This is a genomic window from Rudaea sp. (genome assembly GCF_047601565.1).
In the GTDB taxonomy this organism is placed as follows: Bacteria; Pseudomonadota; Gammaproteobacteria; order Xanthomonadales; family Rhodanobacteraceae; genus Rudaea.
Genome location: NZ_JASGIY010000001.1, coordinates 1090434 through 1146813, shown reverse-complemented (window position 1 = coordinate 1146813; position 56380 = coordinate 1090434). Strand labels below are relative to the sequence as shown.

51 protein-coding genes, 4 pseudogenes and 1 other annotated feature (2 of these 56 only partly in view) are annotated in these 56380 nt (G+C 65.7%); of the genes and pseudogenes, 34 read left to right on the top strand and 21 right to left on the bottom strand.

Going from position 1 to position 56380, the window contains the following annotated elements; all coding sequences use genetic code 11:
• The 5 genes from QM741_RS04940 to QM741_RS04920 all read right to left on the bottom strand — a co-directional run.
• Positions 1-821, bottom strand: partial view of a hypothetical protein gene (locus QM741_RS04940; RefSeq protein ID WP_415206620.1) — the 5' portion only. 496 nt of this gene lie to the left of the window's left edge; only the first 821 of its 1317 coding nucleotides appear in the window; the start codon lies at positions 819-821; its stop codon lies off the left edge, out of view.
• A gap of 126 nt (positions 822-947) precedes the next feature.
• Positions 948-1994, bottom strand: a complete 1047-nt coding sequence (locus tag QM741_RS04935) for an oxidoreductase (RefSeq protein ID WP_415206619.1) — start codon at positions 1992-1994, stop codon at positions 948-950.
• 46 nt (positions 1995-2040) lie between these two features.
• Positions 2041-3300 carry a glycolate oxidase subunit GlcF gene (gene glcF, locus QM741_RS04930; RefSeq protein ID WP_415206618.1) on the bottom strand — a complete coding sequence of 420 codons (1260 nt, stop codon included), beginning with the start codon at positions 3298-3300 and terminating at the stop codon, positions 2041-2043.
• 2 nt (positions 3301-3302) lie between these two features.
• The gene (glcE, locus tag QM741_RS04925) at positions 3303-4373 is read right to left on the bottom strand and encodes a glycolate oxidase subunit GlcE (RefSeq protein ID WP_415206617.1); all 1071 of its coding nucleotides are present in this window, start codon (positions 4371-4373) and stop codon (positions 3303-3305) included.
• Positions 4373-5860, bottom strand: coding sequence for an FAD-linked oxidase C-terminal domain-containing protein (locus QM741_RS04920; protein ID WP_415206616.1), 1488 nt, complete (start codon positions 5858-5860; stop codon positions 4373-4375). Before QM741_RS04920 ends, glcE begins: the two co-directional genes overlap by 1 nt.
• A 170-nt stretch (positions 5861-6030) precedes the next feature.
• Here QM741_RS04920 and QM741_RS04915 point away from each other — a divergent pair, with 170 nt between their 5' ends.
• Positions 6031-7683, top strand: a complete 1653-nt coding sequence (locus QM741_RS04915; RefSeq protein ID WP_415206615.1) for an L-lactate permease — start codon at positions 6031-6033, stop codon at positions 7681-7683.
• A 119-nt stretch (positions 7684-7802) separates the two neighbouring features.
• Here QM741_RS04915 and QM741_RS04910 read toward each other — a convergent pair whose 3' ends face one another.
• The 3 genes from QM741_RS04910 to QM741_RS04900 form a co-directional block, all read right to left on the bottom strand.
• Entirely contained in the window at positions 7803-9050 is a 1248-nt protein-coding gene (locus QM741_RS04910) for a sensor histidine kinase (protein ID WP_415206614.1), read from the bottom strand.
• A gap of 65 nt (positions 9051-9115) precedes the next feature.
• The gene (locus QM741_RS04905) at positions 9116-9838 is read right to left on the bottom strand and encodes a response regulator transcription factor (protein WP_415206613.1); all 723 of its coding nucleotides are present in this window, start codon (positions 9836-9838) and stop codon (positions 9116-9118) included.
• Between the two features lie 54 nt (positions 9839-9892).
• Positions 9893-10516, bottom strand: a complete 624-nt coding sequence (locus QM741_RS04900; RefSeq protein ID WP_415206612.1) for a thymidine kinase — start codon at positions 10514-10516, stop codon at positions 9893-9895.
• 136 nt (positions 10517-10652) lie between these two features.
• Between QM741_RS04900 and QM741_RS04895 the strand changes: the two genes are divergently transcribed.
• From QM741_RS04895 to QM741_RS04885, 3 genes are all read left to right on the top strand, one after another.
• Positions 10653-11207 (top strand): Uma2 family endonuclease, encoded by a 555-nt coding sequence (locus tag QM741_RS04895; RefSeq protein ID WP_415206611.1) that lies wholly within the window; start codon positions 10653-10655, stop codon positions 11205-11207.
• A 77-nt stretch (positions 11208-11284) separates the two neighbouring features.
• On the top strand, positions 11285-11482 hold the full coding sequence (locus QM741_RS04890; RefSeq protein WP_415206610.1) for a hypothetical protein: 198 nt from the start codon (positions 11285-11287) through the stop codon (positions 11480-11482).
• The gene (locus QM741_RS04885; protein ID WP_415206609.1) at positions 11475-11984 is read left to right on the top strand and encodes a hypothetical protein; all 510 of its coding nucleotides are present in this window, start codon (positions 11475-11477) and stop codon (positions 11982-11984) included. Before QM741_RS04890 ends, QM741_RS04885 begins: the two co-directional genes overlap by 8 nt.
• A gap of 225 nt (positions 11985-12209) precedes the next feature.
• On the opposite strand, the gene QM741_RS04880 is transcribed toward QM741_RS04885, so the two are convergent.
• From QM741_RS04880 to QM741_RS04855, 6 genes are all read right to left on the bottom strand, one after another.
• Positions 12210-12629 carry a type IV pilin protein gene (locus QM741_RS04880; RefSeq protein ID WP_415206608.1) on the bottom strand — a complete coding sequence of 140 codons (420 nt, stop codon included), beginning with the start codon at positions 12627-12629 and terminating at the stop codon, positions 12210-12212.
• 68 nt (positions 12630-12697) lie between these two features.
• On the bottom strand, positions 12698-17551 hold the full coding sequence (locus QM741_RS04875) for a pilus assembly protein (RefSeq protein WP_415206607.1): 4854 nt from the start codon (positions 17549-17551) through the stop codon (positions 12698-12700).
• Positions 17552-17581: 30 nt separating this feature from the next.
• Complete coding sequence (locus QM741_RS04870; RefSeq protein WP_415206606.1) at positions 17582-18088, bottom strand: PilX N-terminal domain-containing pilus assembly protein; 507 nt, start codon at positions 18086-18088, stop codon at positions 17582-17584.
• Positions 18089-18099: 11 nt separating this feature from the next.
• Positions 18100-19317 (bottom strand): PilW family protein, encoded by a 1218-nt coding sequence (locus QM741_RS04865; protein WP_415206605.1) that lies wholly within the window; start codon positions 19315-19317, stop codon positions 18100-18102.
• A gap of 50 nt (positions 19318-19367) precedes the next feature.
• A complete protein-coding gene (pilV, locus tag QM741_RS04860; RefSeq protein WP_415206604.1) occupies positions 19368-19853 on the bottom strand; it encodes a type IV pilus modification protein PilV in 486 nt (161 codons plus the stop codon).
• An 8-nt stretch (positions 19854-19861) separates the two neighbouring features.
• Positions 19862-20425, bottom strand: a complete 564-nt coding sequence (locus tag QM741_RS04855; protein WP_415209078.1) for a GspH/FimT family pseudopilin — start codon at positions 20423-20425, stop codon at positions 19862-19864.
• Between the two features lie 478 nt (positions 20426-20903).
• On the opposite strand from QM741_RS04855, the gene QM741_RS04850 reads away from it, so the two are divergent.
• The 7 genes and pseudogenes from QM741_RS04850 to QM741_RS04820 all read left to right on the top strand — a co-directional run bounded on the left by QM741_RS04850 (position 20904) and on the right by QM741_RS04820 (position 26705).
• The gene (locus tag QM741_RS04850; RefSeq protein ID WP_415206603.1) at positions 20904-21338 is read left to right on the top strand and encodes a putative toxin-antitoxin system toxin component, PIN family; all 435 of its coding nucleotides are present in this window, start codon (positions 20904-20906) and stop codon (positions 21336-21338) included.
• Positions 21338-21580, top strand: coding sequence for a hypothetical protein (locus tag QM741_RS04845; RefSeq protein ID WP_415206602.1), 243 nt, complete (start codon positions 21338-21340; stop codon positions 21578-21580). Before QM741_RS04850 ends, QM741_RS04845 begins: the two co-directional genes overlap by 1 nt.
• A gap of 12 nt (positions 21581-21592) precedes the next feature.
• Positions 21593-23572, top strand: coding sequence for a UvrD-helicase domain-containing protein (locus tag QM741_RS04840; protein WP_415206601.1), 1980 nt, complete (start codon positions 21593-21595; stop codon positions 23570-23572).
• Between the two features lie 40 nt (positions 23573-23612).
• A pseudogene (locus tag QM741_RS04835) lies at positions 23613-24346 on the top strand (IS5 family transposase).
• A gap of 199 nt (positions 24347-24545) precedes the next feature.
• A complete protein-coding gene (locus QM741_RS04830; protein WP_415206600.1) occupies positions 24546-25094 on the top strand; it encodes an RNA polymerase sigma factor in 549 nt (182 codons plus the stop codon).
• 24 nt (positions 25095-25118) lie between these two features.
• On the top strand, positions 25119-26096 hold the full coding sequence (locus tag QM741_RS04825) for a FecR family protein (RefSeq protein WP_415206599.1): 978 nt from the start codon (positions 25119-25121) through the stop codon (positions 26094-26096).
• A 138-nt stretch (positions 26097-26234) separates the two neighbouring features.
• Positions 26235-26705, top strand: a complete 471-nt coding sequence (locus QM741_RS04820; RefSeq protein WP_415206598.1) for an STN domain-containing protein — start codon at positions 26235-26237, stop codon at positions 26703-26705.
• Here QM741_RS04820 and QM741_RS04815 read toward each other — a convergent pair.
• From QM741_RS04815 to QM741_RS04800, 4 genes and pseudogenes are all read right to left on the bottom strand, one after another.
• Positions 26666-27195, bottom strand: a pseudogene (locus QM741_RS04815) (transposase); the annotation flags it as partial. The gene QM741_RS04820 and the pseudogene QM741_RS04815 sit on opposite strands and share 40 nt — an antisense overlap.
• Positions 26804-26920: a sequence feature (AL1L pseudoknot), on the bottom strand. (Overlaps the previous pseudogene by 117 nt.)
• A gap of 157 nt (positions 27196-27352) precedes the next feature.
• Complete coding sequence (locus tag QM741_RS04810) at positions 27353-27691, bottom strand: HigA family addiction module antitoxin (protein ID WP_415206597.1); 339 nt, start codon at positions 27689-27691, stop codon at positions 27353-27355.
• A gap of 58 nt (positions 27692-27749) precedes the next feature.
• Positions 27750-28604, bottom strand: coding sequence for an RES domain-containing protein (locus QM741_RS04805; RefSeq protein WP_415206596.1), 855 nt, complete (start codon positions 28602-28604; stop codon positions 27750-27752).
• Positions 28605-28650: 46 nt separating this feature from the next.
• On the bottom strand, positions 28651-29097 hold the full coding sequence (locus QM741_RS04800; RefSeq protein WP_415206595.1) for a hypothetical protein: 447 nt from the start codon (positions 29095-29097) through the stop codon (positions 28651-28653).
• A 430-nt stretch (positions 29098-29527) separates the two neighbouring features.
• On the opposite strand from QM741_RS04800, the gene QM741_RS04795 reads away from it, so the two are divergent.
• Positions 29528-29881, top strand: a complete 354-nt coding sequence (locus QM741_RS04795) for a type II toxin-antitoxin system HicB family antitoxin (RefSeq protein ID WP_415206594.1) — start codon at positions 29528-29530, stop codon at positions 29879-29881.
• A complete protein-coding gene (locus tag QM741_RS04790) occupies positions 29841-30074 on the top strand; it encodes a type II toxin-antitoxin system HicA family toxin (RefSeq protein WP_415206593.1) in 234 nt (77 codons plus the stop codon). The genes QM741_RS04795 and QM741_RS04790 overlap by 41 nt, the downstream gene beginning before the upstream one ends.
• A 112-nt stretch (positions 30075-30186) precedes the next feature.
• Here QM741_RS04790 and QM741_RS04785 read toward each other — a convergent pair whose 3' ends face one another.
• The gene (locus tag QM741_RS04785; RefSeq protein WP_415206592.1) at positions 30187-30618 is read right to left on the bottom strand and encodes a hypothetical protein; all 432 of its coding nucleotides are present in this window, start codon (positions 30616-30618) and stop codon (positions 30187-30189) included.
• A 425-nt stretch (positions 30619-31043) separates the two neighbouring features.
• Between QM741_RS04785 and QM741_RS04780 the strand changes: the two genes are divergently transcribed.
• Positions 31044-31982, top strand: a complete 939-nt coding sequence (locus QM741_RS04780; protein WP_415206591.1) for a hypothetical protein — start codon at positions 31044-31046, stop codon at positions 31980-31982.
• Positions 31983-32076: 94 nt separating this feature from the next.
• Positions 32077-34611, top strand: a complete 2535-nt coding sequence (gene plsB / locus QM741_RS04775; RefSeq protein ID WP_415206590.1) for a glycerol-3-phosphate 1-O-acyltransferase PlsB — start codon at positions 32077-32079, stop codon at positions 34609-34611.
• 65 nt (positions 34612-34676) lie between these two features.
• Here plsB and QM741_RS04770 read toward each other — a convergent pair whose 3' ends face one another.
• The gene (locus QM741_RS04770; RefSeq protein ID WP_415209077.1) at positions 34677-34883 is read right to left on the bottom strand and encodes a YdcH family protein; all 207 of its coding nucleotides are present in this window, start codon (positions 34881-34883) and stop codon (positions 34677-34679) included.
• A gap of 85 nt (positions 34884-34968) precedes the next feature.
• Between QM741_RS04770 and QM741_RS04765 the strand changes: the two genes are divergently transcribed.
• From QM741_RS04765 to QM741_RS04715, 11 genes and pseudogenes are all read left to right on the top strand, one after another.
• Entirely contained in the window at positions 34969-36345 is a 1377-nt protein-coding gene (locus QM741_RS04765) for a leucyl aminopeptidase family protein (protein ID WP_415206589.1), read from the top strand.
• 193 nt (positions 36346-36538) lie between these two features.
• Complete coding sequence (gene ttcA, locus QM741_RS04760; RefSeq protein WP_415206588.1) at positions 36539-37420, top strand: tRNA 2-thiocytidine(32) synthetase TtcA; 882 nt, start codon at positions 36539-36541, stop codon at positions 37418-37420.
• Positions 37421-37544: 124 nt separating this feature from the next.
• The gene (locus tag QM741_RS04755) at positions 37545-38477 is read left to right on the top strand and encodes a recombination-associated protein RdgC (RefSeq protein ID WP_415206587.1); all 933 of its coding nucleotides are present in this window, start codon (positions 37545-37547) and stop codon (positions 38475-38477) included.
• A gap of 45 nt (positions 38478-38522) precedes the next feature.
• The gene (locus QM741_RS04750) at positions 38523-39290 is read left to right on the top strand and encodes a M48 family metallopeptidase (RefSeq protein ID WP_415206586.1); all 768 of its coding nucleotides are present in this window, start codon (positions 38523-38525) and stop codon (positions 39288-39290) included.
• A gap of 87 nt (positions 39291-39377) precedes the next feature.
• Positions 39378-40523, top strand: a complete 1146-nt coding sequence (locus QM741_RS04745; protein WP_415206585.1) for a uroporphyrinogen-III C-methyltransferase — start codon at positions 39378-39380, stop codon at positions 40521-40523.
• Complete coding sequence (locus tag QM741_RS04740; protein WP_415206584.1) at positions 40520-41782, top strand: heme biosynthesis HemY N-terminal domain-containing protein; 1263 nt, start codon at positions 40520-40522, stop codon at positions 41780-41782. The genes QM741_RS04745 and QM741_RS04740 overlap by 4 nt, the downstream gene beginning before the upstream one ends.
• Positions 41783-41819: 37 nt before the next feature.
• Complete coding sequence (locus QM741_RS04735; protein WP_415206583.1) at positions 41820-42257, top strand: hotdog fold thioesterase; 438 nt, start codon at positions 41820-41822, stop codon at positions 42255-42257.
• 66 nt (positions 42258-42323) lie between these two features.
• A pseudogene (locus QM741_RS04730) lies at positions 42324-43125 on the top strand (lysophospholipid acyltransferase family protein).
• Position 43126: 1 nt separating this feature from the next.
• Positions 43127-44131, top strand: a complete 1005-nt coding sequence (locus QM741_RS04725) for a YheT family hydrolase (protein ID WP_415206582.1) — start codon at positions 43127-43129, stop codon at positions 44129-44131.
• 51 nt (positions 44132-44182) lie between these two features.
• Positions 44183-45154: a tetratricopeptide repeat protein gene (locus QM741_RS04720; protein ID WP_415206581.1), complete on the top strand. Its 972-nt coding sequence runs from the start codon at positions 44183-44185 to the stop codon at positions 45152-45154.
• Positions 45151-46458, top strand: coding sequence for an aspartyl/asparaginyl beta-hydroxylase domain-containing protein (locus QM741_RS04715; protein ID WP_415206580.1), 1308 nt, complete (start codon positions 45151-45153; stop codon positions 46456-46458). The genes QM741_RS04720 and QM741_RS04715 overlap by 4 nt, the downstream gene beginning before the upstream one ends.
• Positions 46459-46480: 22 nt before the next feature.
• Here the strand turns inward: QM741_RS04715 and QM741_RS04710 are convergent, their stop codons facing one another.
• The gene (locus QM741_RS04710) at positions 46481-47002 is read right to left on the bottom strand and encodes a tetratricopeptide repeat protein (protein WP_415206579.1); all 522 of its coding nucleotides are present in this window, start codon (positions 47000-47002) and stop codon (positions 46481-46483) included.
• A 269-nt stretch (positions 47003-47271) separates the two neighbouring features.
• Between QM741_RS04710 and glnA the strand changes: the two genes are divergently transcribed.
• From glnA to QM741_RS04670, 8 genes and pseudogenes are all read left to right on the top strand, one after another.
• Positions 47272-48678 carry a type I glutamate--ammonia ligase gene (gene glnA, locus QM741_RS04705; RefSeq protein WP_415206578.1) on the top strand — a complete coding sequence of 469 codons (1407 nt, stop codon included), beginning with the start codon at positions 47272-47274 and terminating at the stop codon, positions 48676-48678.
• 232 nt (positions 48679-48910) lie between these two features.
• Positions 48911-49675 carry a TorF family putative porin gene (locus tag QM741_RS04700; RefSeq protein WP_415206577.1) on the top strand — a complete coding sequence of 255 codons (765 nt, stop codon included), beginning with the start codon at positions 48911-48913 and terminating at the stop codon, positions 49673-49675.
• A 16-nt stretch (positions 49676-49691) separates the two neighbouring features.
• On the top strand, positions 49692-50030 hold the full coding sequence (locus tag QM741_RS04695) for a P-II family nitrogen regulator (protein WP_415206576.1): 339 nt from the start codon (positions 49692-49694) through the stop codon (positions 50028-50030).
• A gap of 134 nt (positions 50031-50164) precedes the next feature.
• Positions 50165-51637 carry an ammonium transporter gene (locus QM741_RS04690; RefSeq protein ID WP_415206575.1) on the top strand — a complete coding sequence of 491 codons (1473 nt, stop codon included), beginning with the start codon at positions 50165-50167 and terminating at the stop codon, positions 51635-51637.
• A 109-nt stretch (positions 51638-51746) separates the two neighbouring features.
• Entirely contained in the window at positions 51747-53582 is a 1836-nt protein-coding gene (locus tag QM741_RS04685) for a family 43 glycosylhydrolase (protein WP_415206574.1), read from the top strand.
• A gap of 18 nt (positions 53583-53600) precedes the next feature.
• Positions 53601-54662, top strand: a complete 1062-nt coding sequence (locus QM741_RS04680) for a two-component system sensor histidine kinase NtrB (protein ID WP_415206573.1) — start codon at positions 53601-53603, stop codon at positions 54660-54662.
• Positions 54655-56065: pseudogene (ntrC, locus tag QM741_RS04675) on the top strand (nitrogen regulation protein NR(I)). The gene QM741_RS04680 and the pseudogene ntrC overlap by 8 nt, the downstream one beginning before the upstream one ends.
• Positions 56066-56158: 93 nt before the next feature.
• Positions 56159-56380 carry the start of a class I SAM-dependent methyltransferase gene (locus tag QM741_RS04670; protein WP_415206572.1) on the top strand. It continues 720 nt past the right edge of the window, so only the first 222 of its 942 coding nucleotides appear in the window; it begins with the start codon at positions 56159-56161; its stop codon lies off the right edge, out of view.

Here is a 56380-nt window from a genome sequence, read left to right as displayed (position 1 = left end):
CGTTCCTGGAACGCCTGCGCCTTGGTCAGGTCGATGCGCCGCTCGGCCTGCGCCGCTTCCTGCTGCGGCGTCGGCCGTGCGGTCAAACCGTGCGGACCGCCGTTGTAGCTGACGTTGTTGATGGTGACGTTGTTGACCACGGTCTGGTGGTAGGTTTTGTGGATCACCGTCGTGTTGATGCGGTTGACCGCGGTGTTGTACTCGAACACGCGCCCGTTCCAGCGGCCGCCTTCGTAGCCCGCGCCGGTGTAGCCGTGGCCGTAGTTGACGCCGCCGTAGAAGCCGACGTGCGGGCCCCAGTAGCCGTGATGGAAAACGTAGGCCGCGCCGGCCAGGGCCCAGAAACCCGGCGTCCACAGCAGGCCCGGCTGCGGTGGCGCGACCCACGCGCCGGGCACCCAGAAATAGCCGTCGCTGCCGTAGCGCCAGTAGCCGGGCGTCCAGATGTAGCCTTCTCCGGGGCACGGCGGCTGTTCGTAGTCGGGCAGCGGCGGCGGCGGTTCGCTGACTTCGGCCACGGGCGTCTCGTACTCCTCGTCGGGCTCGGCCGGCGCTTGTGCGGCGTATTGATCGTCCTCGGCTTGGTTGGCTGCTGCAGGCGGCAACTCCTGCGCTGCGGGAACGGATGCCGCAGCAGGAGCGGAAGCAGGAACGGGTGCAGGCGCCGGTGCGGGAACAGCGGCAGCGGAGGATTCGGGAACCGGTGCCGGTGGCGGCGCTTCCGCCGGTGTGGCCTGATCGGCCGGCGGCGACGGCGAGCACGCGGCGAGCGAAACGGCGGCGAGGGTAAGCAGGCCCAACTTGTTGGGAAGTTTTCGCATGGCTGCCTCCATCGAGGGCACTTGAGAAATTCAGCCTAGTGCCGCGCGAGTTACCGTGTGCTGAATTCGCCCACGTGAAAATATTGCGAAGACCTTCGCAGTCGCGGTTGTCGCTGCCAGCCGTGCTCAAGCGGACTGGACGACATCCACGGCGCGACGCTCAAGCGCCGATCGCTGCGCGGCATCGAGCACCGTCATCACCGCCAGCGCCTGCTCGGGCGTGACCGGATTCGGCCCGCGCCCACGCAGCATGCGTTCGATGCCGAGGTAGTACTCGCGCTGGTCGCCGCGCGGGGTTGGAATGCTGCGCGCCGGCGATGCGCCGGGGTGGAACTGCATCGCGTCGGGATCGATGCCCCAGCCGTCCGCGCCGGGCACGATGCCGGCCTTGAGCTGCGCTTCCTGCCGGTCGGCCTCGCGCTTGACCAGGCTGCCGCGCTCGCCGTGGACGACGAAGCGCGGACTGCCGCCGGCGACGAGCATGCCGGCGTGCAGGATCACGCGCAGGCCATCGCGATAGTCGAGCACGACATGCGCCCAGTCGTCGCTGAGTGCGCCTTCGCGCTGCCGCGCCAAGTTCGCCTGCACGCGTGCGGGCGCACCAAATAGTTGCACCGCCTGATCGATCAAGTGCGGGCCGAGATCGAACCACAGTCCCGCACCGCGGCCCGCGCCTTCGCGCCAGCGTGCGCGTACCTCGGGGCGGAAGCGGTCGATATGCGATTCGAAATGGACGACGCGGCCGAGCAGGCCGTCGGCGATCGCCTGTTTCACCCCGAGGAAATCGCTGTCCCAGCGGCGGTTGTGGAAGACCGAGAGCAGTCGGTCGTTTTCACGCGCGCTCGCGATCACGCCGCGCGCCTCGTCGGGATCGAGCGCGAACGGCTTGTCGACGACGACATGCTTGCCCGCGTGCAGCGCGGCGCGTGCGAGCGGCGCATGCGTGTCGTTCGGCGTGGCGATGACGACGAGATCGATGTCGTCGCGCGCGATCAGGGTCGCCGCGTCGGCGACGACCTCGACCCGCGGCCAGTCGGCGTGCACCTTCGCCGCGTCGCTCGATGCGACGCAGGCGAGCTGCAGGCCCGGCGTCGCCGCGACCAGCGGCGCGTGAAACGTCTTGCCGGCGTAGCCGTAGCCGATCAGGCCGACACGGATCGGGATTCGGGGCATCAGCGTGCAATCGAAAGGTCCAGGGTCTTTCGAGTGTAAGGCGAATCTAGACCTGCCGAGCGAGCACGGCATCGACCCACTCGATCCAATGCCGGACCGGAATTGGAGCTGCGGTTTCCAGATGGGCGAGGCAGCCGATGTTGGCCGACAGGATCATCGCGGGCCGGCCGCACTGCAGGTTTTCCAGTTTGCGTTCGCGCAGGCGCTGCGAGAATTCCGGTTGCAGGATCGAATACGTACCGGCCGAGCCGCAGCACAGATGCGGTTCGGCGAACGGTACGAGCTCGGCGCCGAGCTTGACCAAAGCAGCTTCGACCACGCCATTGATTTTTTGCGCATGCTGCAAGGTGCATGGGGGATGGAAGGCGACGCGGCGCAGCGAGTCGGGCAGTGCGGTTCGTTCGCGTACACCGGACGTTTGCAGCAGCGGCGGCAGGTATTCGGCCAGATCGCGCGTTGCGGCGACGATGCGCCGTGCCTTGTCGAGGTAAATCGCATCGTCGCGCAACAGATGCGCGTACTCCTTGATCATCGCGCTGCAACCCGAGGCGTTGATCACGATCGCTTCCGCGCCCGCATCGAGCAGCGGCAACCACGCATCGATGTTGCGGCGCGCGCGCGCCTGCGCGGCGGCATGCGCGTCGAGATGGAAGTCGAGCGCGCCGCAGCAACCGGAGTTCGGCACGACGACCGCCTCGACGCTGCAGGCATCGAGCACGCGCGCAGTGGCGGCGTCGATGCTCGGCATCAGCGCGGGCTGCACGCAGCCGTTGAGCAACAGTACCTTGCGCGCGTGCGGTGCGTGCGGCCACGCGCCTGCCGCGCGCGCCGGCGAAATCTTCGCGCGCAATTTCGCCGGCAGCATGGCGCGCAGCGCGCGGCCGAGACGCACGGCGGGATCGAACAGCCAGCGCCGCGTCAGCGCGAAGCGCAACAGGTCGCGTTGCGCGCGCTGCGAGAATGGCCGCGGCACGCGCTCGGCGACGACGGCGCGGCCGAGGTCGACGAGGCGGCCGTACTTGACACCCGACGGGCAGGTCGTCTCGCAGTTGCGGCAGGTCAGGCAGCGGTCCAGGTGCAATTGCGTCGCCAGGTGCAATTGCGTCGCCGCGCCGGGCGTCTCGCCCTCGAGCACGCGCTTGATCTGGTAGATGCGTCCGCGCGGGCCGTCGAGCTCGTCGCCGGTGAGCTGGTAGGTCGGGCAGGTCGCGTTGCAGAAGCCGCAGTGCACGCAGGTGCGCAGGATGGCTTCGGCCTCGGTGCCGTCGGGCGTACCTTTTATCCAATCGGCCAGATGCGCTTCCATGCTCAGAACTCCGCGCTCATGCGGCCGCGATTGAAGATGCCGTTCGGATCGAACTGGCGCTTGAGGCGGCGATTCAGTTCCAGATTGAACGCCGCCAGCGGATGAAACATCGGTACTCCGTTGCGCTCGCCGCGCCACAGCGTGGCCGTGCCGCATAGCTTTTCCGTGCGCGTTCGGATTCCGCCCGCCGGCGTCTCGCTGCGCAGCCAGCGCAGCGCGCCCGACCATTCGACGAGATCGCCGCCGGAAGCATCGATCGGCGCGGTGGCGGGCAACGACAAACGCCAGAGCGGCTTGTCGCTGCGGCGAAAAAATTCGTGCGACTGCTGGCGCAGGCTCGACCACCAGGCGAGTGCTTCCGCTTCGTTGATCATCGTGCCGCCGAGTGCGGCACAAGCGGCGCGCAGCGCGCTCGACGATCCCGACAGACGCACGCTGGCAATGCCGTCATGCCAGCAGGTGGCCGAAATCGGCAGCGGTTGCGCGCGCCAGCGGTGGAACATCGCGAGTGCTTCCGCATCATTGCACTCGAAGCGCAGCGTGACTTCTTCGCGTGGACGCGGCAGCGCCTTGAGCGAGACCTGCGCGATCAGGCCGAGCACGCCGAGCGAGCCGCACAAAAGGCGCGCGACGTCGAAGCCGGCGACGTTCTTCATCACCTGGCCGCCGAAGCGCAACAGTTCGCCGTGCGCGTCGAGCAGATGCGCGCCGAGGACGAAATCGCGTGCGGCGCCGGCGCTCGCGCGGCGCGGGCCGGACAGGCCCGCCGCGATCACGCCGCCGATCGTCGCGTCTGCGTGGAATATTGGCGGTTCGAACGGCAGGAACTGGCCGTGCTGCGCAAGCGCGGTTTCGATCTCGGCCAACGGCGTACCGCAGCGTGCGGTGATCACGAGCTCGGACGGTTCGTAATCGACCACACCGCGATGCACTCGCGTATCGAGCACGTCGCCGACGAGCGCTTCGCCATGAAAATCTTTCGTACCGCCACCGCGCAAACGCAGCGGCGTCTTCGCGGCGTTTGCGGCGACGATGCGTTCGCGCAGGTCGGCAAGCGAAGGTTCCATCGCCATCAGAACCGCGGCAGGTCGGCGAACGGAAGCTGGCCGTCGTGCACGTGCATGCGGCCGAATTCGGCGCAGCGATGCAGGGTCGGAATCGCCTTGCCGGGATTGAGCAGGCCGCCGATGTCGAACGCGCGCTTGACCGCGAAGAACGCTTCGCGCTCGGACGGGGTGAACTGCACGCACATCGAGCCTATCTTCTCGACGCCGACGCCGTGCTCGCCCGTGATCGTGCCGCCGAGCTCGACGCAGAGCGCGAGTATGTCGGCGCCGAAGCGGTCGGCGCGGTCCCATTCGCCGTCGCGGTGCGCGTCGAACAGGATCAGCGGATGCAGGTTGCCGTCGCCGGCGTGGAACACGTTCATGCAGCGCAGAGCATGCTTTTTCTCCATTGCCTCGATCGCGCGCAGCATGCGGCCGAGATGCTGGCGCGGGATCGTGCCGTCCATGCAGTAGTAGTCGGGCGAGATGCGGCCAGCGGCCGGAAACGCGTTCTTGCGTCCCGACCAGAAGCGCAGGCGCTCGGCCTCGCTTTGCGACACGGTGCATTGCGTCGAACCCGCGGCCTTGAGCACGCGTTCGATCCCGGCGATTTCGTCGGCGACTTCCGCGGCCGTGCCGTCGCTTTCGGCGAGCAGGATCGCCTCGGCGTCGAGATCGTAGCCCGCGCGCACGAACGGCTCGACCGCCTGCGTCGCCTTGCGGTCCATCATCTCCAGCCCCGCCGGTATGATCCCGGCCGCGATGATCGCGGCGACCGCGTCGCCGGCCTTGGCCACGTCGTCGAACGAGGCCATGACGACCTGCGCGCACTGGGGCTTCGGGATCAGCTTGAGCGTGACTTCGGTGACGACGAGCAGCAGGCCTTCCGAGCCGATCGCGAGCGCGAGCAGGTCGAGGCCGGGCGAGTCGAGCGCGGCGCCGCCGAGCACGACTTCTTCGCCGTCGATCGTGTAGCCGCGCAAGCCGAGCACGTTGTGCACGGTCAGCCCGTACTTGAGGCAATGCACGCCGCCCGAGTTCTCGGCAACGTTGCCGCCGATCGAACAGGCGATCTGCGAGGACGGATCGGGCGCGTAATAAAGTCCGTGCGGCGCGGCCGCCTCCGACACCGCGAGATTGCGCACGCCCGGTTCGACGCGGGCGGTGCAGGCGAGCGGATCGAGTTCGAGGATGCGGTTCAACTTCGCCAGCGACAGCACGAGCCCGTCCGCGCACGGCATCGCGCCGCCAGACAGCCCCGTGCCCGCGCCGCGTGCGACGACGGGCACGTGCAATGCGTGGCAGGCGCGCAGCACGTCGCGCACCTGCGCCTCGTTCTCGGGCAGCGCGACCGCGAGCGGCACCTGCCGGAATGCCGACAGCCCGTCGCATTCGAACGGCGCGGTCCGCTCGGCGTCGAACAGCAGGCAATGCGCGGGCAACGCGCCCGCCAGCGCCTGCGTGAGCGCTTCGCGGCGCGGCGTGCGTGGCGATGGCGACAGGATGGCGGACATGGGCGCATCCTAAACCCGCGCCTGCGCCGCCGACAGTCCCGCCATGTTGGCCGAACGTCCACGTGACAGCCGCCCGCGACTGGCGTATATCGGGGCCGTTCGGAACGCAACGGGCGGGCAGCGGAAGCCGCAGCAGAAAAAGCATACTTCGTCCGACGCAAGGGGACCGCATGTTCACCCAGGTGATCGATCCGCTCGGCAGTCTGCCGCTGACCTGTCTCGTGGCGCTCGTTCCGGTCGTCTTCCTGCTCGTCCTCCTCGCCGTGTTTCGCGCGCCGGCCTGGATCGCGGTGATGGCCGGTTCGCTCGTCACCTTCGCGCTCGCGGCATGGGTGTGGCGCATGCCGGTCGACGTCGGCGCGCAGGCGTATCTCGACGGCGCGGCGACGGGCATCTGGAACGTCAACTGGATTACGTTCTGGGGCCTGATCCTGTTCAACACCCTGTCGCTGACCGGCCTGTTCGAGAATTTCCGGCGCTGGTTGATCGCGCAGGGCAGCGCCGACGTGCGCGTGCAGACGATGCTGTTCGCCTGGGCGTTCGGCGCGCTGCTCGAAGGCCTCGTCGGGTTCGGCTACCCTTGGGCCGTGGTCGCGCCGATCCTGATTTCGCTCGGCATCTCGGACCTCAACGCGATCCGCGTCGCCGCGATCGCGAACAATGCGCCCGTGTCGTACGGCGCGCTCGGCGCGCCGATCATCGGCCTCGCCGCGGTCACCGGCTATCCGCTGCTCGCGTTGTCGGGCTCGATCGGCTCCGTCGTCGCGATCCTCGCCCTGCTGCCGCCGTGGGTGTTGTTGTACCTCGTCTCGGGAAGACGGGGCATGTGGAGCGCGTGGCCGCTCGCGGTCGTCGGTTCACTCGCCTACATCCTCGGCCAGTACCCGGTCGCGGTCTACCTGGGGCCTTACCTGCCCGACGTGAGCGGATCGATCGTCTGCTTCGCCGCGCTGCTCCTGCTGCTGAGGTTCTGGCAGCCGCGCGAGGTCCTCGGCTACGGCGGCATGCCGCTCGACGCGGCCGCGCTCGCGCAGCACCGGCGCGACCACGGCCTCACGCCCGGCGAGGTCGTGCAGGCATGGATGCCGTTCGCGATCCTGCTCGTCGTCGTCGCGCTGTGGACCGGGCCGTGGTCGCCGCTGCCGAAGGTGAGCTGGTTCAAGACCGCGGCGGTCGCCTGCAGCGCGGCCGCGGCTCCGTGCGCGGCGGGAAAGTCCGACGTCAGCGCGGCGTTCAATTTCGCGCCGTGGGTCGGCGGCACCGCGATCCTCGCGGCGTGGATCCTCGTCGCCGTGTGGCTGTTCGCGATCCGCAAGCTCGACGCCGGCCTTCTCGGGGGCGTGTTCCGCAAGACCTTCGCGCAGATGTGGGGCGCGCTGCTCGTCGGCGGATTCATCTTCGGCCTCGCCTACGTGTTCAATTTTTCCGGCATGGCCGCCTCGCTCGCGAAGGGCTTCGCCTCGCTCGGCACCGGCTTCGTCGTCGTCGCGCCGGTCCTCGGTTTCATCGGCGTCGCCTTGTCCGGCTCGAACACGTCGACGAACGCGATGTTCGGCAAGTTCCAGGCACTCGTCGGCGTGCAGCTCGGCATGCCGCCGCTGCTGTTGCCGACGCTCAATTCGGTCGGCGCGGAAATCGGCAAGCCGGTCGCGCCGCAGACCGCGAGCGTCGGCGTGTCGACGAGCCGCTTCGTGCGCAGGGAGGGCGACGTGATCCGTCACAACATGGGCTGGACCTTCGTCCTGCTCGCCTATCTGATCGCGATCGCGGTCGGTTTCTACCTGCTGCAGCCGGCCATCATGACGGTGTCCGCCGCGAAGTAGCGAGCAGGCGTCTTGCCGACGCGGATCGGCGCGGACAGAGCGCGAGGGTCGGGCACGCCTTCATTGCCTTGGCCGGCCTCTTCGTTTTTTATCCGCGTCGATCCGCGTGCTCCCGTCCTTCATCCGAAACGCATCACGAACGCATGATCGCCGTTCGCGGCGACGTTTTCCTCGAGCCGCCAGCCCCAGCGCTCGCAGACGCGGCGGACCATGCCGAGGCCGAGCGCATGTTCGCGCACGTCGAGCCGCGCTGCGTCGACCGGCGATGCGTTCGGCGTTCCTTCGTGCGCGATGCGCACCGCTCCGCCGGCCACCTCGATGCGCAGCACGCCGCCGTCGGCGAACTGCGTCACCGCGCGCAACAGGTTGCCGAGGATCACGCGCAGCACCTTCTGCGGTGCGGCGACGGCGATCTCGGCCACGCCTTCGTGCACGCAGGCGAGACGTTTTTCGTTGAACGCGTCGCGGCGCTCGGCCAACAGGCCGCGCACGAGTTCGTCGAGGTCGGGCGTGCGGCCTTCGCGGGCTTCGGCTTCGTCGCTGCGGGCGAGCACGAGCAGGGCATCGAGCAGGTCGCGCAGTTCGTCGGTGCCGCGTTGCATGCGCTTCAAGCGCGTCTCGATCGCGGCGCCGCACTGGCCGGAATCGAGCAGCACCTCGATCGCGCCGCGGATCACCGCGAGCGGCGTGCGCAATTCGTGGCTGGCGTCGGCGGTGAACGCGCGCTCGCGGCGCACGTAGCCGTAGAGTTTTTCCTGGTAATTGTCGAACGCCTTCGCGAGCGCGCCGACTTCGTCGTCGGCGAAGCCGGTGGCGAGCGGTTCGGCGCCGCGGCGCGAGGGTTCCAGCACCTCGACGCGGCGCGCGAGGCGGCGTACCGGTGCGATCGCGCGTCCGGCCTGCAACCAGCCGAGCCATGCCGAGAGCGCGGTGCCGAACAGCACGAGCGCGACGAGATCGCGCGTCCAGCGGCGTTCGCGCACGCCGGCCAGCCCCATGTCGAGCACGACGTAGAGGCGCTTGCCATCGCCGGTCGCGTGCACGGCGGCGTAGCGTTGCGGGTCGCTGCCGGCCAGTTCATAAGGCCCGCCCGGTTCGAGGACGGCCATTTCGGGCGGCGGCGCGGCGTCCGCGGAACCGCTCAGGAAAACGCGGAAATGAGCCGAATGCGTGTGCGGCAGGCCGCCGAATTCGGCGTAGCGTTCGACGAGATAGTCTTCCTCGACGCGCAGCATTTCGTGCGCGACGCGGCCGACGTAGGCCGCGGAGAAATGCAGCGAGATGAAGGCGAGGCAGGCGCTGACGACGAGGCCGAGCAGGGCGAACGTGAGCGCGACGCGCGCGCGCAGGCTGAACTTGACGGGCATGCCGTCAGGCTGCCGCTTCGCCCGCACAAAAGCAATCGTCCGCTGCCGCGCGGCGCGCATGCGGATCAGGCGTTCGCGTGTTCGGCGATGCGGTAGCCGAAACCGTGCACCGTGTGCAGCAAGTGGATGTCGAACGGCCGGTCTATCGTCGCGCGCAGCACCGACAGGTGCGTATGCAGCGTGGCGATGTCGCCGCCGCCGTCGCCCCAGAGCGCGTGCGCGAGGTCGCCGTGGCGCACGAGGTTGGGCGACTTGCGCATCAGCGCTTCGAGCAGGACGAAACCCGCGCGGGTCAAGTTCAGCTTGCGGCCGGCGCGCTCGACGACATGATCGAGCGGGTCGAGGACGAGATCGGCGACGTGCAGGCGGTCGCCGTGCTGCATGCGTCCACGCCGATACAGCGCGCGGATGCGCGCCTCCAATTCCTTCATCGCGAACGGTTTCACGACGTAGTCGTCCGCGCCCTCGGCGAAGCCGGTGAGTTTGTCCTGCAGGGTGTCGCGCGCGGTCAGCATCAGCACGGGCGTGTCGCGGTTGGCGCGGCGCAGCGCGCGGCACAGGTCGATGCCATCGAGCTTGGGCAGGCCGAGGTCGAGCACGATCACGTCGTAGCCGCCGTCGAGCGCCATGCGCAGCCCGTTCGCACCGTCGGCGGCATGGTCCATGACGAAGCCGCGCAGCTCCAGGAAATCCCAGATGTTCGCCGCGATGTCGCGCTGGTCTTCGATCAGCAGGATGCGCAAACCCGTGTCCCGCCCGTGGTCGTCGTCATCGAGTTTCCGCTGCATGGTCTTAAGTTCTTCTGAAAGGCGCGGGCTCGCGGGTCGCCGGCGTGCGGCCGGCTATTTCAAATCCAGCGTCACCTGCTTGGTCTCGATGCGGCCCTCGCCCGTCATGATCTTCTTGAACTCGCCGCGGCTGACCGAAACGTAGCGGTCGTTGCCGCCGATCTCGACCTGCGGGCCGTCGCTGACCGCATGGCCGTGCTCGTCCACGCGCACGACCATCGTCGCCTTCTTGCCGGTGTGGCAGATCGTCTTGATCTCGACGAGGTTGTCCGCCCAGGCGAGCAGGTACTGGCTGCCCTCGAACAGCTCGCCGCGGAAATCGGTGCGCAGGCCGTAGCTCAGCACCGGGATCTTCATCCGGTCGACGATTTCGGTCAGCTGCCACACCTGCGCCTTCGACAGGAACTGCGCCTCGTCGACGAGCACGCAATGCAGCGGACCGTTCGCGCCGATGTCGTCGCGGGCCAGGCGCAGCAAATCATCATTGCGCGTGAAGATGCGGCCCTCGGCCTTGAGCCCGATGCGCGAGGCGACCACGCCCTCGCCTGCGCGGTCGTCGAGCTTCGGCGTGAGGATCAGCGTGCGCATGCCCCGCTCGTGGTAGTTGTGCGCGCTCTGCAGCAGCGTCGTCGTCTTGCCGGCGTTCATCGCCGAATAGTAGAAGTACAGTTTGGCCATGCGAGCAAGTGTCGCACAGTGTCCGGCGCGCGGCAGCGCATGGCGTACAGGCGTCCGCCGCCTGCGGGTTGCCCGCGCCCACCATGAGGGCAAGCGACGGCGTATGCTTGAAGAACCGCGATTCCCGGAAAAGACCATGAGCGCCATTCCCCGCCTGGCCCGATACGAAGACCTGCTGGCCTTGCCGGAGAACGTCACCGGCGAAATCATCGGCGGGCAGTTACATGCGCAGCCCCGGCCCACGGCACGGCATGCGCGTTTGGAACTCGGGTTGGGCCGCAGTCTTTTCGGTTCCTACGACCTGGGCGATGGCGGCCCCGGTGGCTGGATCATCTTGTCCGAGCCGGAATTGCACCTGGGCGAGCATGTGCTGGTTCCCGACCTGGCGGGCTGGCGGCGCGAACGCCTGCCGCATGTGCCCGATGGCCCCATCGATATCGCCCCGGACTGGGTCTGCGAAATCCTCTCGCCCGCCACCGCGCGCAAGGATCGCGCCATCAAGCTGCCGCTCTATGGCAAGCTCGGCGTGACGCATGCGTGGCTGGTCGATCCCGCCGCGAAAACCGTCGAAACGTATCGCCACGCGGACGGCCATTGGCTGCTGCTCGGCAGCTTCGGCGAAAACGACGCGATGCGCGCCGAACCGTTCGACGCCGTCGCCATCGAGCTTGGGCCGCTGTGGGCGTGGTGAGTGCATCAGCGCCTGAATCTTGAGGGCGCGCAGGCCGACGCGGTATCCTTGTTTCGCATCCTCGAAGGGTCGCAGCCATGTCCACCGTCATTCACGCCGAAATCCCGGAACTGCTCGCCAAGCAGGCGCAACAGTGGGTCGATCGCGGCTGGTCGGCCGGCATCGAATCGCTCGTCGCCGAATCGCTGCGCCGCTACCTGGAATCACATCCCGAACCCCTCATCGAACAGTTCCTGCGCGAAGACGTGGCTTGGGGCCTCAAAGGTCGTGACTGACGCACCCAGGCTCATTGTCGTTGCCGACGCGGGGCCGCTCATTCATCTCGATGAGTTGGGTGCACTCGAACTGCTCGCCGACTTCGAGCAGGTGCTTGTTGCAGAAACCGTGTGGAACGAGGTCGAAAAGCACCGCGCTCGCGCACTGGCCACGAATGCAATCCGCTGGCGGCGCTGCCATGCCGCTGTAAACATCCGAGTGGATGCCCTGCTCGCGCTATATGGATTGCATCAAGGTGAACGCGAAGCGTTGAGCCTGTGCCTCGATGCTCCCGAAGCGCTACTGCTTACCGACGATGCCGCAGCGCGCCTGGCCGCGGGCAGCCTCGGCATACAAGCGCACGGCACCCTGGGCATACTGGTTCGCGCGATACGCCGCCGTCAACGGGACAAGCAGCAAGTATTGAACCTGCTCAAACAAATTCCGGAACGATCCAGCCTGCACATCCGTGCGGAGTTGCTTGCCAACATCGTTCGTCAAGTCGCCGATGAGGCGGACTGATGCGCGCCATGCAGACGGCATCACTTGTCCTGATTTGCGTCGATACTCGGCTGACGTCTGGGTGACGAATCGCCTTGGCTCGTCATTTCCGCGTGCTCTTGGCGGGAATCCAGCGACTTGGCTTTTTCTTGTTCGCGGGGTGAGAGCAAAGGCGCTGGATTCCGGCGTTCGCCGGAATGACGAGCTTGGCTTGACTTCGAAGCATAGCTGTTCATCCGGGTGCAATTACCAGCAGGCTTGCCCCGCGTCGGTCACATTGTCCGGAGTGCGCTTGCCAGTCTGGTCCATCGTCAGCGTCCCGCACACATCGTTGGTTTGATCGCCTTCGGGAGTAGCCGTCACCGTATACGTGGTGGCGGTGCAGTTGCCGAGCGTCAGCGTGTAATAGGCCGTGCCGCTGGACGGCGAAGGCTGGCTGAAGGCGCTCGAACAGAAATAGACGTTGGTTGCGGAAGGGGCCGTGGTGTAGGCGCTCGTCTGCGTGAAATTGCGTTCGAGATTCTGCGCCACCTGCACGATGTCGGCTTTGGCCTGCGCGCGCCGCGATTTGCGTATCTGCCTGACGTAGCTCGGGTAGGCGATCGTCGCGAGAATCGCGATGATGACCACGACGATCATCACTTCGATCAGCGTAAAACCGCGCATGCGCCGCGCGGTCGCGCGTGCATGCGTGGCAACGCCCCTTTTTCCGGATAGCTGCATGACGTGATTCCTCAGCGCAGTTGTCGCCACGAGACGCGGCAGGAGAGTGGCGTGCTGGACACCAGGCCGCCGACGTTGATCACCTTGCAGGCCGACATGGTCGGCGTTTGCAACGTCGTGCATCCGTTCGTGCCCGGCGTGCAGTTGATCGAGGCGATGGTCGATGTGGAAGGCAACAGCAGGACGAAGGTCGGCGTCGAGGTGGGTGCTCCGGTCGTGGTGTCCTGGCCCGCGATCTGCGCGGTGCCGGTGCTGTCCGTCCCGCCCGCCGGCGTGCCGTTCAGCAGGGAAGCCACGTACAGGGAATTCTGGCCGCCCGGCACGCAGGTGTCGCCGACCGGGCGATACAGACTCACTTCCATCGTGCCGAGGAAGCCGGTGGGCGCGCTGACCACCCGCTCGCCGAGCAGGGTGTTCGTCGCGGTGTTCGCCGGATCGCTCCCGACCGTCAGGTCCAGATACCAGCCCAGCTTGCCGCTGACGCCCGCGGTCGCGTAATCGAACAGGTTCGCGCTCGTTTGCAGCACGCCTCCCGTGTAGCTGGTGACCGTCTGCGCCTGCAAATCCGAGCGCGCGATCGTTCCGGTGCTCACAGTGGCCTTGTACTTGTACTCGTCCCAGATCGCATATACCGAATTGACCAGCGGCGTGCCGTCCGATTGCAGGAGCTTGGGATTGTTGTCGTCGCTGTCCAGATACTTGCCGGTGCCGAAATACACCATCGTGCCGCCGACCGGGTTCGGCGCCGCGAACAGGCCGCCGGTGATCGGCTGACGATGCCCGTATTGATCCGTTGCGATGAACAGGGGCGCGCCGCCGGCGAGCGGATTCGTCCACGCGCACTTGCCGCCGCTGATGCTGCCGCAGACGAATTTCCAGACGTTGCCCTGATAATCGGCGGCGTAGATCGTGTCGCCCGCGCCGTTGCCGTCGCTGTCCACCACGATCGCCGAGGACATGCCGTTCGCATCGGTCTCCGCGGAAAGGTGGGTATCGACCTTGGCGATTTCCGTTCCATCCTCGACGTTCAGCACGAACAGCACCGCATGATTGCCGGCGCCGTTGTAGCCGTTGCCGAACGCCGTCACCCAGTTGCCGTCCTCGGTGATCGCCGGCGGATAGGCGGAGCCGATCAACTGGCCCATGTCGGAATCGATCTGGTCGTTGAATTCCCACAACAGGCTCGACGCCGAGAAATGGTGCGGATCGGTCACGTCGAGCGCGAACACCGAGCGCGCGCCGGCACCGGTCGATTCGAGCAGCAGGGTTTTCCAGTGGCCTGCGATGTAGGCATCGCCGAGCGCCGGCGTTCCGTCCACGAAGTATTGATGCGTGTAATCGGGCCGCGCCAGCGTGCCGAGATTCGCCACCACGGCCTCGGGGATGTAGGCGAACAGCTCGCTACCGCCGCTGGCCGTGGTGGTTCCGTCGAACGCGTGCAGCATGCCGTCGTTGGCGCCGACGTACACGACCGGGTTGGTCGATTTGCCAGCGACGAAGGTCGCATAGCCGCCGCTGCCAGTTGCGACGCCGTTGATCGTCGCCGGCAGATTCTGCCAGCCGTTGCTCGTGTTGGTCTGCACCTGCGGCGACGAGCCGACGATGTCGCCGAGCCGGCCGGTGCTGGTGTCGCGCTGGCGGAAGATCTGCGCGCCGGTCGTCTGCCCTTGCTCGTTGCTCTGGTCGCCCGACAGCCAGGCGATCAGGTTCGTCGCCGTGGCGGCGTCGGCGGTGCCCAGTGGCGTGGTCGGCGTCGTCCCGGTGAATGCGCCCAGCAATGACGCTTGCAATGCGTCCGCCAGGTTGGCCAACTGGAATGACTTCGCGGCATAGGTCTGCGGCGTCGTGCCGTTCGGCACGCCCACCCAGATGTCGCTGCGCGCGCCGCTCGGCAACTGCTCCGCCGCGCCCCACTTCTGCGTGCCGAGCGAGCCGTCGGCATTCAGGACATAGGCCGCCAGTTCCCCGGTCCAGGCCGTGCCTGCCGTGTTCTGCTGCGCGTAGGAAGCCTGATAGGCCAGCGGCGTGGAGCCGGACGTGATGCGGGTGGCGCTGGCGCTGATGCTGCCGATCGAGATGCTGCCCTTGGCGGCCGACGCGAACACCTGCTGCAATTCCGCTTTCAGCTTGGTCGGGTCGGTGACGGCGAAGAAGTTGTCCGGCGTGCCGGACTGCAAAGTGTCCCACTCGCCCGCGTCGGGTTTGCCGTTGAGATTCTTGTCGTTGAAGCTGCCGTACTTGGCCGCGTAGTACAGCGGATTCTGCAATTGCTTGACGCTGCCCGTGCCGGCCTTGAACTTCAGCACGATCGGCGCGTACCAGGATGTCCGTGGCTGCGTCGTCTGGGTCAGGATGCTGCCGTTGTCGTTGCCCGGACGCAGCGCCAGGCGCTTGATGCCGTCGTTGTCCGATCCGGTGATGTTGTAGCCGGTCAGCATCGCGTTGCCGGCGTAGGCGGACAGGTTCTCGATGCGGATCAGTACCTCGTCCGCCGCCACGCTCGGTTTGCCGTCGCTTGGACAGGGCGAGGCGTTGCCGTAGGGATCGGCCGTTGTCGACGCCGCGCCGGGCGAAGTGAAGCCGCCGGCAGTACTGCTCGTGGTGCCCGTGGTGCCGTAGGCGCGCCAGCAGATGTCGTAACCCGAATACGACGTGCCGTTGAGATTCGTGAGCAAGCCCTTGCTTTGCTGCGTCTGGTCGGTGCAGGCACTGCCGACGCAATAGGTCACCATGTTGACCACGTCGTTTTCGTGGTCGTTGCCCCAGAGCGAGTCTTCCCAGACGAGACCAAAGGAACCGTATTGCGGCGTCGTGCTCGTGTCGAAACTGCGGCCGTAAGTGTAGGTCGGCGTCAACAGGAGGGGATTGGCGGTTTTCGTGCCGAGAGTGACCGCGCCGAGAAAGCAACTGCGCCAGCCGGAATCGTTCGTACTCCCGAGCGTCCCCAGCGCGTCGGCACTGCCGCTGTTGTTGGCCTGGCAGAGCGGAGCCAGCGAAATGCTGCTGCTGCCGACCGGAATCGAAAACGTCGGCAGGTTGCGCGCGAGCGCGACGGAAAACGTCTTGACGGTTTCCTTGTAGCCCGAAGGCTTCTGCAGGTTGCCGGTCGGCGCACTGGTGGTCAGGTCGGGGCGCAAATCGTTGGTCCACGCGCCATAGGCGAGGCCGGCCAGCAGATAGCTGCCTTCCATCGCCGGAATGTCGGGACACAGACCGCGCGCGAGGCTCAGATCGGTCAGGGTCTTGGGCGTGCACAGGTCCGCATAGGTCGCCGTGGTCTGGCCGACGGCGAGATCGCCCGGCGTGCCGCTCGCCACGCGCCCGATCGAATAACTGCCGCTGATGCCTTCGTCGGCGCCGACCGTGGTCGTCAATGCGGCCGCTTGGGACGGCAGCGCCGCGACGGTCGGAATCTCGTCGCTGTCGAAGGAATTGAGGCCGGTCGAAAGGATCAGCACGCTGCAATTGGCACAATACTCGTTGCCGCCGCTGCTGACCGAGCGGTAGGGGTCTTTCCACGCGACGTTCGCGGGCAGGCCGGTCAGGTCGCCGCTGGCGTTGAAAGTTGCAGTAGGGGAAGAAGTGGTGGGGCTGGGCGTGGAGATGTAACGCAAAGCCTCGGCATACATTTCGGACAGCGGATTGCCCCAGGCCGCGCAGTTGTAGCTGCCGGTTCCCGGATCGTTCAGCGCAGTGCCCGAGCCGCGGTTCAGAATACCGTAGGTGCCGCAGTCGACGCTCCAGTTGTTGCCGGAGTAGCTGTAATACGGATTGATCGACAGGGCTTGCAGCGTGCTGATGGTGCCTTGGCCGGACGAGCAGAACTTGCCGGTGGAAGTATCGACCTCGTCGTCCGTGCTAGCGCATTGCGTGGCGCCGTTGCCGATGAACTTGCCGATGTTCCGGCGCAGCACGCCGCCGCTGCGCGGCTTGGAAAAGCTGCCGGTCAACAGGCCGAAACGCAGCTTGTCGTTCTCGCCGTATTGCTGCAACAGTCCGACCGGCCGGTACACCGTCGTTCCGGAACTGTTGGTATAGGCTTGGCAAAAACTTTCGAGATGCGATGTATCGGCACAGGTCAGCACGCGGGCGACAGGCGTCGCAAGCGCGGCGGTACTGGGCGCATCGTCATAGTAGCTGTTGTCGCCCGAATAACTCGTGACTTCCGTACCTTGCCATTGACACATTTTCCCGGCGGTGGACGCCCATTCGGTATAGGCGCCGTCCGCGATGCGGATCGTCGGCGCCGTGCCCGAATCCCCCATCGTCGCATTGCACAGCGATATTGAGCCGGTCGACGGGGAATAAGGCGTGTACGAGGCGATGTCGCTGCCGGTGTACACCTTGACCCAGGCGTGCAGGTCGGCCGGAATCGGCGCGCGTTCGAGCACGGCGCCGCCGGTTGCCGGTTCCGAGGAGCGCCGGCCGCCGTCGAGCACCGAGGCCACCTCGTCCATGCGGCTCATCGACACCCAGTTCATGAAATTGCCGCTCCAGGCGCTCGAACAGGCGTGACCGTGGGTTCCCGTCGCCGCCGCCGAGGGCTTGAAGTAATTGTTCGTCGAATCGTAGGTGTAGCAGAGCGTGGAATCGAAATAGCCGGCGTAGTTGAATTTGTCGTAGTAGGTCGTGTCGATCTTGCCGTCGCCGTCGAGATCGCTGTAGTCGTCGTAGGCCTTGACGAACAACTGCTCGTCGCGCGACATGACCAGCATCATCAAGGGCGTGACCGAGCCGTTCACGCCCAGCGGCGTTGCGGAGACGTCGATGCCGGCCGCGCGGGCCACGTCGGGCAACGAGCCGATGCCGGCCAGTACCGCCAGCAGTGCGAAGGAGAAAATGCGATCGGGTTTGAGCGATGTCATGATCGTGCAGCGGCGCGCGCCGCCCCTGTGCTAGAAAATGAAGATGCCTTGCACGACGGCTGAGGCACTGCGCCCGCTGGGGCCGTTCTGCCCCACCACCGTCACCACGTAGAAGCACGGCCCGGAACTGCTGCCGGCCATGCCGCCCGCGCCGCTGCAATTGGGCGCGGCGGAATACCATTTGTTGACCTGCGCCGCGCTGTTCGCGGCGGTCGGCTCCTGGGTCAGCCAGGCTTGCCACGAGGCTTGTCCGCTGCTGAACAAGGCCAGCGTGGACTGCAACAACGGGCCGTTGCTGATCGCATCGGCGGTAATGAGGTTGCGTTGCGTCTGCAAGTCGCCCTCGCCCTGCTCGAAGGCCTGCTGCTGGCTGCGAAAGCTGCCGGACATGCGTTCCTGCAACAGCGTGCCCTGCATGGCGGCAAGGCCGATGATGGTCAGCAGCAACAGCATGATCAGCGACACGAACAGCACCGCGCCGCGCTGGCTTCGTGGCAGGCAGTTCGCAAATCCGCAATCCCATCCGACATTCGACATGGATGCCTCGCTCAATCGATCAGTCGATTGCGCAATGCAATCGTGGTGTCGTACACGGCGCGGAAGCGATGGTCGTTGGGGCGCATCATCTTCGCGTCCGCGACGCCGAAGGTTTGGCGTTTCACATCGCTGGTGTCTTCGCTGACCGCATCCGGGCTGCGCAGGAGCAGCGCAAGGCGCACGCTGACCACCGTCAGCCATTTCGCGTCGATGGATGCCGCATCGGCGCCGCCGCTCGTGAACCAGGCATCGTTGGCCTTGACGTAGTTCGTGACCGCGCCGTTGCCGGCTTCGTCGACGCCGTACAGCACTTGCAGGCTTTCGACGTTGTCGAGCAGGTCGGAAGCCGTCGTGGTCCAGCCGCCGGCGCCCGCGCTGAACTGGCTGACCTTCAGCGCCGGCACGCTGCTGTCCGCGTTGTCGAGGCCGACGTAGACGGCCAGATATTCGGCCTTGTGCACTTCGGCGTTGAGCGTCGTGCCGTCGGCGCCGAAGTTCTGCGCGATGCCGCCGAGCCAGGTGGAACCGCTGCCGTCCAGCAGTCGCAGCGGATTGCCGGCTTCCGCCGTGGGCGTGGCGCCGCCGCTCGTCGCCTGGAAGATGTCGGCGCGCGGCCCGATGCAGTTCGTGATGGCGTAGATTCCGTTGGCTTTGACGAACCCGCCGTCCGCCACGGTGAAGCTGCCGGCGTTGATGTCGAACGCGCCGGTGACGAGCGTGCTTTCCTCGCTGATCAGGCGCAGCACGAGCACGTCGGAACCTTTCACGGCCTTGCCGGCGATGTCGGCGGGCAAGGCCGGCGACCAGTCCCCGGCGGCGCCGAGCGCGGGCTGCGCGTTGTCCGTCGATGCGCCGGTGTATTCGAAGCCCTCGATCTTGCGCTGAAAGCGGATCGGGAAATTCGCCGACGTGTCGAGGTCGGGTTGCACGATCGGAATCGCGCAGGGTTTCGGCGTTCCCGTCGCTGCATACGTGCAAGCGGCGAGATGATTGAGGAACGGCAGCGAGCCGACCGTGGAAAGCTTCGACAACGTCGTGTCGCTGCCGCAGCCGAGATAGCCGACCATGCGCGTATGGTCTTCCAGATATTGCAGGGCGAAGCGCGCGTTTTCCTGTACGCGCGACATGCCGTTCTGCAGGTTGAAGGCGACCTTGGAGCTGACGTAGATCCGGCTCAGGCCGAGCAGCAGCAGGAAGGCGATGACCAGCGCGATCATGATTTCGATCAAGCCCAAACCACGGGCCCGATGCGCGTTTCCGAATCGCGGACGCAAGGCGCTCATAGTGTCGTCACCAGTGTGAACGTGGTGGATCGATCGGCCGCGGTCGCCGCCCAGCGCGAATCCGTCCAGGTGATGTCGATCGTCACGTTGCCGCCGGGATAGGTGATCTTGCCGATGCCATCGGGCAACTGGCAGGCGATCTTGTACTCCCACAGCGCGAGGTCTTTGGGAGCCACGTCTGTCGCAGAGGTGGGAGTGAAGGCCGAATCGCTGTCGAGGAGCGGGCTGCCGGCCGTGCAAGTCGGCGCGGTATAGGTGCCGTCGAGGTAATATGCGCCTTGGCGCGCATAGCCAGAGTTGGCGCGCATGCGATCGACGATCAGGTTCGCCAGACTGATCGCCTGCGTGCGCAGATTCGCGCTTTGATTGGTGCGCACGGCGGTGATTTGCAGCGCGGCAAGGCCGAGCAGGCCGATGCTAAGCACGATGAGCGTGATGAGCACTTCCATCAGCGTAAAACCGCGCGGAGCGCGAGCGGGCATCATGATCTTCATGGGCAGGCGACCGGGTAAGAAGCCTGCGCGCGCCCGGCCTGCGCGATGCCGACGCTGCCGGCCTGCTGCCCCGTACAGTCCGGTGCTGTCAGCGTGAACGTGGCGGTCGTCTCTGCGGTCGAGCCGATTTTCGCGCTGCCGTTGCGGTCGAAATTGATGTAGGCGACGCCCGCCGGGCTTACGCTGGCCGTGTCCTGGCTGTTGATCGGCATCCAGACGCGAACCGTCGAGCCGGCACCGTCGCCGTTGCCGCCATTGCCGGCGTAATCGGTGAGTGCGAGCCAGGAGATGGCGCTGCCGCTCCAGGTCGAGCCGCTGCAACTGGTACCGTCCGTGCTCGGGCAGAGCGTGACCGGCCGGCCGCGCGTGATCGCCTCCGTGCGCGCGATGTTCATCGCGCCGACCAGCGCATTGCTTTCGGCCTTGATGCGATTGGCCTTAATCGTGGTCTGATAGTTCGGCAGCGCGATGGCGGCAAGGATCGCGACGATGGCGATCGTGACCAGCAGTTCGATCAGGGTGAAGCCGCGCGCAAGCGCGACGGCTGCGCTTGCGGAAATCCCGCAGTTCGGGGAATTACGGGCGAGAGTTAAGCGAGGCGCGAGGCGCGAGGCGCGAGGCGCGAGGCGCGAGGCGCGAGGCGCGAGGCGCGAGGCGCGAGGCGCGAGGCGCGAGGCGCGATTCTACCATCTCATGCCGCCCACGCGAGGACTCAGGCGAATCCGCCTGCGTCTGCGCGACAACATTCGATTCCTGCAAGCTCATTGAAGCCCCCTGTGGTGAACGTGGCGACGCTAGCGAGAGCCCGCGAGGCTGTCAATAGCGCCTTGGGCGATGCCGACAAACGGTTTCGATTGGCAGACGAACGGTAGGATTGATTGCGCCGCGTTGCGCGTGCGTGCCGGCGAAGCGGATATAGATGCGGTACGGATGATTCACAGTGAGGTAATCCCTCCCTCCCCGCTTTGCAGGGGATATTGCTGACCCACTGTTGCTGACCAACTTGATTCCTCAAGATTTTATCATATCATATGCGATATGAAGAAACCTCGCATCGTTCTGGACACGAACGTGCTGGTGGCAGGCGCGCGCAGCAGGTTGGGCGCATCCTTCGCGTTGCTGAAAGGTTTGCGCAGCGGGCGTTTCACGGCGTTGGCGTCGGTGGCGCTGATGATCGAGTACGAAGCGGTGCTCAACCGGCCGGAACACTTGAAGGCCGGCCGGCGCACCATTGCGATGAACGATGCATTCCTCGATGCCCTGTGCATGTCGGTCGAACCCGTGCACCTGCATTATCTGTGGCGTCCGCAACTGCGCGACCCCGCGGACGAAATGGTTCTCGAAACTGCGTTGAACGGCCGCGCCGACGCATTGGTGACACTCAATACCGGCGATTTCGATGTCGCGGCGGCGTTTCGCCTGCCCGTGTTGACGCCAGGCGCTTTCCTGATGCAACTGAAGGAGAAGAAATGATGGCCAACTATGCCTTGCGCGTTCCCGATTCGCTGCTCGACTACGCCCGCCAGGTGGCCGAGGAGGAAAACGTGTCGATGAATCAGTTCTTCGTCATGGCGATCGCCGAAAAGGTGTCCGCACTCAAGACGGCAACCTATTTCCGCGAGCGCGGCAAGCGTGGCGATTTGTCGGCTTTCGACAAGTGGCTCGCTGCCAGCCCCGATGCGCCCCCCCTGGCCGGTGACGACAAGCTGCGCTGACCCAAGGTTTCCATGCTCAACCCCCAACAACGCGCCGCGATCGAGTACGGCGACGGGCCGTTGCTCGTGCTCGCCGGCGCGGGCTCGGGCAAGACGCGCGTGATCACCGAGAAGATCGCCTATCTCGTGACGCGGAAACATCTCGCGCCCGCGAAGATCGCGGCGATCACGTTCACGAACAAGGCCGCGCGCGAGATGCGCGAACGCGTGGCCAGATTGCTCAAGGGCGAGGCGGCCGAGCAGCTCACGGTCTGCACGTTCCATGCGCTCGGCCTGAAATTCCTGCAGATCGAACACGCCAGGCTCGGCCTCAAGCGCGGCTTTTCCGTGCTCGATGCGGACGACGCCGGCGCGATCGTCAAGGAACTGCTGCCCGCGTCGACCAGGCCCGACCAGTTGTTCGCGCTGCGCAACCTGGTCTCGGCGGCGAAGAACGAGGGCCTCGCGCCCGAGGCCGCGCTCGAGCGTGCGCGCAGCCCGCGCGAGCAGGAGGCGGCGGCGTTGTACGCGAACTACCAGCGCCGCCTCGGCGCGTTCAACGCGGTCGATTTCGACGATCTGATCCGTCTGCCATTGACGTTGCTCGAAAGCGACGCCGAAACGCGCGCCGCGTGGCAGGAGCGCATCCGTTACCTGCTCGTCGACGAATACCAGGACACGAACACGGCGCAATACCGGCTGCTGAAGGCACTCGCCGGCGAACGCGGTGCGCTGACCTGCGTCGGCGACGACGACCAGTCGATCTACGGCTGGCGCGGCGCGAACGCGGAGAATCTCGAACGGCTTGGCTGCGACTGGCCGCGCCTCAAGGTCATCAAGCTCGAACAGAACTACCGCTGCAGCAAGCGCATCCTGCGCGCGGCGAACGCGCTGATCCGGCACAACCCGCACGTGCACGAGAAGAGCCTGTGGAGCGAGCATGCCGAAGGCGCGCCGATCCGCGTGCTCGAATGCCGCGACGACGAGCACGAGGCCGAGCGCGTCGCCGCGAGCATCGCCCATCTCGCGCAGAAGCACAAGGCGGCGTGGAGCGAGTTCGCGGTGCTCTATCGCGGCAACCATCAGTCGCGCGCGCTCGAAAAGGCGCTGCGCCTGGCCCAGGTGCCGTACCACCTGACCGGCGGCACCGCGTTCCTCGACCGCGCCGAGGTCAAGGACGTGCTCGCCTACCTGCGCCTGATCGTCAATCCCGACGACGACGCGGCGTTCGTGCGCATCGCCAACGTCCCGCGCCGCGACGTCGGCGCGACGACGCTGGAAAAGCTCGGCGAACTCGCTCAGGCGCGGCATTCCTCGATGCTGCGTGCGACGAACAGCGACAGCGTGCTCAAGCAGCTCGCGGCGCGCTCGGCCTCGGCGCTGGCCGGTTTCGCGTCGCTCATGCACGAGCTGGAGACCGCGGCGCGCACGCTGTCTGCTGCCGACCTCGTCGACGAAGTCATCCGGCGCACGCATTACCTGGCGCATCTGGAGGCGGAGACGCGCGAACCGGCCGTGCGCGGCCGGCGCATCGAGAACCTGCGCGAACTGGCCGACTGGTTCCGCGCGATGCAGAAAGACGGCTCCCGCGTCGGCGATCTTGCCGCGCAGCTCGCGCTGTTGACCTACGCCGATCGCGAAGACGCCGGCAACGCGGTGCGCCTGATGACGTTGCATTCGGCGAAGGGCCTCGAATTCCGCTTCGTCAACATCGTCGGCGTCGAGGAAGGCAAGCTGCCGCATGAGGCCGGCATCGACGAAGGACGCGTCGAGGAAGAGCGGCGCCTGATGTACGTCGGCATCACGCGCGCGCGCGAAAGCCTGTGCCTGTCGTATGCCGCGCGCTCGCGGCGCTACGGCGAGATCGTGCGCAACGAGCCGAGCCGGTTTCTCGTCGAGCTGCCGGCGGGCGATCTGCATCGCGACGGCGTCGACGAAGCGGCCGATGCCGAGGCGAAGAAGGAACTGGCGTCCTCGCATATCGCGCGGTTGGCGAGTCTGCTGGCGGATTAGGGCCTGTTCACACAAAGTATAATTGCGTATACTTCGGTCCGTGGAACTCACCGAAGCGCAGTACGAACGTATCGCCACGAGCCTGCCGGTTCAGCGCGGCAACGTCCAGACAAGCAACCGCGACGTCCTCAACGCCATTCTGTATGTGGCCGAGAACGGTTGTAAGTGGCGGGCCTTGCCCAAGCGATTTGGTAACTGGCATACGATTTACACACGCATGAACCGTTGGGTAAAGGCTGGCGTGCTCGACCGCGTGTTCGAGCGCATGCAGACTGAGCAGCTTGTGCGTATCCGACTTGAAGTGGTCAGTCTGGATAGCACCATCGTCAAGGTGCACCCTGATGGAACGGGAGCATTAAAAAAAACGGCCCGCAAGCCATCGGTCGATCCCGTGGCGGCTGGACCACCAAAGTTCATCTGGCTGCCGCGAATGAGCGCTGCGTCCTTGCTTTTGCCTTGACGCCGGGACAAGCTGGCGATGCGCCGGCAGGCCGGGCTTTGATGCAGACATTGGCAAGGCCTGTCAGCCGATGCCATTTGCTGATGGATCGTGCCTATGAAGGCAATGAGACTCGGCAACTGGCGCTGGATTTGGGCTTCGATCCAGTAGTCCCGCCCAACCCGCAGCGGCTACAGCCTTGGCAATATGACCGCGGGGTCTATTGCAAACGCAATCAAGTTGAGCGCCTGTTCAGGCGGCTCAAGGGATTTCGGCGCATCTTCAGTCGATTCGACAAACTCGACCTAATGTTCACGGCCTTTCACAGTGGGTGAACTTACCTGAAACGTCGAACAACGAGATCTACCCTATGCGCCGATAGCGAAGCGGCGAGGGTTGTTTTTTCGCGTCGAACGTTGGTTATCATCGAGAGCGACATGCACGCGCTTTCCAGGATGACCGACATGCGGATCGCTCCGAATCCCGCCCGCAGGTAGCGCGATGAACCGCGATTCCTACGAGGCGACGAATCCCGTGCTCGACCGCTCCGACGCGGCGGCACACGCGGCCGGGTCTTTCGAGCGGTTCCTGCGCGAGCAGCGCGAAGCGCTGGTCCATTTCCTGCGCGCGCACGCGCATTCGGAAGAAGACGCACAAGACGTCGCGCAGGAAAGCCTTTCCCGGCTGGTCCGCTACAAGGACACGCAGCCCGCGGAAAGTTGGAAAACCCTGTTGTACCGGATTGCGGTCAACGTGGCCCACGACCGCTCGCGCTGGGACAGGCGCCGGCACGCCACCGAGCACGCGCCACTCGACGAGATCGAGTTTTCGATGCCGTCGCCCGATCCGCCGCACGAAGATATGGTGAGCCGTCAGCAGGAACTCGCGCGCATCGGCGCCGTCATCCGCCGGCTGCCGCCGCGCTGCCAGGAGGTCTACCTGCTCAGCCGCGTGGAAGGCATGAAGAACGCCGAGATCGCCAAGCATTGCGGCATTTCGCTCAAAGCGGTGGAAGCCCACATGACCAAGGCCATGGCCATCGTGCGCCAGGCATTGGGTAATCGGAACCGGGAGACGTTGTAAGCCATGAGGACGGAGCTTCCGGAAATGAACAGCGATCGCAGCGACGCAGCCGAGCATTGGTTCCAGCGCATGCACGCCGCCGACTGCACGCCCGCCGAACGCGCGGCGTTCGAGCAATGGCGCGCCGAATATCCCGGCCATGCGGACGCCTATGCGCGCACGGAACATCTCTACCACCGCGCGGCCGAACTGCGCTTCGATCCGCAATGGCGCGCCATGGCGCGCGCCGCGCGCCAGCGCACCGCACGCCGCGCGCGCGTGCGGCACGGGCTTCTCTGGGGCCTGCCGCTCGCGGCGATGCTCGTGCTGGCGCTCGGCGCCGGCTGGTTCGCCTGGGACCCGAAGGAACCGCCGCAGCACTACGCCACCGCGGTCGGCGAACGGCGCACGCTGACGTTGGCGGACGGTTCCAGCGTCGTGCTCGACACCGATTCCGCGCTCGCGGTGAACTACAGCCGTTCGCAGCGCCGCCTGATCCTGGAGCGGGGGCGCGCGCAGTTCTCCGTCCAACCGCAACCGCAAAGGCCGTTCATCGTCAGCGTCGACCAGGGCAGCGTGCGCGCCGTGGGCACCGAGTTCCAGATCAGCCGGCGCGCCGCGAACGTGCAGGTCATCCTTCTCAAAGGCGTCGTCACCGTCAGCGCCCCGGCCGAAACCGCGGCCGGCCAGGAACGCACCGCGACGCTTGCCGCCGGCGAACAACTGAACTTCGACGCCGGCCCGCTGTGGGCGAAGAAGACCGCCGACGTCGATGCGGCGAAAGGATGGACCCACGGCGAACTCAAGTTCGACCGCCGTCCTCTCGCGGACGTGGTCGAGGAAATGAACCGCTACTCCGCGGTGAAGATCCGTCTCGGCGATCCCACTCTCAAGGACCTGCCGGTCAGCGGCGCGTTCTACGACAACGACCAGAATTCCCTTGTCCAGGCGCTGCAGCTCGGCTGGTCGCTGCGCGCCGACCGCACCTCGCCGACGGAAATCACGCTGCGCCGCCGCGACTGATGGAATCCCCGGAGTTCCGGACACAAAAACGACATAGGGCAAATCGTGCGCGCCGACGTTTTAGAGGGGTCGGCGTCGTCGGGTGCGCTCAGCACCGGATCGAGAACGTCGGATCACTCACCAAACTAGGGGTCTGACATGGGCAAAGCAGTGTGGACTGCGGTGGTATGCACGATCTTGCTGTTATGCGGCGCAACGGCGCTTCCCGATATCGCCGCCGCGCAGGCGGGCGCGCAAGCGCAGCCGTTCAACATTCCCGCGGGCGATCTCAACGGCGCCCTGCGCGCCTTCTCCGAACAAAGCCACGTGCAGTTGATCTATCCGACCGAACTGGCGGACGGCAAGAAAAGCAAAGGTCTGTCGGGCAGCTACACCTCCGCGGAAGCATTGCGCCGGCTCCTGAGCGGCAGCGGGCTCGAATCGGAAACCGTGAACGACAAAACCGTTGTCCTGAAGAAAAGCGAATCGCCAACTCCGGTTAAGTCCGCCGCTCCCGCGAAGCCGTCCGAATCTACTTCGCAGCAGGAAGCGCCGGCCAAGTTGGAGGATGTCGTTGTCACGGGCACGCATACCTTGCGCGCGCCGTACACCTGCAGGTTCTCGGCGTAGACGCGCCGGATCGCCTGACACAGGTCGTCGTCACGACGCGCCCGCGCCGAACGTCGATCCGGATGGCGACGTTCCCGCGCGTGGCGGCGGTACGTCGACGGAGCGATCGGCAGCACGCGGCAGATCGGCTCGACTCCATGGATGGCTCGGTGATCGTCGATGAACGCGATCATGGCTTGAACCGGCGGTCGAGCTCCGCCTGGGCAAAATACGCCGACGCCTTGCGCAAGATCTCGTTCGCTTGGCGCAGTTCGCGAATCTCTCGCTCCTGCGCCTTGAGCCGATCACGCTCGGACGTGCTCAACCCCTCGCGCCGGCCTTCATCGACCTGCGCCTGCCGCACCCAGCGCCGCAACGTCTCCGACGTGCAGCCCAGCTTGCCGGCCACCGAGGCGATCGTCGCCCATTCCGAGCCGTATTCGGCTTGGTGCTCGCGCACCATCCGCACCGCTCGCTCTCTCACTTCCGCAGAATACTTCGTGTTTGTCATTGCTCCATCCTCTCAAGAGTGGGAGCCTCCGACAAACCCGGGGCGGTTCATGGTTCAGACTCCTAATCAACTTGTAGCGCTTGGCGGCAAGGTCGAGGTCGGCTTTGGACGTCTTCCGTGAAACCCTGATCCAGAGTTGTCCTTCCCGTAGCTGTAATCAGGCTGCCTTGGATTCGATGATTCGTTCGACCTTGGCATGGAAGCGGCGTTGTGCGTGCCAGAGGTCGTAACTTGTTTGCATCCGCACCCATAGACCGGGCGACGTACCCAAAGCTTTGGACAAGCGCAAGTCCATATCGACGCTTACGCCCGCCGTGCCGTTGAGTATGCGCGACAGCGCGGCACGGGTGATGCCCAGACGCTCGGCGGCTTCGGTTATGGTAATGCCCGTCAGCCATTCGCGTAGTGCCTCGCCGGGGTGTGGCGGGTTGTGCATGGTTGCCATGATGGTTGTCTCTAGTGGTAGTCCTGATAATCGACGAGTACGGCGTCGCAATTCGCGCCATTCGGGTCACATCCCTTTATCAAAATCGAATTGCTTTTGGTGGCTCGAATCATTCGAAGATCGCCGTATCGTGGTCGATGTGGACTAGCGTGGCCTCTTTCGGTGCTGGATCCGCCACGCTGATGAACGATTTGGAGCCCTTCCAGTTCTGCGGGTATAGCGCCAGACAACGTCCGAGTTTTGTGCGTGCGGAAGGGTAGAGCACTCCGTGGAAGCCGGCGCCGTTCACGAGGCGCCCGAAGATTTGTGAGTTTGATGGCAGATCGAAGTGGATCGGCAGTGTGTTCCATTGCTTCATCAGCAATTGAGTGCGCAGGGCCGTGGCCGAGGCCACCTTGAATGGCGGCGCACGCTTGAGCGAACGCGCGATCTTGAGCACGCGCTCCGGCATCTTGAACTTCGCTATCACTTTCGCCACCGCACTCAGTGTTTCGACGTTGCCGATATCGACATATAGTTCGAGGAATCCTTTCACGCGTACGAAGTTGAAGGAACTCGGTTTGCGCAGAACCAGTTCGTCCGCGGTCAGCCCGTCGCGCTTTTCGTCGTCTCGGATCGAATATTTCTCGGCGTAGGCAGTGGGGTAATTTTCACCGATGTAGAGTGCGGGGAACGGTGTGAACGAAGTCGCATCGAGCCGCCGTCCAATATTGAATCTTCCTCCCTCGGTTGAAACGCTGCCGGCGACGGACAGAGGGGATAGGGAATGGCGGTAGTCGACGATGCGGCCCCAGTCTATGATTTCCAGGTTACGGCTTGCGGTAGTATGCAGCGCATCGCGAAGCTCATCCGCGTGGCGGATACGTTGGACTTCGAACCCGTAGTACAGTTCCGCGTAAAGATCGCGATACAGATCCCATCCATGCCGCCATTGTTGAAGGCCGAGGTCGGAGAATCGCTCCACTTCCGCGAGCGATGGAGAATGAGGTAGCCCGGCAGCGGCCTGCCGGCTAGTGGGCGGAGGCTGCCTGCTTCGTCTGCGATGCCCCATGCACGACCTGCACTTTGACCTCGGGATCGCCCATGCCATTTTCGCGACGGGCGTCCATGACGATCTGCCTCAGTTTTTCCATCCGTCCATAGCGGAGCATGTCGCGGGGGGACAATTCCCCCAACATGGGGTTCTTGGTTTTGAACCACAGCGCGGTCTTGTGCGCGTCGCCGCCGAAAAAGTCTGCCACGAGGCCGCAGATGATGGCTATCTGCTCCATGTGCTTCTTCAAAATCGTCGGGATATGCTCATCGTAGCGGACGTCGCGCACGGGGATATTGGCGATCTTGGAGAAGTCCGCCTTGTCGAGATCGAGGAAGTCGGCGACTTTTTCGGACTTGAGCGTTTCGTTGGCCCAGAAGCCGAGTTGGTTGTGAGGGATGTTATCGAAGAGTTCGAGGGACATGTCCTGCGCCGTTCAGGTATGCCAAGTGACTGTACCACAAATGGTAGCGCATCTCCTTGAATTCAAGCGGATTTGCCTGCCGCTCGTGTTCTGCATGCCTTTCGAGTTCGGGGGCTGTGGGAGCAGCCGTCGTTCCTGATGCTTCTGGCGGAATCCAGTAACTTGGCTCTTGCCGTTCGTGCGATGAGAAACGTAAGGTACTGGATTACAGGTTGCATGCGCAGTTTTTCGGCATCCTGCCTTCGCAGTTCACTTTCGCGGGAATGGTGAGCTGAGGATGGGCGCGAATCAGGTCCGTAATTAAGCCGGTATGTGAAGTTATCCACAGATTGTATACACATGCCGTGAACCCGGGTAGGATTGCCAACAGTATTGCGAACGGCTGCCGTTGCGTGTTGGTGTCGCAGCACAGAGGAGGAGATGTATGCCTATGTCTGCAATCGTTGGCGTCTCGAAAGACGCAACGCCACAAGTGAAGTTCGTGCTTCCCGTGAGCTACAAGCACGATGGCGACTGGATCATCGCTACGTGCGATGCCCTGGATGTGGTCAGTCAAGGCAAGTCGCAGAAAGAAGCCCATGCCGCCATTGTCGAGGCGGTATCGCTGTTTCTGGAAACCTGCTACGAGATGGGCACGCTTGGCGAAGTTCTGCGTCAGCTAGGATTCCACCAGATGCAACCGCAAAGCAGCCATTCCGGCGAATCGCATGAAGTGATCGAGGTTCCGATGGAGCTTGTAGCCAATGTCCAGAATGGTCGCCATAAGTCATACGCTGCTTGCTAAGATTTTCATTGCGGATGGTTGGGTATACAAGCGAACCAAGGGTGACCATGATGTATACACGAAGGACGGTTTCATTCGTCCGGTCGTGATCCCGCGTTATGAAGAAGTTGGAGTAGACATCATCACGGCAAACATGCGCACTGCCAAAATGAGTCGAGAACGCTATTTCGAACTTCTAAGATCGTGCAAATAGAAGAAGCCCCGCTTCGGCGGGGCTTTTCATTTCGAAGCATCCCTCCAGTTCGCCCTCCGCTAGTCATTACGCGACTATTCGGCGCTCCGGTTTCATCGAAGCGCACGCCGCTTCAGCGCGCCCAGGTGTGCGAAGTCTTGCTCGACGGCTGGAATTCCTCGATGCGGTGGTTGCCCGTGTCGACGAGCAGGATGCGGTCGCTCGACGCGACCGCGATTCCGGCGGGCTCGCGCAGCGGGTAGCAGATCGGGTCGGTACAAGTATACTTTCCGCCGTCGAAGTCGCTGACGGTCTTTGGGCCGAGATCGAGCGTGCGGACGCGATTGTTGTAGGTGTCGGCGACGAGCACGCGGGCGCCGTCTGCGGCCACGCCGAGCGGGTGTTGCAGGCGCGCGAGATCGAAGCGGCCGTCGGTGTGGCCGAAATCGAACAGGCCCGCGCCGACCAGGGTGGCGGTGCGGTCCTTGTCGTCCAGCCGGATCGCGCGGATCGCGCGAGCAACGCAGGCAGGCGAAGATCGATGCGTTGCGAATCCGATGACCAACGTCAACCGCCTGAATCTGAACAAATATTGAATTCAATGACTTAGCGATTACAAGCTAAGGTATTGCATTAGCTATGTCGGTTAAGTATATTCTGTCGCGCGCGTTTGATCGCGCTCGACGAATACGGCGATTACCAAACGACCAGCTTCACACAACGCCCCGATTGCCGTAGGAACACCGCAAACAACAAGAAACGGTTCCCACTGGCGAAAGGCCAGTACTCTGCCGGACGACTTCGAGTCGTCCGTTTTTTTATGGTCTACTTGCGCATTCGTCCTTGAATGCAGAAATCGAGAAGCGGCGCTCCGTGGCCGCACTTCTCGACAAAATCCCCTTCTTCCGCACTACCTTTCCAGCTCGGCTTCCTTGCCAATCGTTTCGCGGCTCACTACAGTCGCGCGTCCATCCTGACTCGGGGAATGTCATGTCCATCGTGCTCAAACGCATCGCGCTGCTGCTTGCGTTCGCCGCTGCCGTCGCCGCCTGCGGCAAGAAGGAAGAAACCGCCACGACCGCTGTCCCCGCACCGGCCGCCGCGCCGACGGTGGCGCCCGATGCGGCGGTGCTCGCCGCCGTGCGCGCGGCGCGCGGCAACGATCTCAATGCACTGCTCGCCGCCGCGCTGCCTGCCTCCGAGTTCGCCAAGATCAAGGGCGATTGGACGAAGAAGATGAACGAGGAACCGGTCACCGACGAGGATCGCAAGAAATTCGCCGACCAGATGGCCCAGCTCACTGCGCCGGGCGCGGAAGACAAACTCTTCGCCGAGGCCCAGCCGCAGCTCAAGAAGCTCGAGGCGCAGGCCGCGCAGATTCCGATGATGATCGCGATGGGCCAGGGCTTCCTGCAAAGCGCGATCCAGCAGAACCAGGACTTGACCGACGAGCAGAAGAAACAGTCCTCGGCGCTGGTCGATGCCGCGGCGAAATGGGCACAGGGCGTGAAATTCACCGATCCCGCACTGGCCAAGGCGGCGATTGCGGCGGTGAGCAAGACCGCGCGCGACCTCAACCTGAAATCGCTCGACGAAGTGCGCGCGCTCGGCTACGAGCAGGGCATGGCCAAGGCCGGCATCGCGCTGGCCGGCTTCAAGCAGATCGTCGGCGTGTACGGCCTCAAGATCGACGACTGGCTCGATTCGGTCAAGGCCGAAACGGTGAGCACGACCGGCGACGCGGCCAAGGTCAAGGTCAGCTACACCGCCTTCGACCAGCCGTTCACGACCGAAACCGACCTCGTCAAGGTCGACGGCAAATGGGTCGGCAAGCAGGCCGTGGAGAAGTGGCAGAAGGAACAGGCCGCCGAAGCGGCCGCGGCGAATCCGCAAGCCAAGCCCGAGACGGCGCCGCCGGCCAAGCCGTAACCCGCGGCAACGTGCGCGACGTCGCCTGCGGGCGCCGTCGCCGTTTGCGCGGCGCAGAACGTGCGCAGCGCCCGCGCTTGCGTACAATCCCGCCATGAACGACTCCCCGGCCCCGTTCCCGCCGGCCGCATCCGGACCGCAGGCGCCCTGGTGGCTGCGCGCGCTCGGCGCGCTGGCCGAGCCGTGGCTCAAGATCCGGCGCGATCCGGCCGACCCGTGCGCAAGCCTCGCCGCGGACGTGCCGGTTTGCTACGTGATCGAGCGCTACGGTTTGTCCGACACGCTGGTGCTCGAGCAGGCCTGCCGCGAAGCCGGGTTGCCCGAGCCGCTGCGCCCGTTCGACATTGCCGGTCTAACCAAACAGCGCGCGATGTTCGCGCTGTCGCGGCGCGACGGTTGGTGGTTCCAGAAGCCGCGCTCGAAAACGCACTCGGCAACGCTTGCGCAACTCCTCGACACGGTGCGCACGCACGCCGACGTCGACGTGCAGCTCATGCCCGTGGCCATCTTCGTCGGTCGCGCGCCGGAGCGCGAATCGGGCTGGTTCCGCGCACTGTTCGAGGAGAACTGGGGCGTGGTCGGCCGCTTCCGACGCCTGCTCGCGCTGTTGCTCAACGGGCGCAGCACGATCGTGCATTTCGCCGCACCCGTGTCGCTGCGCGCGGTGATTGCGGGCGAACGCGATGCGCAGAACACGCTGCGCAAGGTGTCGCGCGTACTGCGCGTGCATTTCCAGCGCCAGCGCGCGGTCGTCGTCGGTCCCGACTTGTCGCATCGGCGCACGCTGATCCAGGCCGTGATGAATGCCGCGCCCGTGCAGGCCGCGATCTCAACGGCAGCGAGCAAGGACAACATCGACAGGGACACGGCCGCGGCGAAAGCGCGCGCGATGGCCTGGGAGATCGCCGCCGACCAGTCGCATCCGTTCGTGCGCTCGGCTTCCAGCATGTTGACCGGGTTGTGGGACAAGATCTACTCCGGCGTGCGCATGCACCACTTCGACAAGCTGCGCGCGATCGCGCCGGGCCACGAAGTCGTCTACGTGCCGTGCCACCGCAGCCATATCGACTACCTGTTGTTGTCGTACCTGCTCTACCGCAACGGCATCGCGCCGCCGCACATCGCGGCGGGCGTGAATCTCAACCTGCCGATCCTCGGTTCGATCCTGCGCCGCGGCGGCGCGTTCTTCATGCGCCGCAGCTTCAGCGATCCGCTGTACTCGACCGTGTTTCGCGAATACATGAGCCAGCTGTTCGCGCGCGGCGTGTCGATCGAATATTTCGTCGAAGGCGGCCGTTCGCGCACCGGACGCACGCTCACGCCGCGCGGCGGCCTGCTGTCGATGACGCTGCGCAGCTTCCTGCGCGAGTCGCAGCGCCCGGTCGTGTTCCAGCCGGTCTACATCGGCTACGAGCGCGTCATGGAGGGCGATTCGTACGTCGGCGAGCTGTCGGGCAAGCCGAAGGAAAAGGAAAACTGGTTCGCGTTGATCCGCGCCCTGCGCAAGTTGCGCGAGAATTACGGCGAGGTCGCGGTCAATTTCGGCGAGCCGATCTTCCTCACGCCACTGCTCGACGGCGTCGACGCCAACTGGCGCGAGGCGATCGCCGATCCCGACGCGAAGCCGGCCTGGCTCAAACCCGCGGTCGACACGCTCGCCGAGCGCGTCGCCGTCAACATCAACCGCGCGGTCGACGTCAATCCGATCAACCTGCTCGCGCTCGTGCTGCTGGCGACGCCGAAGCACGCGATGGCCGAGGCCGACCTCATCGCGCAGATCGACCTGACCCGCGACCTGATCACCGCGCTGCCCTATTCCGACCGCCTCACGATCACGAACCTGTCCGCCGCCGAGATCGTCGCTCACGGCGAGAAGATGGCGGCGATCGTGCGCATCGCGCATCCGCTCGGCGACGTGCTCGCGAGCGAGGGCAAGGCCGCGGTGCTGCTTTCGTACTTCCGCAACAACGTGCTGCATGTCGTCGCGGCGGCGGCGTGGATCGCGTGCTGCTTCCTCAACAACCGCGGCATGAAGCGCGAGCAGGTCCGACGCCTCGGCCGCGTCGTCTACCCGTTCGTGCGGGCCGAGCTGTTCCTGCCGTGGAGCGAGGACGAATTCAACTCGCGCGCGGATCGGACCATCGACTTCTTCGTCGCGCGCGGCCTACTGATAACAGACGACCGAAGGGAGTCGCTGCAGCGCGAATCGGGGCAGGGCGACGGCGCGTTCCGGTTGCGCGTGATCGCGCAGAGCCTGCTGCAGACGATCGAGCGCTACTACATCGCGATCGCCGCGCTCGTGCGCAACGGACCGAACACCCTGACTGCGGGCGAGCTCGAGAACCTGTGCACGCTGACCGCACAGCGCCTGTCGCTGCTGCAGGAGCTCAACGCGCCGGAATTCTTCGACAAGTCCCTGTTCCGCGGTTTCATCCAGAAGCTGCGCGAACGCCGCGTGATCTGGCCCGACGCCGAAGGCAAGCTCGAATTCCACGCCGACCTCGAAAGCATCGTGCGCGACGCCAAGCTCATCCTCAGCCGCGAGATCCGCCACGGCATCCTCAAACTGACGCCCGAGCGGCGCAACGCGCTCGCCTCGTCGGACGACGAGGCGAAAGCGAACGAATAACCAGTTACGTCTCATTCCGGCAGTTGCTGCCGGAATGACCATCATTGTCGTTGGTTTTCGGTTTGTCAGGCGTCGAGATCCGGAATCAGCTTCGATTCCAGATAGGAAATCATGTCCTTCAGGCGCAGCTTGCGCACCTTCATGCGCTTGAGGCGCAGTTCGTCGGTGCGCGGGCTCGCGGCCAGCGCGGCGATCGCGGCATCGAGGTCGCGATGCTCGACGCGCAGTTCGACGAGCTGGCGGGCGATTTCGGAAGGGTCTTGCGGCTGCACGGGAACATCCATTCGCGGGGCCGGATTAGTGTAGCGCGGGCGCAAGGCTGTAATCTTGCCGTCGTCGTCCCATCGGGGAGCTTCCATGTACGGTTTGGTCGAAACGCGCCGCGCCGCAAAGGCGATTCCGCTGACGGCGGTAACCAAGGCGACTCTGCGCGCCGTCGCCGCCAAACTCGGCAAGAGTGCGGCGAGTTGGATCGCCGCGAGCGGTTTCGACGCCGCGCCCGGAACGTTCTGCCTGTTGCCCGATGCGCAGGGCAAGGCGAAGCGTGTGCTCGCCGGCGTCGCCGCGGCCAACGATCTTTACGCGTTGGCCGGCCTTCCGCTCAAGTTGCCCGAGGGCAGTTATCGGCTCGACGGTGGCGGGGTGGCGCTCGATGCCGAACGCGCCGCACTCGGCTGGGGCCTGGGCGCGTATCAATTCACGCGGTATCGCAAAGCAGTACGCATCCCGGCCCGGCTCGCGGTCGACGGCGCCGTGCTGCGTGCGGTCGAGAGCCGCCTTGCCGCCTCTGGCCGCGTGCGCGATCTCGTCAACACGCCGACCGAAGATCTGGGGCCGGCCGAGCTCGCCGCCGAAGTGAAATCGCTGGCCGCGGCACACGACGCCGAATATCGCGAATGGGTCGGCGACGAGTTGCTCGAGCACAACTTCCCGACGATCCACGCGGTCGGTCGCGCAAGCCATCGCGCGCCTCGCCTCGCCGAGTTGCGTGCGGGGGAAGCGAAGTACCCGCACGTGGCCATCGTCGGCAAAGGCGTCTGCTTCGACACGGGCGGCCTCGATCTCAAGCCGGCCGACGGCATGCGCTGGATGAAGAAGGACATGGGCGGCGCCGCGCATGCGATCGCGCTGGCCGATCTCGTGTTGCGCGCGAAGCTGCCGGTGCGCTTGACGCTGCTGATTCCCGCCGTCGAGAACGCCGTGTCGGGCAATGCCTACCGGCCGGGCGAAGTGATCCGCACGCGTTCCGGGCTGACCGTCGAGATCGACAACACCGACGCCGAAGGCCGCCTCGTGCTCTGCGATGCGTTGGCCTATGCGAGCGAGTCGAAACCCGACCTGATCGTCGATTTCGCCACGCTGACCGGCGCGGCGCGCGTGGCCCTCGGCCCCGACCTGCCGGCGCTGTTCGGCAATCGCGAGGACCTCGCCCAGGCCGCGGTGGCTGCGGGCCGGCGCGAACAGGATCCGCTCTGGCACATGCCATTGTGGGCGCCGTACCGCGCGATGCTCGAGTCGCGCGTTGCCGACCTCGCCAATGCGGGCGGCTCCAGGCACGCCGGTGCGATCACCGCGGCGTTGTATCTCGAGCGCTTCGTGCCGCAGACGATTCCGTGGCTGCACCTCGATACCTATGCCTGGAACGACGCCGACAAACCCGGTCGACCCGCTGGCGGCGAGGCGCTCGGTCTGCGCGCGATCTTCGCGCTGCTGGAACAGCGCTATCGCGGGTGAATTGAATCGCGCGGGTTACAATACGTGCTTCAAAAATAGCTCTTTGCTCGTCATTCCCGCGAAGGCGAGAATCCAGTGCCTTTTGCTCTTCTCATAGGGCAAAGGCCAAGGCGCTGGATTCCAGCCAGAAGCACGCGGGAATGACGAGCCGAGCTACAAGGTGCTCTCGCTTTCCGACATCCGAACCCGCTGCATGAACGCCCTTCCCCTTCCCGTCTCGCCACGGGCCGACCGCATCGATGCCAACAAGCTCGCCAAGCGCCTGCGTCGCCAGGTCGGGCAGGCGATCGCCGACTACAACATGATCGAGGACGGCGACCGCGTCATGGTCTGCCTGTCCGGCGGCAAGGACTCGTACACGCTGCTCGACGTGTTGCGTCAATTGCAGGCGAAGGCGCCGGTGCGCTTCGAGCTCGTTGCCGTGCATCTCGACCAGAAGCAGCCCGGCTACGATCCGGCGATCCTGCCGAACTACCTGCGTTCGATCGAGCAGCCGTTCGAGATTCTCGAACAGGACACCTACAGCGTCGTGCAGCGCGTGATCCCGGAAGGCAAGACGATGTGCGGCCTGTGCTCGCGTCTGCGCCGCGGCGCGCTGTACGCGCACGCGGAACGCGCCGGCTTCACCAAGATCGCGCTCGGTCATCATCGCGACGACATGGTCGAGACGCTGTTTCTCAACATGTTCTACCACTCGCGCCTCAAGGCGATGCCGCCGAAGCTGTTGTCGGGCGACGGCAAGCACGTGCTGATCCGCCCGCTCGCCTATTGCAAGGAAGCCGACATTGCCGAGTATGCCGAACGATGCGCGTTCCCGATCATGCCGTGCAACCTCTGCGGTTCGCAGGAAACGCTGCAGCGCAAGGCGATCAAGGCGATGCTGCACGAGTGGGAGCGCAAGACGCCGGGCCGCACCGAAAACGTGTTCCGTTCGATGACCTCGATCGCGCCGTCGCAGCTCGCCGACCGCGAACTGTTCGACTTCGCCTCGCTCGGCGCGCGTTCGCCGACCCCGCCGCCGAGTACGGCCGACTGGCTGCTCGGCGATGGCGTCGAGGCGGCTCAAGTGGTGTGAGCAGCTCACTCGTCATTTCAGCGAAAGCTGGAATCCAGCCTTTCGGCATCAGTAATACGCACAGAGCTGGATCCCGGCTTTCGTTGGGACGACGGACCCTTTTCAAGTTTTGGAAATAATCCCCATGTGGTTTCGCAACCTGACCCTGTTCCGCTTTTCACCCGCCGTCGCCAAATCGCTCAAATCGCTCGACGACGATCTCGCCGAAAAACGCTTGCGCCCGTGCGGACCGATCGAGCTGGCCACGCGCGGTTTCATATCGCCGTTCGGCCGCAACGAGGACGCATTGACGCATCGGGTCGGCGAATTCGCCCTGTTGACTCTCGGCGGCGAGGACAAACTTCTGCCATCGTCGGTGATAAACGAGGAATTAGCTGTACGTTTGCAGAAGATCGCCGAAAAAACTGGTAGAAAACCCGGTGGGCGTGAACGAAAGCGGCTCAAGGAAGAGGTGTTGACCGATCTATTGCCGCGCGCTTTCATACGCCTGTCAAAGCGGAATGCTTATCTGGACAGTCAGGACGGCTGGTTCGTTGTCGATACCGCGAGCAAGAAAGCCGCCGAAGAGGCCGTCACGCAATTGCGCGAGGCGCTCGGCAGCTTCCCGGCCGTGCCGATGGCCGCCGAGGAGTCGCCGCGTGCGCTGATGACGGACTGGCTGGCCAACGGCAAGCTGCCCGCCGGTCTGGCGCTCGGCGACGAATGCGAGCTGCGCGATCCGGTCGAATCCGGCGCGATCGTCCGCTGCCGACGCCAGGAGCTTGAAACGGACGAAGTGCGGGAGCATCTCAAGAGCGGGAAGCAGGTGTTCGCGCTGGGGCTGACGTTCGAGGACCGGTTGAGTTTTTCCCTCGGCGAAGACCTCGTGGTGCGCAAGTTGCGTTTCCTCGACGTAGTTCAGGACGAACTCGGCGAAGGCGACAGGGGCGGGACTGATGAAAATCAGGCCGCCGCCGAACTCGACGCGGTCTTCGCGCTGATGTCTCTGGAATTGAGACGGTTGTTTGCAAAATTCGAGGAATGGTTCGGGTTGCCCCGGCCTTCCGACAAAAAGTAAGCCATCCGGTTACGCGACGCCGAGGCAATCATGAGGTTCGTCTGTATGACCTTGGCAGAGCAAAACAATTATCTCGAACTCGCGACCGACGACGGCGACACGATCAAGGTGTTGCGCGCCGCGCATCCGCGCGCACGCCGCCTGCGCCTGACCGTCACCTCGGGCGGCGCGCGCGTCTCCTATCCGCCGTCGACGCATCCGGCGCAGGTGTTCGCCTTCCTGCGCAAGCACGCGGACTGGCTCGAACGCAAGCTCGACGAACTGCAGATCGAGGACGCGCCGCCGCCGATCGAGCCGGGCCGGCCGACGCTGATTCCGCTGCGCGGCGAGACCAAGCGTCTGGTCTGGCGCGACGGCGCGTTCCCGCACATTCAACTCGACGGCGACGACCGTCTCGTGCTCACGCTGCCGAAGCCGCACAACAAGCGCACGCTGAGCGCGGCGCGTTCGCTGCTGCACTCGTTCCTGCAGGCGCAGATCCGGCGCGACGTCTCGCGCCTGCTTGCGCGCTACGTGCCCGAACTCGGCCGCGCGCCGAGCGGCGTGCGCGTGAAGCCGCTGAAGAGCCTGTGGGGCAGCCTCGACACGCGCGATTCGGTCACGCTCGATCTCGCCCTCGCCCTCGCCCCGCCGGAAGCCTTGAAGTACGTCGTCATCCACGAGCTCTGCCACCTGCGTTACCGCGACCACTCGCCGCGCTTCTGGACGCTGGTCGGGTTGCTCTATCCCGACTGGAAAGAGCAACGCGATTGGCTCAAGGCGCGCGGGCATGCGTTGAAAGCCGAATTGTCGAGATTGATCGAAGCGGCGTAATCGCCGCTCGTGGAGTAAAGCGCGTTCGTAGTCCGTGCGGCGGACCATGCCCGTGCATGCGACGCGGCGTTTGGTTAGCATGCGGACATGAGCGAACACGATGCCGCCGATTCCTTCAACGCCTTGCCGCCGGCGAGCGATGCGGCTGCGACGACGTCCACGCCGCCGCCCGCGCGTCGTCGCGGCGCAGGCGGTTTCGGCTGGCTGCTGCTGATCTTGATCCTTGCCGCCGGGGGTTACGGCTACTGGCGGCTGCAAGGCATCGAGCAAGGCCACGAGGCGACGGCGCAGTCAGAGGTTTCCGCCGCGCAGAAGCTGCGCGACGAGGTCGAGGCGCTGCGACACAGCGCCGATGCGTCGAAGAGCGAAGCGCAGACGCTGCGCACGCGCCTCGACGACACCGCCAAGGTCAACGAATCGCTGCGCGCGCAGGTGCTCGGCCTGTCCGAGCGCACGCGCCTGTCCGAGGATGCGATCGCCAATCTCGCCGAGAAGCGCCTGTCGGGCCACGACGCGCTGCTGTTCGACGAGGCGGAACTCTTTCTCGTGCTCGCCCAGGAACGCTACGCGCTGTTCGCCGATCCGGCACCGTCGCTGGCCGCATACCGGCTCGCCGACACGGCGCTCGCGCAGACCAACGACGCGGCGTTCGCGCAGGTGCGCCAGAGCATCGATGCCGAGATCGTCGCGCTGAACGCGCTCGAGGCAAATCCGCCGTCGGCGGCGCAGCAGACGCTGGCGCAGTTGCGCGAATCGCTGGCGCAGTTCCCGGCCGCGCGGCACGGCGAGGCAACGGCTGCGGCGCAACCGGATTCGCGCTTCGCGCGCATCTTCGGCGAGTTCATCCGCATTCGCCGCGACGCCGACGAGGGGGGCAGCCTCGGCAGCAACGATCCGTCGCTGGCGCGCGCGCTGCTCGATGCGAGCCTGCGCGATGCGCAGAGTGCCTTGCTGGTCCGCGATTCGTCGCGCTGGCAGCAAGCGCTCGGCGTCGCCCGATCGCAACTCGCGCACGATTTCGACGGCGCCTCGTCCGAGGTGGCGAAGGCGCAGGCGACGCTGGCCGCGCTGGCGAAGACGGCGATCGCGCCGCCCGCGCCGAATGTGCTCGGCGCGGCGCTCAGGGAACTGCGCAATCTGCGCACGACGCACAGCCTGCAAACGACACCCGCCGCATCACCGCCTGCATCGAAGCCGGTCGCCGTGCCCGCGCAGCCGGAAGGTCAGTCGTGAGGTCGTGGATCGCCGTGCTGGTGCTGCTCGTCGTCGCGCTCGCCGCGGCGTGGGGCTGGCACGCGCTCGCGCTCGATCCTGGGGAGGTGCGCCTGCGTTTCGCCGGGTGGCGCATCGAGACGAGTTTCGTCTTCGGCGTGATCGCTGCGGTGCTGCTCTGGGCGGTATTGAGCCTCGTGCTGCGCGCGTTGTTCTGGCCGCAGCGCGCATGGCGCAAACGTGCGCTGCGGCGCGGGCACGAGCGCATCGCCGACGGGCTCGTCGCCGCGGTCGAAGGCCGCCATGCGCAGGCGGCGAAGTCGCTGGAACGCGCCGCGCACGTCGCCGCGTTGCAGGCGCCGGCGCTGCTCGCGCGGGCGCGTTCCGCGCAGGCGCAGGGCGACGCCGGGCAGGCGACGGCGGCGCTCGACGCGGCAGCCGAAACCGTGCCGGCGGCGGCGCTGGCGCTGCGCGCGCGCTTTCTGCTCGAACGGGACGAGAACGAAAAGGCGCTCGACCTGCTCAAGGACGGGATGGCCGAATCGACGCTGCCGCCCGCGGCACTGCAAAGTCTGATCGAAGCGGCCACGCGTTGCGGCGATTCGGGCGCGGCGCTGGTGGCACTGTCCGCGCTCGCGAAAACGCATTCGCTGACGGACGACGCGTTCGCCGACCTCGAAACGGAAACCCTCGTCGCCGCGCTCGCGGGCGCGACGAACGCCGCCGCGCTCGATGCGATCTGGACCGGCCTCGGCCGTGCCCGACGCCAGCGCGAGGCAGTGGTCATCGCCTACGCCCGCCGCGCGGCGGCGCTCGGCCAGCCGCTTGCCGCGATGGGCGAACTCGAAGCCGCGCTGCGCCGCGACTGGTCCGAACGGCTCGTGCGCGCCTACGGCGAACTCGGACCGGCGGACGTCGCCGCACGTCTGCGTCAGGCCGAAGGCTGGATCGCCGCGCAGCCCAACAGTGCCGGCCTGATGCTCACGCTCGGCCGCTTCTGCAATCAGAGCGAACTCTGGGGCAAGGCGCGCGAATATCTCGGTCGCGGGCTCGCGATCGCGCCCGACGCGGCGCTGTGGGAGGCGCTCGGCGATGCCTGTGCCGGCCTCGGTGACGCCGACACCGCGCAGCGTGCCTACCGCAACGCCCTGCGCGCGGCGCGCGACGAGAAAACCGAAACACTGCCCGACATGCTGCACGGCGCGCTCGACACGCGCGCCAGCGTGGTCGAGCAACGCAGCGCGCACGGCGTACCGACGCTCGCGCTGCCGCGGCAGTAGATCGACAACACGTAAACACGCAACGAAAGGATCGTCCATGTCTTTGTGGAAAACCCGGCCCGACCTCGCCCGGATCAAGCAAGCGAACCAGAAAACGCTGATGGCGACGATCGGCATCGAGGTCACCGAGATCGGCGACGACTACGTGCGCGGCACGATGCCGGTCGACGCGCGCACGCACCAGCCTTACGGCATCCTGCACGGCGGCGCCTCGGTCGCGCTCGCCGAAACGCTCGGCAGCTACGCGGCAATGCTGTGCTGCGATCCCGATTACTACGTCGTCGGCCTCGACATCAACGCCAACCACGTGCGCGCGGTCGCGAGCGGCACCGTCACCGGCACCGCGCGGCCGCTGCACGTCGGCCGCTCGACGCAGGTGTGGGAAATCCGCATCGAGGACGAAGCCGGCAGGCTCGTCTGCATCTCGCGCCTGACGATGGCGGTGGTGCCGAAGCAGGCGATTCCCACAAGCTGAATCGCACCCTGTTTGCTGCATCGCGGCGGTAGCGGCGCGCAGCGCGCTTGGCTACCATCGCGAACGATGAATGCACTGCCGCAAAACCGCGACGAGCCCCGGCGCAGCGACTGGCTGCGCCCGCTGCGCTACCTCGTGCGCGTGCCGTTGTTGCTGATCCACGTCGTGATCGCGCCACCGCTGGCGGTGTTTGCGTTCTCGCCGCTCGGGACGAAGCTGCGCGTGAACGGCGAACGCTTCGACCACTGGGCGACGCGCTGGTGGTCGGGCGCGCTGATCCGTATTTTCGGTTTCCGCATTCGCCGCGTCGGCCAGCCGCTGCCGGGCGCGGCCCTGTTCGTCGCCAACCACGTGTCGTGGATGGACATCGAGCTGATGCACAGCCAGCGCATGATGAGCTTCGTCGCCAAGAGCGAGATCGCGCGCTGGCCGTTCGTCGGTTGGCTGGCGACGCGCGCAGGCACGATCTACCACCAGCGCGGCTCGAACGCATTCGCTGGGCGCGGTGATGGAGTCCGTTGTCGTGCATTTGAACGCGGGCGGCTCGGCCGGCGTGTTCCCCGAAGGCGGCACCGGGCCGGGCGATCGCCTGCGCACGTTCCATGCGCGCATCTTCCAGGTCGCCGCCGATGCGCGCGTGCCGATCCAGCCCGTGGCGCTGTGCTACGGCAAAAGTGGAAAAATGGATCCGTCCGTGCCGTTCGCCGCGTCGGAGAGTTTCTTCGCCAACGCCGTGCGCGTGCTCGGCGGCCCCGGCATGGACGCCGAGGTGCATTTTCTCGAACCGCTTGCGGCCGGCGACGAGGGTCGTCGCCAGATCGCGGAAGCCGCGCGCGCGCGCATCGCCGCGGCGCTCGGCCACGAGTGAAGTGAACGCCCGGACGCGCGCGTTCCATCCGCATCGCTGGCTGCGCAATCCGCACGTGCAGTCGGTGCTCGCCTCGAGCGGCATCCGGCGCCTGGTTTTCCGCCGCCGCGGCGCGTCGATCGATCGCGGCGCGATCGAGCACGTCCTCGACTGCGGCGACGGCGTGCGCCTGCAGGGCTTCCACACGCGCCAGACCGCGCTGCCGCGGCCGCACGCGCTGGCGGTGCTGCTGCACGGTTGGGAAGGCAGCGCGCAATCGACCTATGTGCTCCACACCGGTGCGCGCCTGCTCGCCGAGGGCTGCGACGTGTTCCGCCTCAATTTCCGCGACCACGGCGACACGCACCATCTCAACCGCGAGATATTCCATTCCTGCCGCATCGGCGAAGTCGTCGGCGCGGTCAAGGCGGTCGCGGCGATGTTTCCCGAGCGTCCGCTGATCGTCGGCGGTTATTCGCTCGGCGGCAATTTCGCCTTGCGCGTGGCCTTGCGCGCGCGCGGGGCGGGCGTGCCGCTCGCATGGGCGTTCGCCGTCTGTCCGCCGCTCAATCCGATCGCGGCGATGCACGCGATCGAGGCGGCGCCCGCGGTCTACGAATATTATTTCCTCAAGAAATGGCGCGCTTCGTTGCGGCGCAAGCAGTCGCTTTTTCCACAAGTGGATTTGTTCACCCGCGACGAATTGCGCGGCGGCATCCGCGAATTGACCCGCAGCCTGGTCGCGCGCCACACCGATTTCGGTTCGCTCGAAAACTATCTCAATGGCTATGCGTTGACCGGCGACGCCCTCGCCGCGCTCGACGTGCCGGCGACGATTCTGACCGCCGCGGACGATCCGATCATCCCGGTCGCCGATTTCCGCGAACTGAAACTCGCGTCGGCGACCGAACTCGTGATCGCGCCGCACGGCGGCCATTGCGGTTTCATCGGCGACGCGCGGCTGCACAGTTGGGCGGAGGATTTTCTCGTCGAGCGCATGTACGCGCGACTGCGCGAGCGTCCCTGACCGCGCCGTTTCACCTATCATGTCGATTCGTTCCGCTCGCTTTTCGCGCAAATGACCTTCGCAGAAATTCTCGCACTGCATCGTGGCGGCGACATCGCCGCCGCCGAACGCGGCTACCGCGAACATCTCGCCGCCGAGCCGGACGACGTCGACGCCTGGCACCTGCTCGGCGTGCTGCTGCACCAGCGCGGCGACAGCGCGGCGGCGATCGAGCCGCTGCGGCGCGCGGTGCAGCTCGCACCCGAGGCCGCGCGGCTGCATCTTTCGCTCGGCGGCGTGCTCATGCGGCTCGGCGAGGACGAGGCCGCGCGCGGCGCGTTCCTGCGCGCGCTCGAGCTCGATCCGAACCTGGTCGAAGCGCCCGGCGTACCCGGCCACCCGCAGCTGCGCGACGGCGGCCTCGACGCGGAGGATCCGCTGATTCTGCTTGGCCTCGGCAACATCCAGCTTGCGCGCGGCGATGCGCAGGCCGCGGCGAAGCTCCTCGGCCGCGCGGCGGAACTGAAAGCGGACGATGCCGCGATCCAGGTCGCGCTCGGTCAGGCACTGTTCGCGCATGGGGCATTTGCCTTTGCCGAGCAGGCATTCGCCAACACCGTTCGCCTCGACCCGGCTTCGGGCATCGCCCGGCTTTTCCTCGCCCGCTCGCGCCTGCGCCAGAACAAGGACGAAGCCGCGCGCGAGGGTTTCGCCGCGCTGCTCGCCGAGCGCAAGCAGGAATTCGGCGCGAACGCGGGGCTCGGCGACATCGCGCGCAAGCACGGACACACGGTGAAGGCGCTCAAGTTCTACCGGCGCGCGCTCGAACTCGACCCCACGCACGCCGGCGTGATCAACGCCTGCGCCTGGTGCATGGAAAAGCTTGGCGACCGCGCGGCCGCCGCACGCTATCTCGCCGACGGCGTGACGCGTTCGCCCGATGCGAACGTGCTGCGCCCGCAGCTCGCCGCGCTGCTCGATCGGCTCGGCCGCGGCGACGAGGCGGCGCAGGTACGCGCCGAACTCGCGCGCGCAACGCGATGACGCCGGCCGACACCGCATTCGAGGCGCAATTGCAGCAGGCGCGCGCTGCCGCGCAAGCCGCACGCCACGACGAAGCCGATGCCGCGTTCGGCCGCGTGCTCGCGCACGATCCCGATCATCTCGAAGCGCTGAATTACCTTGCCCAGCGCGCGCTGCTTGGCGGCCGCGCCGTGCAGGCGGCGACGCTGCTCGAACGTGCGGTCGCGGTCGAGCAGGGCAGCGCGGAATCGTGGAAGAACCTCGGTTTCGCGCGCCTCGCCGCCGGCGATGCGCCATCCGCGGCGGCGGCGCTGGAAACCGCGCTCGGTCTCGATCCGCAGGCGTTCCGCGCGCGCCTGTTCCTCGCCCAGATCCATGAAAACGCCGGTCGCGCGCACGAGGCCGCAACGCACTATTTCGGGGCGATCGTCGCCGCGCAGGCGCGGGGGCTCTGGCTCAGCGAGGAGACCACGCCGCCGGCGATGCGTGCAAGCGTGCGGCAGGCGATGGATTTCGCCGACCGTCATCGCCGCACGCTCTTCGCCGCGGCGCTCGAACCGCTGCGCGCGCGTTGCGGCGCTGCGGCGCTCGCGCGCACGATGCGCTGTCTCGACATCTACGTCGGCGCGGCGAAGGCGGATTGGCCCGATCCGCGCCAGCGGCCGAAATTCCTCTATTTTCCCGGTCTGCCGACGACGCCGTACTTCGATCGCGCGCTGTTCCCGTGGTATGCGATGCTCGAAGACCAGGCCGACGTGATTCGCGCGGAACTTCTCGAAGTGCTGCGCGGCGAGAAAGGCATCGCGCCGTTTCTCGGCACCAATGCGCTCGACCGCGTCGGCGACCAGCTCGCCGGGGCGGAGGCGCCGCCGGCGTGGGACGCGTTCTTCTTTCATCGCCACGGCGAGCGCCACGACGAAAACTGCGCACGTTGCCCGCGTACCGCGGCGATCCTCGACGCACTGCCGCTCGTGCGTATCCGCGAACACGCGCCGGAAATCTGCTTCTCGCTGCTGACGCCCGGCACGCACATCCTGCCGCACCGCGGCGTGACCAACGCACGCCTGGTCACGCACCTGCCGCTGATCGTGCCGGATGGTTGCGCTCTCGTCGTCGGCGGCGAAAAACGCGAGTGGCGCGAAGGCGAGTGCTTCACCTTCGACGACACCTTCGAGCACGAAGCCTGGAACCGCGGCGCCTCGATGCGCGCAGTCATGCTGATGGATTGCTGGAATCCGCACCTCACCGAGGTGGAGCGCGAGGCGGTGACCGTACTCGTCGGCGCGATCGGCGATTTCAATCGCGCAGCGGGCATGCACGGCTGACCCCCGCCGCCGCGGACGAGCGCTATTCCTGCGGTGCCACGTTGAGGTAACCGCCGGCGGCGGCGACGGTCGCCCACAACTCGGGCTTGAGGCCGAATGAGCGTGTGAAAAGCTCTTCCGCCTTGGCGCGGTCTCCGTTCATCAAATAATAGGCGCCGACTTCGGCGATGTCCGTCTGGTCCTTCGGCGTCTCCACCAGATATTGGTCGAACAGCGGTTTGGCTTTTGCCCATTCGCCCGCCTCGCGATAGACGCGCGCGATGCGCAGTTCGTCGCTGGGCTTGTGTTTTTCCGCAAGCACCTGGTCGAAGATCGCCTGGCCTTCGGCCTTCATCCCGCCCAGATAGTAGACCCGGCCGATCGCAATGCGCTCCCAGCTTCCGTCTCCGGCTTGGGCGCGAGCGGCGCCGAGCAAGGCCCACGCGGCTTCCTGGTTGGATTTGCCCTGGAACAGGGAGACGTCGAGCTTTTGCTGCCCGGCGAAACCGATGCCGATGCCGGCAGCGAAAATCAGGGTGGCGAGTACGGTCTGACGAATTTTCATTGCGGCTCCTTTGCACGGGTGGTTGTTGAATTCGCGGCAAGCCTATCGATAAGCCGTGGGGTGTTCCACGCGTTTCGCGGCCGCAACAGGCGATCGCTCTCATTGTTCAAAATTAGTGCAAATTGAAGATATATGCACCATATTCGAGCAATGCTGTGCTGCGACGCAACCATAAAAAGTGATAATTATTTGATAATACTGATCTTTTCAGTGTTGGCATAGTGGTTGCTAAAATTTAACCGTCCAATACTTCAACCAAGGAAATCTCCATGTCCGCCAGCTTCACCAAGCTCGTCCAAGACAACAACGTCGAATTCGTCGATCTGCGTTTCGCCGACATGCTCGGCAAACAACATCACGTCACTTTCCCGGCCAAGGGGATCGACGAGAGCCTGTTCGAAGACGGCAAGATGTTCGACGGTTCGTCGATCTCGGGCTGGAAGGGCATCAACGATTCGGACATGGTGCTGATGCCCGATCCGGACAGTGCGATCCTCGATCCGTTCGCCGAAATCCCTACCGTGATCCTCACCTGCGACGTGCTCGAACCGTCGACGATGCAGGCGTATACGCGCTGTCCGCGTTCGGTCGCCAAGCGCGCCGAGGCATTCCTGAAATCGTCGGGCGTGGCCGATACGGCGTTCTTCGGGCCGGAGCCCGAGTTCTTCATCTTCGACTCGGTGCGCTACAAGAACGACATGCAGGGCGCGAGCTTCGAGATCCATTCCGAAGAAGCGGCCTGGAGCACGAACGACAAGTTCGACGGCAGCAATTCGGGCCATCGTCCCGGCATCAAGGGCGGCTACTTCCCTGTGGCGCCGGTCGATTCGCTGCAAGACCTGCGCAGCGAGATGTGCAAGATCCTCGAGGCCTGCGGCCTCACCGTCGAAGTGCACCATCACGAAGTCGCGACCGCCGGCCAGTGCGAGATCGGCACCAAGTTCAACACGCTGACGAAGAAGGGCGACGAGCTGCTCACGCTCAAGTACGTGATCAAGAACGTCGCCCACCGCAACGGCAAGACCGCGACGTTCCTGCCGAAGCCGATCGTCGGCGACAACGGTTCGGGCATGCACGTGCACCAGTCGCTGGCCAAGGGCGGCACCAACCTGTTCGCCGGCGACCTCTACGGCGGCCTGTCGCAGACCGCGCTCTACTACATCGGCGGCGTCTTCAAGCACGCGCGCGCGATCAACGCATTCGCGAACTCGACCACGAACAGCTACAAGCGCCTCGTGCCCGGCTTCGAAGCGCCGGTGATGCTCGCCTATTCGGCGCGCAACCGCTCGGCCTCGTGCCGCATTCCGTTCGTGCACTCGCCGAAGGCGCGCCGCATCGAAGTGCGCTTTCCCGATCCGATGAACACGGGCTACCTCACGTTCACCGCGCTGATGATGGCCGGCCTCGACGGCATCCTCAACAAGATCGATCCGGGCGCACCGTCCGACAAGGACCTGTACGACCTGCCGCCGGAAGAGGAAAAGAAGATTCCGACCGTGTGCCATTCGCTCGATCAGGCGCTCGACGCGCTCGACAAGGATCGCGCGTTCCTCAAGGCCGGCGGCGTGTTCAGCGACGACTTCATCGACGCCTACATCGAATTGAAGATGGGCGAAGTGTCGAAGTTCCGCGCGGCGACGCATCCGATCGAATATCAAATGTATTACTCGATCTGACGACGAACGAAGTCGTGGCCGCGCGCGTCGCGCGCCGCGATCGATCCATCAAACGCATTCGCGAGCAATACAGGAGCAGCAAGGGCACAACGACGGGTTCAAAAAGGTCGTCTGCCGGGGAGGGACAGGAGAAAGAAATCATCGCGCGGCGACATGCTGCGCGTGTGCGGATGCGCGACGCGCGTAGCCGCAGATTTTTCCCTTTCCACAGCAGACCAGAGGTAAGCACAACATGAGACGCATTGCCCTCGTACTTGCCGTAACCGCCTTGTTCTCTGCTCCAACCGCCGCGCTGGCCGACGACGCGCCGGCCGCACCGACGCCCGACTGGACCTTTCCGGGAACGGTGACGATCGCCAACGACTACATCTTCCGCGGCCTGACCCAGACCAACACCGAACCCGCGCTGCAGGCGGGCATCGAAATCGACCATGCTTCGGGCTTCTACGTCGGCACTTGGGGCAGCAACATCAACTGGCTGCACGATTACGTCCCGGACGTGTCGAGCAGTCTCGAAATCGACTTCTACGGCGGCTATCGCACCAAGATCGGCGATGCGATCGGCGTCGACGTGGGACTGTACGAGTACTACTACCCGGGCGACTATCCGAAGAACGTCGGCTACAAACTGCCGTATACGCTCGAGGGCTACATCGCACTGAGCTACAGCTTCGTCTCGCTCAAGTACTCGCACGCTTTCACCAACCTGTTCGGCCTGCCCGACACCAAGCACTCGCAGTATCTCGACCTGTCGGCGAACTACGAGTTCGTGCCGACCTGGGTGCTCAACGCGCACATCGGCCGACAGAAGGTCAACCACTTCAATGCGGCGAGCTACACCGACTACAAGCTCGGCGTGACCAAAAATTTCGACGGCGGCTGGTCGCTCGCGGTCGCCTGGTACGACACCAACGCCGACGAAGCCGTCTACACCTTCCCCGACGGCACGTTCCAGGGCCGCTCCACAGGCGTCGCGTCCTTAACCAAGACCTTTTGATTCCAGAGGAGGCAGCATGAAACTCATCACTGCAATCATCCGGCCGTTCAAGCTCGAGGAAGTGCGCGAAGCGCTGACTCAGGCCGGCGTGTCGGGCCTGACCGTCACCGAGGTGAAGGGCTACGGCCGGCAGAAGGGCCATACCGAGCTTTACCGCGGCGCCGAATACATCGTCGACCTGTTGCCGAAGATCAAGATCGAGGCGGTCGTGCCCGACGAACTGCTCGAGCGCGCGCTCGATGCGGTCATCGCCGGCGCGCGCACCGACAAGATCGGCGACGGCAAGATCTTCGTCAGCTCCGTCGAACAGGCGCTGCGCATCCGCACCGGTGAATCCGGAAAGGATGCGTTATGAGTGCGCACGTCCCTGATCGCAAAGGTTACGAAGCGGCCATCCATGACCGTACTTTCGGATCCATGCGCTCGTCCCTGACCGCGAAGGTTACGAAGCGGCCATCCATGGCAGCACTTTCAAATTTTCCAAGGGTTATGTCTATGCACACTTCAGTGGACTTCCGGCGCTATTTTCCGCTTCTCGTTGCGCTCGGCGGCGGCGCGCTCGCACTGCTGCTTGCGCAACACGGTTACGCGCAGGACGCGGCTGCTGCTGCGGCACCGGCGACACCGCCTCCGCCCACGCCGAACAAGGGCGACGTCGCCTGGATGCTGACTTCGACCGCGCTCGTGCTGTTGATGAGCGTTCCCGCGCTGGCATTGTTCTACGGCGGCCTCGTGCGCACCAAGAACATGCTCTCGGTGCTCATGCAGGTGTTCGTCGTGTTCTCGCTGATCAGCGTGCTCTGGTGCGTGTACGGCTACAGCGTCGCGTTCACCGAGAACAATGCGTTCTTCGGCGGATTCTCGCGCCTGTTCCTCAACGGCACGTTCAATTCCGCCGACGGCTCGTTCTCGATGGCGGGCACGTTCTCGAAGAACACGCCGCTCTATGAACTCGTCTTCGTCGCGTTCCAGGCGACGTTCGCGGCGATCACGGTCTGCCTGATCCTAGGTTCGATCGTCGAGCGCATCAAATTCTCGGCGGTGCTGATCTTCTCGGTGATCTGGTTCACCTTCAGCTACCTGCCGGTCGCGCACATGGTCTGGTTCTGGCAGGGGCCCGATGCGTATACCGACGCGTCCAAGGTCGATGCGCTCAACGCCACGGCGGGCTATATCTGGCAGCTCGGCGCGCTCGACTTCGCCGGCGGCACGGTCGTGCACATCAACGCCGGCGTCGCCGGCCTGGTCGGCGCGTTCGTGCTTGGCAAGCGCGTCGGCTACGGCCGCGAGGCGATCAAGCCGCACAGCCTGACGATGACGATGATCGGTGCCTCGCTGCTCTGGTTCGGCTGGTTCGGCTTCAACGCCGGCAGCGCGCTGGAGGCGAACGGCTCGGCCGCGCTCGCGTTCATCAACACCTACCTCGCCACCGCCTGCGCGGTGCTGTCGTGGACCTTCGCCGAGTGGCTGGTCAAAGGCAAGCCCTCGATGCTCGGCGCCGCCTCGGGCGCGGTCGCCGGCCTCGTCGCGATCACCCCGGCCGCGGGCAACGTCGGCATTCCCGGCGCGTTCGCGATCGGCCTGCTCGCCGGCGTGATCTGCCTGTGGGGCGTGACCGGGCTGAAGAAGCTGATCAAGGCCGACGACTCGCTCGACGTGTTCGGCGTGCACGCGCTCGGTGGCATCAGCGGTGCGCTCTTGACCGGTATCTTCAACGCGCCGAGCCTCGGCGGCCCCGGCTCGACGCAGGACTGGGTCAAGGGCACCACCGGCTATCCGGGCTTCGGCGCGCAGTTGCTGATCCAGGCCGAGGCGGTGCTCATCACGATCGTGGTGACGGCGGTCGTCGCCTTCATCGCGTTCAAGATCGCCGACCTGCTCGTCGGTCTGCGCGTGACCGAGGAAGAGGAGCGCGAAGGCCTCGACATCTCCTCGCACGGCGAGTCGGCCTACGACATGTGATGCGTGCGGGAACGAAACCCGGCGGCTTCGCGCCGCCGGTTTCGTCGAGAACGTTCCGGCGGATCCGGATTCAGTCTGCGATGATGACGTTTTCACACGGGCTCGAATCATGCAGACACCCAAGATCGTTTCGTCGATCGCCGCACTGGCGCTCGGCTGCGCCGGCGCCGCGACATCGGCGCAAACTGCGCGCGCTGCGCGCACATATGCGAATCCCGTCGACGTCGACTACCGCTACAACTTCGAACAACTCAACGAAAAGATTTCCTACCGCACCGGTGCCGACCCGGTCGTCGTGCTTCATGGCGACGCCTACTACCTGTTCATGACCTTGGCCGATGGCTACTGGCGTTCCACCAACCTGCTCGATTGGCAATTCGTCACGCCGAACCGTTGGCCGTTCGCCAGCATGGTCGCGCCGGCCGCGGTGTCGGACGGCAAGCGCCTGCTGCTGATGCGCGCAACGATGACGCCCGAGCCCGTCCTCGTGACAACCGACCCCGCCCACGGCCAGTTCGACTTTCTGACCCGGCTCACGCCCAAGCTGCCCGATGCCGTGCCGCCCGGGTGGGATCGCGAACTGCCGGCCTGGCACAACGGCGAGCCGACTCCCGACCGGATCGCGCCGGGACCATGGGATCCGGATTTGTTCAGGGACGACGACGGCCGTTGGTACCTGTACTGGGGCTCGTTCGAACGCTTCCCGTTGTTCGGCATCGAAGTCGACCTGTCGCGAGGCTTCGCCTATCTCGGCAAGCCGCGCGCGTTGTTCACACTCGATCCGAAGCAGCACGGATGGGAGCGCTTCGGCCGCGATCACCGCGAGGAAAATCATCCTTCGTACATCGAAGGCGCATGGATGACCAAGTATCGTGGCCGCTACTACCTGCAATACGGCGCGCCGGGTACGGAATACAACGTCTATGCGACCGGCACGTACGTGTCGGACTCACCGCTCGGCCCGTTCGAGTACGCGCCGTACAACCCGGTCGGCTACAAGCCCGGCGGCTTCGTCGAAGGCGCGGGCCATGGCAATACGTTCCAGGACAAGTTCGGCAATTGGTGGAACACCGGCTCGGCATGGATCGGCAACAACTGGCCGTTCGAGCGCCGTATCGGCCTGTGGCCGGCCGCGTTCGCGGACGACGGGCAGATGCGCGTGGATACGCGCTTCGGCGATTTCCCGCACTACATGCCCGAAGGAAAAGTCGCCGACCCCGACACGTTGTTCACCGGCTGGATGCTGCTGTCGTACCGCAAGCGCGCGACCGCCTCGTCGACGCTGAAGGATTTTTCCGGCGACAACGTCACCGACGAAAATCCGCGCACGTTCTGGGTCGCCGCGAAAAACGAAGCGGGGCAAACCCTGACTCTCGATCTCGGTGCCGCAAAAACGCTGCGTGCCGTACAGGTGAACTTCGCCGACTACGATTCCGATCGCTATGGCGACGCGCCCGACATCTACACCGAATTCCGGCTCGAATCCTCGCTCGACGGCAAGCGCTGGGATGCGCTCGCGCAAACCGAGCCGCCGCGACGCGACCGGCCGAACGCGTATTTCCAACTGCCGCAGCCGGTGCGCGCGCGCTACGTGCGCTACGTGCATGGCCACGTCGGCGCCGCGCATCTGGCGATCAGCGACCTGCGCGTATTCGGCGATGCCGGTGGCGGTATGCCGACCATGCCGACGCGCGTGCGCGCACAGCGCATCGATGCACGCGCGCTGCGCGTGAGCTGGCAGCCGGTGCGCGGCGCGGTCGGTTACAACGTGCGCTGGGGCGTGAGACCGGATCGATTGAACCTGTGCTACCCGGTGTTCGCCGATCGCGGCGCCATGCTGGATCTGCGCGCGCTCAACGCCGGCGTCGCCTACGATGTTGCCGTCGAGGCATTCGACGAAAACGGTGTATCGAAACTGAGCGAAATCGTCCATGTGTCCGAATAATTGCACTAAGATGGTGCTATGAAGGCGCTCTCGCTTCTGCCCAGTACGAACGGCCGCCCGCTCGAGATTGCCGAACAGCTCGAAACGGGCGTGGCGCTATTGGACCGCGACGAGATACTGGTCTACGCCAATCCCGCGTTCTGCGAACTGCTTGCGGTCAGTCCATCGCGTTCGCGCAGCCTGCCGTTTGCTGCGTTGGGCGAAGGCGCGCGCGTGCTCACGCCGCTGATCGAACGCGTGCGCACCGAGGCCTCGACCCTGCACCGGCGCAACCAGCGCATCGAGACGCGCGCGCAGCGCAGCCTGCACGCCGACGTTACGATAGGGCCGGCGGCCGGCGGGATGGTGCTGATCGAAGTCCACCAGCTCGCCGCCGAGCCCGATGCGGCGACGCCGACGAATCTTTCGGAAAGCCTGCGCGGCCTCGCCCACGAGGTGAAGAATCCGCTCGCCGGCGTGCGCGGCGCCGCGCAGCTGCTCGCGCGGCGCGTGACCGATCCCGAACTCGCGCGCCTCGCCGACCTCATCATGACCGAGGCCGACCGCCTCGCCACGCTGACCAACCGCCTGCTCGAGCCGGGCGGCAAGCCGCGCCTCGCCGTGCTCAACCTGCACGAGGTCGCCGAGCGCGCGCGCGCGCTGATCGCGGCCGAGGCCGAGCCGGACCTGCACCTCGACCGCGACTACGACCCGAGCCTGCCGCTGCTGCGCGGCCATGGCGATCGCCTGCTGCAACTCGTGCTCAACCTGATGCGCAACGCACTGCAGGCCGGCGCCGCGCGCATCGGCCTGCGCACGCGCGTGGAGCACAACGCGCTGATCGGCGAGAAGTTGTCCCGGCTCGGCGCGCGCCTCGACGTGATCGACGATGGCCGCGGCGTACCCGAGGAGATGCGCGATACGCTGTTCCTGCCGTTCGTTTCCGGGCGCAGCAAGGGCACCGGGCTCGGCCTCGCGCTCGCGCAGGAAATCGCCGCCGAACACGGCGGCACGCTGAACTACCGCAGCCGGCCGGGCCAGACCGTGTTCACGCTGTTGTTGCCGATCGCCTCGTCCAACCGCTTCGACGAACATGGCTGAGCGGCGCGCCCAGGTCTGGATCGCGGACGACGACGAATCGATCCGCTTCGTCCTCGCCGAAGCGTTGCGCGAGGCCGGCGTCGAAGTGCGCGCGTTCGCCGACGCCGACAGCCTGCGCGACGCGTTCGCGCGCACCCAGCCCGACGTCGTCGTCAGCGACATCCGCATGCCGGGCACGAACGGCCTCGAATTCCTCGCCGAATTGCACAGTGCCGGCAACCAGGTGCCCGTGATCGTGATGAGCGCGTTCACCGACGTCGCCTCGACCGCGGCGGCCTATCGCAACGGCGCGTTCGACTACCTGCCGAAACCGTTCGATCTCGACGAAGCCGTCGCCGCCGTGCAGCGCGCGCTCGGCGAAAGCCGGCAGGTCGCGGCCGCGCCGGCCAAGACCGACGAGATCGAGGCGCCCGAACTGATCGGCGCTGCGCCGGCGATGCGCGAGGTATTCCGCGCGATCGGCCGCGTCGCCGCGAGCGACCTCAACGTGCTGATCACCGGCCCCACCGGCACCGGCAAGGAACTCGTCGCGCGCGCCCTGCACCGGCACAGCGCGCGCGCCGCGCGGCCGTTCGTCGCGCTCAACACCGCGGCGATCCCGGCCGAACTGCTCGAATCCGAATTGTTCGGCCACGAAGCCGGTGCGTTCACCGGTGCCGTCAAGCGCACTGCCGGTCGCTTCGAACAGGCCGAAGGCGGCACCCTGTTCCTCGACGAAATCGGCGACATGCCGTTGTCGCTGCAGAACGCGCCTGCTGCGCGTGCTCGCCGAGAACGAGTTCTACCGCGTCGGCGGCCGCGAGCTGATCCGCGCCGATGTGCGCGTGGTCGCCGCCACGCACCAGAATCTCGAAGACAAGGTCGAGCGCGGCGAATTCCGCGCCGACCTCCTGCATCGCCTCGACGTCGTGCGCCTGCGCCTGCCGCCGCTCGACGATCGCGCCGCCGACATTCCGCTGCTGGCCGCGCATTTCCTCGCACGCGCCGCCCAGGAGATGCGCCTGGAACCCAAACGCTTCACCGCCGCCGCGCTGACCGAGCTCGGCCGGCGCTCCTGGCCCGGCAACGTGCGCCAGCTCGAAAACCTGTGTCGTCGCCTCGCGGTGATGACGCCGGGCCGCGAGATCCGCCCGCAGGACCTGCCTGCCTCCGACAACGCCATCCTCGTGCAGGCCAGCGACGGCTGGCGCGAGAGCCTCCATCGCGTCGCGCGCAATCGCCTCGCCCGCGGCGAGCGCGGCATCTACGACGAACTGCGCCGCGAGTTCGACGCCACCCTGATCGACGCTGCGCTTGCCGAAAATGCCGGCCGCCGCGTGCGTGCCGCCGATCAGCTCGGCCTAGGCCGCAACACGCTCACGCGCAAGGTCGGCGCCTCGCGGCGGCGGCTCGCGAAAAAATAGCAGCGCAAACAACGAGATTCGCGAAGCCCGCCGTTTGCTCGCGGCGGAGTGCAACGGTATGATCGCGCGCCTCGCAACTCCCGTCGGACCCGCATGCTGCACCTGCCGAACTACAAGACCACCTGGGACGCCAAGTCCACCACGCCGGTGCATGCGATGCTGTCGGTCGACGGCAGCGCGAACGAAGAGCGACTGCGCGCGAGCGGCGCCTACACCGCACGCATGGTGAGTGCCGCGCTCGACCTGAAGCCGACCGACCGCGTGCTCGAACTTGGCTGCGGCGTCGGCCGCATCGGCCATGAACTCGCGCCGCAC

What these genes read in the sequence shown, in the direction of transcription:
- QM741_RS04840 (WP_415206601.1), top strand. Translation starts at nt 21,593, where the DNA reads ATGCTCAACCCCCAACAACGCGCCGCGATCGAGTACGGCGACGGGCCG.
- QM741_RS04920 (WP_415206616.1), bottom strand. Translation starts at nt 5,860, where the DNA reads ATGTCCGCCATCCTGTCGCCATCGCCACGCACGCCGCGCCGCGAAGCG.
- QM741_RS04720 (WP_415206581.1), top strand. Translation starts at nt 44,183, where the DNA reads ATGACCTTCGCAGAAATTCTCGCACTGCATCGTGGCGGCGACATCGCC.
- QM741_RS04700 (WP_415206577.1), top strand. Translation starts at nt 48,911, where the DNA reads ATGAGACGCATTGCCCTCGTACTTGCCGTAACCGCCTTGTTCTCTGCT.
- QM741_RS04875 (WP_415206607.1), bottom strand. Translation starts at nt 17,551, where the DNA reads ATGACATCGCTCAAACCCGATCGCATTTTCTCCTTCGCACTGCTGGCG.
- glcE (WP_415206617.1), bottom strand. Translation starts at nt 4,373, where the DNA reads ATGGCGATGGAACCTTCGCTTGCCGACCTGCGCGAACGCATCGTCGCC.
- QM741_RS04910 (WP_415206614.1), bottom strand. Translation starts at nt 9,050, where the DNA reads ATGCCCGTCAAGTTCAGCCTGCGCGCGCGCGTCGCGCTCACGTTCGCC.
- ttcA (WP_415206588.1), top strand. Translation starts at nt 36,539, where the DNA reads ATGAACGCCCTTCCCCTTCCCGTCTCGCCACGGGCCGACCGCATCGAT.
- pilV (WP_415206604.1), bottom strand. Translation starts at nt 19,853, where the DNA reads ATGCCCGCTCGCGCTCCGCGCGGTTTTACGCTGATGGAAGTGCTCATC.
- glcF (WP_415206618.1), bottom strand. Translation starts at nt 3,300, where the DNA reads ATGGAAGCGCATCTGGCCGATTGGATAAAAGGTACGCCCGACGGCACC.
- QM741_RS04690 (WP_415206575.1), top strand. Translation starts at nt 50,165, where the DNA reads ATGTCTATGCACACTTCAGTGGACTTCCGGCGCTATTTTCCGCTTCTC.
- QM741_RS04755 (WP_415206587.1), top strand. Translation starts at nt 37,545, where the DNA reads ATGTGGTTTCGCAACCTGACCCTGTTCCGCTTTTCACCCGCCGTCGCC.
- QM741_RS04900 (WP_415206612.1), bottom strand. Translation starts at nt 10,516, where the DNA reads ATGGCCAAACTGTACTTCTACTATTCGGCGATGAACGCCGGCAAGACG.
- QM741_RS04710 (WP_415206579.1), bottom strand. Translation starts at nt 47,002, where the DNA reads ATGAAAATTCGTCAGACCGTACTCGCCACCCTGATTTTCGCTGCCGGC.
- QM741_RS04935 (WP_415206619.1), bottom strand. Translation starts at nt 1,994, where the DNA reads ATGCCCCGAATCCCGATCCGTGTCGGCCTGATCGGCTACGGCTACGCC.
- QM741_RS04850 (WP_415206603.1), top strand. Translation starts at nt 20,904, where the DNA reads ATGAAGAAACCTCGCATCGTTCTGGACACGAACGTGCTGGTGGCAGGC.
- QM741_RS04825 (WP_415206599.1), top strand. Translation starts at nt 25,119, where the DNA reads ATGAACAGCGATCGCAGCGACGCAGCCGAGCATTGGTTCCAGCGCATG.
- QM741_RS04870 (WP_415206606.1), bottom strand. Translation starts at nt 18,088, where the DNA reads ATGTCGAATGTCGGATGGGATTGCGGATTTGCGAACTGCCTGCCACGA.
- QM741_RS04905 (WP_415206613.1), bottom strand. Translation starts at nt 9,838, where the DNA reads ATGCAGCGGAAACTCGATGACGACGACCACGGGCGGGACACGGGTTTG.
- plsB (WP_415206590.1), top strand. Translation starts at nt 32,077, where the DNA reads ATGAACGACTCCCCGGCCCCGTTCCCGCCGGCCGCATCCGGACCGCAG.
- QM741_RS04680 (WP_415206573.1), top strand. Translation starts at nt 53,601, where the DNA reads ATGAAGGCGCTCTCGCTTCTGCCCAGTACGAACGGCCGCCCGCTCGAG.
- QM741_RS04845 (WP_415206602.1), top strand. Translation starts at nt 21,338, where the DNA reads ATGGCCAACTATGCCTTGCGCGTTCCCGATTCGCTGCTCGACTACGCC.
- QM741_RS04880 (WP_415206608.1), bottom strand. Translation starts at nt 12,629, where the DNA reads ATGCGCGGTTTTACGCTGATCGAAGTGATGATCGTCGTGGTCATCATC.
- QM741_RS04750 (WP_415206586.1), top strand. Translation starts at nt 38,523, where the DNA reads ATGACCTTGGCAGAGCAAAACAATTATCTCGAACTCGCGACCGACGAC.
- QM741_RS04765 (WP_415206589.1), top strand. Translation starts at nt 34,969, where the DNA reads ATGTACGGTTTGGTCGAAACGCGCCGCGCCGCAAAGGCGATTCCGCTG.
- QM741_RS04685 (WP_415206574.1), top strand. Translation starts at nt 51,747, where the DNA reads ATGCAGACACCCAAGATCGTTTCGTCGATCGCCGCACTGGCGCTCGGC.
- QM741_RS04735 (WP_415206583.1), top strand. Translation starts at nt 41,820, where the DNA reads ATGTCTTTGTGGAAAACCCGGCCCGACCTCGCCCGGATCAAGCAAGCG.
- glnA (WP_415206578.1), top strand. Translation starts at nt 47,272, where the DNA reads ATGTCCGCCAGCTTCACCAAGCTCGTCCAAGACAACAACGTCGAATTC.
- QM741_RS04745 (WP_415206585.1), top strand. Translation starts at nt 39,378, where the DNA reads ATGAGCGAACACGATGCCGCCGATTCCTTCAACGCCTTGCCGCCGGCG.
- QM741_RS04795 (WP_415206594.1), top strand. Translation starts at nt 29,528, where the DNA reads ATGTCTGCAATCGTTGGCGTCTCGAAAGACGCAACGCCACAAGTGAAG.
- QM741_RS04890 (WP_415206610.1), top strand. Translation starts at nt 11,285, where the DNA reads ATGTCCACCGTCATTCACGCCGAAATCCCGGAACTGCTCGCCAAGCAG.
- QM741_RS04780 (WP_415206591.1), top strand. Translation starts at nt 31,044, where the DNA reads ATGTCCATCGTGCTCAAACGCATCGCGCTGCTGCTTGCGTTCGCCGCT.
- QM741_RS04895 (WP_415206611.1), top strand. Translation starts at nt 10,653, where the DNA reads ATGAGCGCCATTCCCCGCCTGGCCCGATACGAAGACCTGCTGGCCTTG.
- QM741_RS04715 (WP_415206580.1), top strand. Translation starts at nt 45,151, where the DNA reads ATGACGCCGGCCGACACCGCATTCGAGGCGCAATTGCAGCAGGCGCGC.
- QM741_RS04790 (WP_415206593.1), top strand. Translation starts at nt 29,841, where the DNA reads ATGTCCAGAATGGTCGCCATAAGTCATACGCTGCTTGCTAAGATTTTC.
- QM741_RS04820 (WP_415206598.1), top strand. Translation starts at nt 26,235, where the DNA reads ATGGGCAAAGCAGTGTGGACTGCGGTGGTATGCACGATCTTGCTGTTA.
- QM741_RS04695 (WP_415206576.1), top strand. Translation starts at nt 49,692, where the DNA reads ATGAAACTCATCACTGCAATCATCCGGCCGTTCAAGCTCGAGGAAGTG.
- QM741_RS04915 (WP_415206615.1), top strand. Translation starts at nt 6,031, where the DNA reads ATGTTCACCCAGGTGATCGATCCGCTCGGCAGTCTGCCGCTGACCTGT.
- QM741_RS04800 (WP_415206595.1), bottom strand. Translation starts at nt 29,097, where the DNA reads ATGTCCCTCGAACTCTTCGATAACATCCCTCACAACCAACTCGGCTTC.